Source organism: Streptococcus hongkongensis (assembly GCF_053206145.1).
In genome coordinates, this window is sequence record NZ_JBRUGD010000004.1 from 115343 (window position 1) to 167435 (window position 52093).

The window sequence follows — 52093 nt, forward strand, 5'->3', positions numbered from 1 at the left end:
TAATGTTTTCTTAAGCCACGACCCAATTGTTGGACAAAAATAATACTTGATTGTGTATTTCTTAACATTACAACTTGATTAATACTAGGAATATCAATTCCTTCATTAAAAATATCAACTGTAAAAATGTACTCTAATTGCCCATTTTCAAGCTCTCTTACTGTTTCATTTCTTACTTGAGCAGAATCTTCACCTGTTAAGGCCTTACTTCTAAGTCCATTTATATTAAATTGATTTGATAATTCTGTAGCTTCTTTTTTACTTGAACAAAAAATAAGGCCTTTTACTTTTTCTCCACTGTGACCATAGTAGTCTATTTTTTTAAGAATATGCTTTATTCTTTCAGTTGAGACTAAATTAGAAAATGAAGAATTTTCATTTATCAGCTCTCCATCCACTAGAATATCACTTACACCATGGTATATGAAAGGGCAAAGCAAATCATTATCTAAAGCCTCTTGTAATCGAATTTCATATGCAAGATTGTAATCGAATAATTCAAAAATATTTTGACCATCCGTTCGTTCAGGAGTTGCAGTCATACCAAGTAAGAATCCTGGTTTAAAGTATTCCATCACTTTTTTATATGAAGCCGCACCTGCCTTATGGACTTCATCAATTAAAATATAATCAAATAAAGATGGGTCAAATTTAAACAAATGTTCCGGTCTTGATAAGGTTTGAATCATGGCAAAGATATATTTCTTACCTGAAATATCCATTCCTGGTCTATAGATACAAGCATCACTACTATCAAAGCCTAAAACACGTTGATAACTTTCTAGAGATTTAGAAAGAATTTGTTCTCTATGCACAATAAATAAAACACGTTCAGGATTAACTTGCTCAACATCGAATGCTGAAAGGTATGTCTTCCCCGTTCCAGTTGCACTAATTACTAATGCTTTTTGAGCACCATTATCTCTAACCGAATTTAGACCTTTTAAAGCATTTTTTTGCATGTCATTTGGAAAAATTTTACCTGTAAATTCAACAGGTTGCTCTTCTTCTATTCTAACAAATGGAATTGGAACTTGTCTTCTTAACTTATATAACTTAATCCATTCTTTAGTTAGGTCAGTTGATAAATCCCATACCCTTTTAAACTCATTTCTTGTAGTATGAATAAGTGCACTATTATCAGTTGATGTTAACTTAATATTCCATTCATAATTTTTCTTTAGGGCATTCCCGGTTAAATTAGAACTACCAGAAATAAGGACTTGCTTATAACCATGATCAAATAAATAAAATTTTGAATGTAACTGTATCTGTTCCGGAGAAACTCTAACTTTTACATTTTCTAACTTCAATAATTCTAAAAGCGCTAAGGGATCATTGAAATCTAAATATGGAGAAATTAATATCTCACCACGAATATTTTTATTCGCCAAATCTAGAAGCTGACTCTTAATTAATGCAATCCCTGACTGTGTAACGAATGCAACAGAAAATTGAAAATGAATACAATTTGATAATTCTTCTTGGACATCAGTTAGAACAAATCGACGTTCCTCCTGATTGTTAATCAACACTTTAGGTGCATTTAAACTTTCTTTAAATTTATCTTTGTCAATAAATCCAAATTGCAAAGCTTCATGCAGTTGACTCTTAAAATTTGAATAAGTCATAAGATACCTCATTATTTAATAATATTATTATCCTATGAAAAGCAAAATACATCAAGAGAAATTTGATCTTGACGTATTTTGCTACAATTTGCTAATGAAATAAAGTATAGAAATCAATTTGTCTTTTCTCCAAAAATAATATTATCTTTTCACAAAACGATTTAACAACAATATATTGTGTTTTTATATAAAAAATAACACAATATATTGATTTTTTTTATTTATAATGTATACTATTAGTTGAAAAAAGGTTATAGACGGCAATCTACAACCTTTTGAAAATGAACGAAACAGAATTTTGCATCCTGACACTATTCAAACTATACTTTTAAAACTATATCAATTAAAAAAATGTAAAGCAAAATTTTTCATTTATTATTTCAAATAAAAGAATAATGGAGGATTGATATTGCCAAATAATATAATTAAAAATAAAAAACACAATGAACTAGATTTTGTAAATATCCAAATTGATCAAGATGTTGAACTTTTTCTAGATCCAACCAAATTACATTCGACTTATCTGAGTCCAATATTTAATAATAGCATAACTAAATTGCACTCTTTTTTTCTAGAAGTCTATAGGATATATATAGAATATGGTGAAAGTGAGGTTCGAAAAGTACTAAAGTTTTCCTCAGAGTGTAATCTTATTCATTTAGGCTATTCAAGAAATGGTTCAAGAGGTACTGGGGCTTCTGAAGATATGCTTTTTAATTTTTTTAAAAACTTAACAAAATTCAATGAATCTGAAAGAAAATCTTTATTGCATCCAGCATCAATAGCAATTTTTGTACCAAAATTTGCTGAAGATAGAACCTCCGATTTCCTAGTTAGTATTCTAAAAAAAGAAATAATCGAATATACATTAGAACAAGCAAAAATTCATAATCTAGAAATCTCACCAAAAAAACACAACTTTGGATCTTATTGGGCATACCCTCAGTTAGAATGGTTAGAAATCGAAAATTTTTACGTTACAACAAGCACCGGCAAACCCGTTCTTCTTATTCCAAAATGTCTTGTTTCACAAAAGTATAAGTTTTCAACATCTGATTTTGTAAAAATAATCATTTTCCCTAATAAACGAAATCTAGATAAGTACAAGGGGATAAATGGTTACTACAAAAACAATAGTCCAAAACCTGCTACACAAAAGCAACTTATTGATATGGAAATTAGATCACCTTATCTAAATCGTCCAGATAAATGGAAAACTTACGCAATGGATCAACTGCTAAAGAATCATAATTGGTATAGCGAATATTTCAAAAATATGAATCATTTTTCTGATAATCATATATTACCTGATGAGTTACTAGATAAGTTGACAACTGAATAATTATTTTTTATGAATGAATAGTGTCACTTCTCTCTTATTGAGAGAAGTTTTTTAGTGACTTGAAAAACATTTTCAGCTTCTTTTTTTACTTCCTTGTACTTTATATTTTGTCAAATTATTTTTTTGTAACCGCTTTACATTTTTGCTCAAACATGTTATTCTTCTATTAAACCGGTTTACCGAATATAGGAGAACATTTATGAAAAAATCTTATGTCAAAACGAGTTGTTTTTTATTTTCAAGTCTTTTGTTAGGGGGGCTTGTTTTAGGGGCTAATCATATCGTCTATGCTGACGATATGACTAGTTCATCACCTGATAATTCAATCACTTCTGTGATGTCATCTGCTCCATCTAGAACTGAAGACAAGCTCACTCAGGCACCCACCAATACCCTTTCTGATACTACTAATACTCTCAATACAAGTCATTTAGTAAACAACCAAGTAAACCAATCTACTCAATCAGAAACTTCATCAAATAACTCTACTACTCCTGAAATCACTGATGTCAGTAATTTCCCTAACTCAGAACCCAACCTCATCAAAAATAGTGATTTCTCTCAAGTCATTCCCTCGTCCAAGCCTGATTCCAAGTGGGCAAATCAGCAAGAAGCCAAGGACTGGTCACTCTATATCGACCCTAAACAATCGCAAGCGACTAGTCCGACTATTCAGGTTGATCATGGTAAGTTGGTGATTGATAGTTCTCAAGACTTTCGTGGGGCTGTGACCCAAAACGTTCCGATTGATGCGTCAAAACAGTACCAGATTTCGTTTGACATCGACACTGAAAATAAAGTTGGACAAGCTTTTGTTAGAATTCTTGAGAAGAGTCCCCAAGCTGGATCTGCCGATCGGATTTGGCTGTCTCCGATGACTAGTGGAACAGCCAGCAAAAGACATGTCACCAAGCTCTACAACCCTTTTTATAACATCTCGACTGTCACTGTTGAACTCTATTATGAGAAGGGAACTGGTAAAGTTGCCTTTGCTAACCTTTCCATGTTTGCTGTTGGACCAAAAGATACGGGGGCTCCAAAGCCTCTAACTTATACACTCGAAGACAAGATTCAGCTTCCTCTCACTAAAACCCACGTTCTCAATTTTCCTGACTACCACTACGCCCTTGAGGACAGTTCTGTAGCTGATCTAGTCCATGGCCTGCTAATTCCTAAAGCCGCCGGCCAGACCACCCTAAGCATCGCTGCTCCCGACGGCCAAGTCATCAAAAAGATTCCCTTATCCGTTCTACCATCTGCCCAAGATAAGTATGATCAATTAGTCAAACAATGGAACGACATTACCTTTGGCAACAAGGTCTTTGATGCTTCTGATGCAAATATGCTACGCTTATTTAATGACTTAGAAACGACAGTAGCTTCGCATATCAGCCGTTTTAATAGGCAAGCTGATCGTATAGCCCTTTGGAATGATCTGAGTAACTACGCCAATTCATCACAGATCACTAGCACTTATCGCCGTTTGGAAGAGATCGCTAAGCAAGTGGTGACCCCTACATCACAGTTTTATCAGGATGCTAATGCCATTAGAGTTGTAAAAGAGGGCATGGCTTGGATGGCTCTTAATGTCTACAATTCAAACAAAGACATTGACGGCAAGGCCAATTGGTGGGATTATGAAATTGGTAGCCCACGCGCCATTGTCAATACACTTTGTCTCTTAACTGATTACTTCACAAAAGAAGAAATTAGGAAATACACAGATGCCATTGAACATTTCGTCCCTGATGCCAATTACTTTAGGATGACCCTGACCAATCCATTTGCTGCTTTAGGTGGCAATCTTGTTGATATGGGCCGTGTCAAAATTATTTCTGGCATCCTCAGAAAAGATAATCAATTAATTGCGAATGCAACAAATTCGCTGGCTAATCTCTTTACAACTGTCTCAGAGGGCAACGGTTTTTATCAAGATGGTTCCTATATTGATCATACCAATGTCGCCTATACCGGCGCATACGGTAACGTGCTGATTGACGGGATTTCTCAGTTAATCCCAATTGTTCAACAAACTGACCACAAGATCCCAGAAGATAAATTAAGGTTACTTTATCAGTGGATAGATAAGTCTTTTCTGCCCTTAATAGTGCACGGTGAATTAATGGATATGAGTCGAGGCCGGTCAATTAGTCGAGAAACAGGTCCTTCACATGCAGCAACTATTGAAGTACTTCGTGGCTTCTTAAGACTTGCTAATATGTCAGATTTAAAAGAAAACCTTGAATTGAAAGCAAAAATAAAGAGTATCTTACAATCAGATACTTATTATAATCCTTATGATAATTTAAAATCATATCAAGACATTTCAAGTTTCAAAGCTTTATTAGCTGATTCAACTATTAAACCATATGAAATAAAAACACAACTGACTACCTTTAACAGTATGGATAAGATTGCATATTACAATGCTGAGAAAGACTTCGGCTTCGCTTTATCTCTCTATTCTAACAGAACTCAAAACTTCGAAGCTATGAATGATGAAAACACTAGAGGCTGGTATACCAGTGATGGCATGTTTTATTACTATAATAAGGACCTCGCTCACTATAGCAAGGACTACTGGCCAACTGTTAACCCCTATTACCTACCAGGAACCACAGAAAATACGGCTCCTAGAGAAGATGTGACAGCCAAATTATTGAAACAATATGGGGAGGAAGCTACTAAGAAAACAGGACAAGTAACCAATCCCTCAGCATTTGTTGGCTCATTAGCTTTTAATAATTACTTTGGCAGTGCTACCATGGATTTCACCAATTGGGATAATACCTTAAGAGCAAATAAGAGCTGGGTTATTCTTAATGATAAAATTGTCTTTCTTGGAAATTCAATTACGTCATCCAGTAAAGACTCTGTCTACACAACTATTGACCAGCGAAAAGAAAATCAAGAATCTCCTTATAAAGTTTATATTAATGGCAACCTTGTTGCGCTTGAAGATGGTATAGAACACAGTCATTCGAATGTCAAAACCATCTTACTTGAAAGTTCAAAAACTGAACTTAATATCGGCTATGTCTTCTTAGACCCTACAAGTATCACAATCAGTAAGACTCTTCAAACTGGAACTTGGCATGCTATCAATCTACCAACCAAGAACACTGATTTGAAATCAAATACCTTTATCACCATCAAACAAGCACATACTGCAAGTGATAACTCCTATGCTTATTATATGGTACCAAAGGCAACTAGTGACCTGTTAACTGACTTAAGCCATAACAAACAAATTCAACTGCTTCAAAATGATAAGCAAGTACAGGTCGTTTATGACAAAGCAAGAAAATTATGGACAGTAATCAAACGAGACAAGACACCTTATCTGATTAACAAGCAACTACAATTGACAGATGCTGGACTCTATATGGTGCAAGAACAAGGAAATAAGTATCAGATTGTCACTTATGACCCTGTCAGCATGCGTAAACACGAGACAAGTGTTTTGACGCACCACACCCCCTTAACCTGACTAGCTCATTGCCTGTCCTTTGCAATGTAAGGCTAAAGCATTTTGAACAGTATCAATATATTCCTTGCTACGGTAACTCTCATAACCATGAAGAGATTAATTTTCCGATGCAATCTCTTTCACCTTCTCATCTTTTGAAAGCACAAAGCAATCTGTCTCCACAGATTAACTTAGCTGATCTTCTATTCAACATCAAAGTCCTAACAGCTACCTGGAGAAGCGCTCTTCCTTTTTCTCTAACTCATTTATTAGAAAGCATCTCTTAACCAATAAACCATCTAGTCAAAAAGAAGCTGAGAACATCTTGTAGGTTGTCCCAGCTTCTTTTAGCTTTATTTAGTGCATATAAAAATGATTACAACTAACATAGTTTTATATTTCTTCATATTATCTCCTTTATTAAATACACAAAATCAATCCATTTCTAATTCACTTATAGTATACTACAAATTAAAATTTTATTAGCATTTGAGACTGTTTTATTCTAGTTAATAATGAACACCAAAAACCTCCCTTACAGTTTTTTCCTGTAGGGGAGGTTCTGTTATTTTTTACAAGGTCGACTCTTTCCACTCTATCTTACAATCAAATGTTTTTTGTGCTTCTCCATAAGTTGATCCTTCAATCTCATTTATAAGAATTTTTGCCGCTTCCATTCCTTCATTAAATGCAGGTTGGACAATTGTTGTAACTGTCGGAGATGAAAAGTTGGTCCACTCTAGATTGTCGAAACCAACTAACCCAATATGAGGCATAGAAAATTCTAATTTTTTCATCACTTCAAAGACCATATGGAGTGCCCAACAATTAGGAACAAAAACTAAAGTCTTTTTCTTTCGATCAACAACTTGATTCAAATAATCTTCTAAATATTTAGTATCTGTATCATCCTGTTCAATGATTAATTTTTTAAAGTCTAAGTTTTTTTCTGATAAAGCATCAATAAACCCTGAAGCACGTTCAATCCTTGTACTCAAGAGACTCGGATCTGCTGTAATCATGACAAATTCTTCATAGCCTTTTTCAATTGCAGATTGAATCATGTCATAAACAGCATCATAATTATTTGTTTTTACCCAGTTTGTTTTATGTTCATATAATTGACTATCAAAAAACACCATATGTTTTTCTTTTTCATTAATGATTCTTGAATATTTTCTAAAATTAGATGTTGGTTGAATAATAAAGCCATCAACACCTAAATTCAGCATATTTTCAATGTAATAATCTTCATTTTTAGAATCATAATTACTATTTCCAATTAAAACTTGATAATTATTTTCTTTGGTAACTGTTTCTATTCCCTTTACAATTTGATTTGAAAAAGTATTCGTGATATCTCCTATCAATACCCCAATCAAATTGGTTCTTTTAGAGTTCATACTACGAGCTAGAGCACTTGGTTTATAACCTGTTTCTTTAATAACATCTTCAATTCTTTTCCTTGTCTCTTCTGACATCTTTTCGAACTTTTGATTTAGATAAAAGGATACAGTTGTCTTTGATGTATTAGATAGTTGTGCAATATCCGTTATTGTAATTTTTTTTGACAAACTAAATTTCCCTTCTTGATGATTTTCCTTTTTAATAAGATTAGTATAACATATTAATACTTGACAGGCAGTAAGTTGGTAACTAAATGACTTAACTTTTCAGTCTGTAAATGTTTTTAGACTTTTTATCTATAACGACAATTTTTCCTCTACATTTCACACCATCAACTTTATATAGTTTATCACCACTTAGGATATCCTCCGCTTGGATTCCAATCACATAATGATAATCATCTCCGATTATCTCAAAACCAAAACTATTCTTTAATTCTTTATTGCTACCCGTTTGAAGCAATGGCTGGCGCTTAACCAGACAATTCTTATCTGTTAATAAGGTATAATCATATATGACATCTTTGAACTTAGCCTCTTTGACAATTTTTTTACTCTGCGTAAATTCATTGTATCTTTTAGAAATAGCCAACTGCTCTTCTCTGAAGGGATTATCACTTGTAAGTTGTAAATCATTCACCGTCTGTTCATTAAAAATCACCTGATCATCCAGTATAAACTGCGTTGTTAGACGGTGTTCCCCTGGGCAATTAAGCTTATCAAGAATTAAGGTAATCCCATGTGGCAATGCTAGAACGCTTCGCTTGTGTATTAATTTCACCCCATCTTCTAGCTGAGAAGAAAAGCTAGATTCAATCAATGACAGATCATTCTCTTCTTTTAAGGTCAAGTAGTCAGCATTTGGATAAGTAAAGTAACTCCATGAATCTTTGACGGCTTCCACTGCTTGATCATCAATTAAACAAGTTGAATGCCCCTTAGAACTTCTTAGTTCATGCCGCAAACTATCCTCTTCATAGGTATAACGACCTGGGTCAACAAAAATTGGCCGTCCCTGATCATAGAGACAGATACTATTTTGGTCACTATGACTATGTGCACTTCCTAATGGGCCACATTTGTAAAAAAGGAAACGACGGTGATCATGTAAGCAAACATGGCCACTGGACTCAAATAGTCGCCCTTCTTTACATGTTTCAAGTGGCTTAAGCTCCTTAAAGGTCTCCACACCTTTTTCTCCAAAATAGAGAAGTGATTCAATATCTAAGTGATTAAAAGATTTTGAGGCTAGTCGATTTGACTGTAGAAGGACAGCCGACATGGTTAATATATCTCGGGTATCAGTAACATCACTATCCCCAAAGGCAAATTGATGATGGTCTGGACCTGTCATCATATAGATGTATTCACTCATCTCAACCAATGTCGACTGATAAAGACCTTTATAGGATGGAACCAAGATGGCCAACTCAAGCAGTGATCTATAGACTTCAACATGGTACATGATTGATTGTTCATATTGACTACCATCTTCAAGGACCTGTAATCTAATTTGCTCAAAAAGTTCTTTTTCAGCAAACTCTTTTATCTCTGCTAATTGTATTGCATCCTCATAGTAATAAAACCAAGCTAAGATAGCTGTCGTCTGCAAGATGCCCCAATTACTTAGGGTATATTTTTCAATGTAATTGTCATACAAGAAGACAAATTGTTTTCTTACTGAAGAGATAATTTTATCTTCTTCTGTTTTACTAATGGCATTAAATCGCTTTAAAAACAGAAGTGCTTTTAACCATGCCAAACATCTAATACCAGTATCTAAAGTTCTAGATGTTAAGGAATTTTTATCTAATAGATAGTCTCTACCAATCCAATCAAAAATAAAATATTTGATTTTATCAAGATATTTGTCATCCCCTTCAACGAGATAGACCACAACTAATTTGTATAAATAGGACTGTCGATTTAACATAAAATTCCATTCAGGATCATCAGTCACCTGCTTATCCCAATGGATTACTTCCAAGTGATAGGGAACAGGGCAAGGCTCCATATCCCAATTATCATTAAAAATGAAAGTATTCTCCATCAGCAAATCGACGTTTTCTTTGATGCGTTTGTAATCTGTCTGATTATAAGTTTTAATATAATCTCTACAGAATCCTTCTTCGAAAGATTTAAAAAATTGACTGACTAAAGTCTCTGTTTTACTTTCCATATTTTTCCTAACTTCTTTAAAAAGGCAAAAAGGATGTGGTAAATAGATACCAATCCTTTTGTCATAAATTAAGCAAGAATACCTAACCAGCTACCAATAATACCAATGATTACTGTTAAAATTACAAGTTTATATGTAGACCATTTTTTATTTTTAATTAAATAGAACATTAATAGTGTATATAATACTGGTAACATTGCTGGTGCAATTTTATCTAGCATCCCTTGAACAGTTACAATTTTTTGAGAAGCATTGGTAACTTTATCTGGCGCAAATGTATATGGAATTGACAATTTAACTTGTGTAGCTGCCAAACTTGAAATAACAGTTACCCCAATGATATTTGCAGCTCTTGAAACAACTGCCATTTGTTCACTAAGTTTATCAATAAAACTTGTTCCTAATTTATAACCATATAAACCAGTAGCTAATTTAATACCTGTCAAAATAGCATTCATGGCCACGAAGAATAAGATTGGACCTAAGACTAATCCATCTGTTGCTAGTGATGCTGCAATTGTAGAAAATAGTGGCGCCAAACAGAATTGTGACAGTGAATCACCAATACCTGCAAGTGGACCCATTAAAGCCATCTTGAAGCCACGAATTTCTTCTTCTGGACGTTCATTATCTAACATGGCCAAGTGTAAACTTGTTACAAATGGTAAGAAATGTGGATTTGTATTGTAGAATTCTACGTTTTCTTCTAGTGCTTTTGCAAGGCCTTCTTTATCTTCACCATAGTGTTTCTTTAAAGCAGGATAAATTACGTTAGCATAACCAATCCCTTGATAGTTACTGTAGTTAAAGCCGTTTTGTAAGTAGAAGGCACGTAAGGCCGTTTTTGTATAATCACTTTTTACTAATTTATTAGATCCAGTCATCGTGGTCATCTCCCTCAGATTCATTCTCAACTACTGAAGTGGTTGGTTTTTTATAAATATCAATAAGTGCAAAAATAGTTGCAATTAAAGCGACACCAATTGTAGGGATACCGACAACTGATCCAGTTGAAATACCTGTTAATACACCTGCTTCATTAGCTGTTGGTGTTAAGACTGGTAAACCAAAGTAAACTGCTAAAACATAACCTAAGATAATGTATGGAATAAGTTCTTTCTTAGCCATTACAGATAAAATCATGGCAAAGCCAATAGCTGGTAACATTTTACCTGCTAAAGTTAATCCATTAAGCAATACAGGAGGAATCATTGCAAATAGTTTTGTTAATGTATCCATTGACAAGGCACCTGTAATCCCTAATATGAAACCGACAGCCGCAAATGCCCAAATCGTTCCGTTTGCTGCAATTTTGAATTTTTTAAAGTCTCCATTTTGAAGAGCTTTTTTAGCCGCTCCAGGTGCACCAGCGAAGGCTGTATAGACTGCAGTTTGGATAAATTGGATTCCAACAGCAATCGGTGTAGATAAAGCAAGTGCTGCTTCTGGCGTAATTTTATCTTTGGCTGCAACTGTTGTAATAGCCATTAATGTCCCAAAAATACCAGGTCCGATTGGGTTTGGCGGAACTGTACCACCGGCACCAACACCAAATCCCATATAAGCAAGTTCTGAGATTGCTCCCACAGCCAAAGCTGTTGGAATATCACCTAAAATAATTCCCACACCAAATGATAAAACGATACATCTATTGGTGTATAGTCCAAGTAGCATTCCACTAAAACAGAACGCTGTCCACAAGCCGATTAGAATTGCTTGGAATAAACTGATTGTCATAAAAATCTCCTTATAAGATTAAACTTTTTCTAAAATATTAATTGGGGCAGCCCCATCATTACCAGTTGGTGTTGTTTTAGTATTAAACTTAACATTGTATTTTTCGTTCATAAGTTTAATAGCATCCTTATCTTCTTGCCCTAGGAAAATTGAACGTGTTACTTGTTCTTTACCTTCAGCATTATGAATGTTTCCAATGTTAATTTCATCGATTGGAACGCCGCCTTTGACTAATCTAAGCGCATCTTTCAAATCTTTAACAATTAAAAAGATTGATTGAGCTGGACTTGCTTTATGAATAATATCAATTACTTTGTCGACACTAAAGAATCTTAGAGCAATTGAACTTGGAACGACAGTTTTCATCAAAGTTTGTTGAATTTTATCTGTAGAAACGGCATCATTAACTACAATAACCGTATTACAGCTTAAAAATTTTACCCACATTTGGCCTTGACCATGGATTAATCGTTCATCGACACGTGTCATAACAATATTTGGTGTTGTCATAATTTTTCCTCATCTAGTAACTTATTACCAGTATACTTCCCAATCTTTATAGAATCTTAATAGTGCTTCTAGGTAATAGTAGTCACCCCAAATATTACCTTCGTCAACACCTTTTCCAGAATGCCAAGAATAGACACCATGTAAGAGTAATGGTCTACCTAGGCTAAATTCTTTATTTGCGTAATTATCAATCAGACTTCTTAGCATAGCATGCATAGCATATTTGTAAATTTCTTTATCTGAATCTACTTCAGGTAAATATTTCAACATTTCATGAATGCCACAAACTGCAGTTGCTGTTGCTGAAGAATCTCTTGATTGATCTGAACCATCATTAAAGATCAAATCCCAATAAGATACACAATCTTTTGGTAATCTATTTAAGAAATAATTAGTCATTCCTTTAAATAAATCAATTTGATTCTCATCTTTCATTTTGCGATAAGATAATGGAATACCATAAATACCCCAAGCTTGTCCTCTAGCCCATGAAGACTCATCATTATAACCTTGACGTGTCACACCTTTTAATGGTGCGCCTGTTTCAGGATCAAAATAATAGGTATGGAATGAAGAGGCATCATCACGAATAACAGTATTTGCTGAGGCATAAAAATGCTTTTCTGCAATTTCCTTATAACGGACATCACCTGTTTCTTCATATGCAAAGAATAAGAGTTGAATGTTTAAGAGGCAGTCGATGATTAATCTGTAATCTTCTTTCTTGCCGAGCTCACCCCAGGCTTGAATGAAGCCACCTTTTTCTTGGAAACGTTCAATCAATTTATCAGCAGCTTTAATAGATGCTTCTCTAGCTTCTGGACTCTTATCAATTCTATATTGAGCCATACAAGAAGGCGTATACAAGAAACCTAAATCATGATGATCTAATTCAATTCTCTTTTCAACACGATCTAAGAATGACAGAACGTTTTTATGTCCTAAAGCTTTAAACTTGTCATCTTTTGAATAGTCATATGCTAACCATAAGCAACCTGTCCAAAAGCCATTTGTCCATTCTGTATTGTCCATAATAGGATACACATTATCTTTTGTGGCAGGTGTTGGAAACTCTTCTTTAAAATAATCACTATTAATTGAAAGTTGTGCTAAAGCATCTTGAATAGCCTTTTCAATTTCACTCTTGGTTAAAAGCTTAGTATCTAAAAATTTGTTAGGATTTTCGATTGGTTCTAAGACAATTTTTTTAATTTCATTCACCTTATATCCCTCCTTCAAAGCTTTCTTCATCTTCTAAAAGACATTTAGAAAAGTCACTAATACCATTTTGAGCAGCTTCAATCACTTTATCAGCTAAACTATCTAAATTACTTTCAATAGTTCGTGTAAATGCAGCTTCAAGCAACATTGCTAAATTTAAACCTGATAATACTTTAATATTTTTATCCCCATGTTCAACTGACAAGGTTGATGAAATATTAAATGGTGTGCCACCAAGTAAATCAGTTAAGATTAAAATATCTTGATTTTCAGACAATTCATTCTGAATTTCTTCTTTTAGCTGATCAGCAGATTTACCAGCAGTAAAATTAATAGCTACTACATCTTCTTGTTGACCTGCTATTAATTCTAGTGAAGTTAAAATGCCATTTGGGAATTGACCATGTGCTACAACAATTATTTTTGTCATGCTACCTCCTTTTGAGTTTACCGGTTTACTTAATAAATTGATTATAGCGTTTTCAAAATCATCTGTCAATCACTTTTTTAAAAGAAAATTATTATTTGTTTTCTGTGAAAAACTCATGTTTTTACATTTTTTTGACTTTCTTTCATTAGATAACGGTAATTTCGCAGATCAAAATCACCATTTAAAAAAATCTTTGCCATAATTGTGTAGTTCTTTTCTTGACAAAACCGGTTTACTTTGATAATATTCACGTAAACGGGTTTACTGCCTAAAATTTGGAGGACACATATGGAAAATACATTTTTAGAAAAACATTTTTCTTTACAAGGAAAAGTTGCACTCGTTACAGGAGCTTCATATGGCATTGGATTTTCAATTGCTAGTGCATTAGCTGAGGCTGGCGCTACTATTGTTTTCAACGACATTAAAGAAGAGCTTGTTCAAAAAGGAATTGATGCCTACAAGGAAATCGGAATTACAGCTCACGGTTACGTCTGCGACGTTACTGATGAAGAAGGCATCCAAGCAATGGTCAAACAAATTAAAGAAGATGTTGGTGTCATTGATATCTTAGTTAATAATGCTGGTATTATTAAACGTACACCAATGTTGGAAATGTCATCAGCAGATTTCCGTCAGGTTGTTGATATTGACTTAAACGCACCATTTATTGTCTCAAAAGCTGTTTTACCAGGCATGATTGAAAAAGGCCATGGTAAAATCATTAATATTTGTTCAATGATGAGTGAACTTGGTCGCGAAACAGTTGCTGCTTATGCTGCTGCCAAAGGTGGTTTAAAAATGTTAACAAAGAATATTGCATCTGAATTCGGTTCAGCTAATATTCAATGTAACGGCATTGGCCCTGGCTATATTGCTACACCACAAACTGCTCCACTTAGAGAAAAACAAGCAGATGGAACTCCACATCCTTTTGATCAATTTATTATCTCAAAAACACCTGCAGCAAGATGGGGTACTTCAGAAGATTTAGCTGCTCCTGCTGTATTCTTAGCAAGTGATGCATCTAACTTTGTCAATGGACATATACTTTATGTTGACGGTGGTATCTTAGCTTATATCGGTAAACAACCTGAATAATGGAAAGGAATCAAAATTCAATGAAAATCGCATTAATTAACGAAAATAGTCAAGCTTCAAAAAATAGTATTATCTTCAATGAATTAAAAACAGTTGCAGATAAAAAAGGCTTCCAAGCTTTTAATTATGGTATGACTGGTGAAGAAGGTGAAAACCAATTAACTTATGTACAAAATGGTTTACTTGCTTCTATCCTTTTATCAACAGGTGCGGCTGATTTTGTTATCACTGGTTGTGGTACAGGTGTTGGTGCCTTACTAGCATCTAATAGCTTCCCTGGTGTGACTTGTGGCTTTGCTGCAGATCCTGTAGATGCTTATCTTTTCTCACAAGTTAACGGTGGTAATGCACTTTCACTTCCTTTCGCAAAAGGTTTTGGTTGGGGTGGCGAGCTTAACCTTCGTTACATGTTCGAACGTTTATTCGAAGAAGAAAAAGGTGGTGGCTATCCTAAAGAACGTGCTATTCCAGAACAACGTAATGCTGCCATTTTAGAACAAGTTAAAACAGTTACTTATAAAGACTTGTTAACAATTCTTAAAGAAATTGATCAAGACTTCCTTAAAGAAACAATTGATAGAGCAACATTTAAAGAATATTTCTTTGCTAATTGTCAAGTCGCAGAAATTGCAGATTATTTACAATCAGTTCTGAACGCCTAATCACAGAAAGGATTCCGGTTTCCATGTCAAAAGTACTTTTTTTTGGTGAACCACTCATCCGCATCACACCTTCAGACTATGACCACCTAAGCAATAAAGCAAAAACAGATATATTTTTTGGTGGTTCCGAAGTAAATATTGCAAGAGCTCTACAAGGTTTTGGTCAAGATAGTAAATTGCTGACCGCTTTGCCAGATAATTATATGGGGGATCAATTCACACGCTTTTTAACCGAAAGTCATATTGATTGTTCCCATATTCAGAAGCAAGGTGACCGCATCGGTATTTACTATTTAGAAAATACAGTTGGCTGTCGGCAAGGTGAGGTTATTTATGATAGAAAAAATAGTAGTCTCCATGATTTCCAAGTAAATGACCTAGACTACGACAAATTATTCCAAGATGTCTCTTTATTTCATTTTAGTGGCATCACCTTATCACTATCAGAAAATACGAGCACAATAACCGAAACATTAGTAAATGAAGCGAAAAAACGAGGTATACTAATCTCCTTAGACCTAAATTTTCGCAGTCATTTAATCTCAGTTCTTGAAGCAAAAAAACTTTTCTCTCACTTTGCTGAATCTGTCGACATCTGTTTTGGAATTGAACCATTAATGCTAGACGAAAACGATCTGACTTTGTTTAACCGTGATTCCGCTAGTGAAAGTGATATTAAATCACGTATGGCATCTTTAACTGAAAAATATGGCTTTAAAACTATCTTCCATACGTCTCGCTCTCAAGACGAGTATGGTCGTAATAACTATTCAGCCTATTTATATCAAGACAATTCACAATTTGAATTATCAAAGAAAATTACGACGCAATTAATCGAACGCGTTGGAAGTGGAGATGCATTTGTAGCTGGGGCCCTGTATCAGATAATTCAAGGTAAATCAGCCGCTGAGACAGTTGATTTTGCCGTAGCATCAGCTAGCCTTAAATGCACAATTCCAGGTGATAATATGTTTGAATCTAGCGATGCTGTCAATCGTGTCCTCAATCTCTCCAAGGACATTGTTAGATAAGAAGGTAACTAATGAACAAATCTGAAATATTAATTAAACTTAGCCAACAAAAATGTGTAGTAGTTGTGCGCGGAAATAGCAAATCTGAAGGCTTTAATGCCTCAAAAGCATGTATTGCAGGCGGCATCAAAGCCATTGAAGTTGCCTACACAAACAATAATGCCAGTCAGGTTATTGCTGAGTTAACATCAGAATATCAAAATGATGACTCGGTCATTATTGGAGCAGGAACTGTGCTTGACCCAGAAACAGCTCGTTTTGCGATTCTATCTGGGGCAAAATTCATTGTCTCACCGTCTTTTAATCCTCAAACTGCTACCCTTTGTAACCGCTATGCGATTCCATACATCCCTGGATGTATGACAATCACTGAAGTTCAAAAAGCCTTAGAAGCTGGTTGTGAAATGATAAAAGCCTTCCCTGGTGGCACTTTAGGTATGGCATTTATCAAAGCACTTAAAGCACCATTACCACAAGTACAAGTCATGGTAACTGGAGGTGTGAACTTATCCAATGCTTCTGACTGGCTAGAAGCTGGTGCCACCGCAGTTGGAATCGGCGGAGAATTCAACCAATTAGCAGCTCAAGAAAAATTTGAAGACATCACAATGATTGCTGAAAAATACACAAATCTAGTCTCCTAATAAAGCCAAAAGAACTTTGAACAGCTCCCTGTCAAGTAGACAGTCAAATAATAAAAGATAAGTTAAGCAACCTGATTCCTGAATTCCATGGGAGTCAGGTTGTTTAACTTTGATTGATAAGGTTGAGTGTTGTAGAATTCAATGTAAGGTTCTACATCTGTGACTAACTCATCATAAGTCTTGTATTTCTTAAAATGCCCAAAGAAACTTTCTGAAAAGGCAACAGTTTTCTGTACAAATTTTATAAAGTACTTTTTAGTTGATAATTATCAAAATTTTTATTAACTCCAATATCACAATTTGAATAAGTTATACCAAATTATCCAGAATCATCATCTATTTAGTTAAAATCCTTGTGTTGTAAAAAGTTAATACAAAAAACAATGACACGCCTCCACCAACCAAATGTGGGAAAATTTTACTTAATAAAATTAATTTCCTTCCCTTCATTTTTTTAAACTTTCAAAATACAAATATATAAAACAACTATTGATATAAGACACAATTGATGATAGAATCAGGTAAAGGAAACTCGTAGTTAAATTCCAGTTTCCTACAGGGGGTGGCTTTTGAATAAAAATATTCGTAAATACTATGCTGTTTTAGGGATATCAATGGCGTTAGGAATAAGACAGTTATCTATGACAATCATTATACCTTTCTTAACTACTTACAGTAAAACATTAATTGGTTCTACTCCTATATTAGCGGGATTAACTATAGGAATATTTGGATTAATGCAGGCTATTTTTCAAGTTCCATTCGGAATGTTAAGTGACAAATATGGTAATAAAAAAATAATGATAGTAGGATTATTGCTTGTAATTGGAGGATTATTACTATCAGCATTTGCAAAAAATATTTACACCTTTATATTAGCAAGGGCAATACAAGGAAGTGGCGCAATAATTGGCGTAGGATATTCATGGTCTTCTTCGATTTATAACAAAAATGATCAGGATATTCCTATGAGTATATTAGGATCTTTCATTTCAATGTCGGCAGCAGTGGCTTTTTTACTGGGGCCAATATTAATCCTATTTGTTAACATAAAAGAAATATTTTTAATATGTAGCACGATACTAATTGTAAATTTAATTTTTATTGGTTATTTTATAAATGACAACTATTCTAAAGGTGATAGTGAAATATTTAAAATAATAGAGGTAAAAAAACTAATAAAAAACAAAAAAATTGTCCTATTTAACAGTATCGCATTTATAATGAATTTCATTATGATATCAATTTTTTATTCTATCCCTTTAACAATAGAAACCACAATAGGACAAAATAAAATGTGGGAAATATTATTACCAACTATTATTTTTTCAATTTTTATATTAAAATTTGCAATAAATAAAAAAGAAAAATACCAGGATTTAATTTTTAAGTTTGCATTAGGATTAGTAATGGTAAGTACTATTGTTTTATCGATGAATAATAGTTTTAAATATCTTTTTATTGGAATGGCTCTGTTTTTTAGTGGTTATTTAGTTAGCCTAACATTTATGGCGATTGAAATAAATCAATTTACAGATAACACTATTAAAGGTACAGTGAATGGCATATATAATTCCTTTCAATATATAGGAAATTTTATTGGAGCTATATTTTCAGGATTATTTTTCGTAAAAAATCCTGATTATTTTTGGATAGTATTGATAATTATATCAACTATATCTTTAATGTTATCATTTAAAATATATAAAAAGGGGAAACGTGAAAGATAGAATTTTAGAAGTTATATTTGAGTTAATTCAAGAAAAAGGCATAAAAAAACTTACATTAGATGATATAAGTAGAAAACTCAAAATTAGCAAGAAAACTTTATATAAATATTTCAAAAGCAAGGATGACATGTTAATTGAATACATCGATTCTTATATCCAATTTGAAAAAGAAGGTACACTTAGAATATATGAAAATAAGGATGGTATTATTGAAAAAATTTTTGAAATAATTAATGCAAGGTATAAATTTTTCATTCCAATGAGAATAATAGAGGAATTAAAAGTTTTATATCCAAAAGAGTGGCTAAAAATTGAAGAGCTAAAAGAATTTAAACTTGAGCTAATTACTAATTTGATTAGTAAAGGAATTTCACAAGGTATATTCAAGGAGCAAATTAATTATATAGTTTTAAAAAAATTACTAGTGAATATTAGTAATGAATCAGATGACCCTGATTATTTGATAGAAAACGACTTAACTTTCAAAACTTTTATCAAAGAATCTCTAAACATTATTTTTGAAGGAATTAAAAAATAAGTACGTTCTCAACTTTCCTGACTACCACTACGCCATTGAGGACAGTTCCATAGCTGATCTTGTCCATGGCCTACTAATTCCTAAGACCACGCTAAGTATCACTGCCCTGACGGCCGACTCAACTATCAAACCCTATCAGTTGAAAACACAACTGACTACTTTTAACAGCATGGATAAAGTTGCTTATTACAACGCTGAGAAGGATTTCGGCTTCGCTTTATCTCTCTATTCTGACAGAACTCAAAACTTCGAAGCTATGAATGATGAAAACACTAGGGGCTGGTACACCAGTGATGGCATGTTTTATTACTATAATAAGGATCTCGCTCACTATAGCAAGGACTACTGGCCAACTGTTAACCCCTATTACCTACCAGGAACCACAGAAAATACGGCTCCTAGAGAAGATGTAACAGCCAAATTATTGAAACAATATGGTGAGCAAGCCACTAAGAAAACAGGACAAGTAACCAATCCCTCATCATTTGTTGGCTCACTAGCCTTTAACAATTACTTTGGTAGTGCAACAATGGATTTTACCAATTGGGATCACTGCTTAACAGCCAACAAGAGTTGGGGAATTCTTAATGATAAAATAGTCTTTCTTGGAAACGCCATTACTTCTAGCAGAATCGACTCCGTCTTCACAACCATTGACCAGCGAAAAGAATGCACAGACTCCCCGTATAAGGCTTATATCAATGGTGACCTGCTTCTACTTGACGATGGACTAGAACACCCTCATAGCAATGTCAGAACGATCTTACTTGAAAGTGCAAAGCCTGAACTAATTATCGGCTATGTCTTCTTAGAACCTACAAGTATCACAATCAATAAGACCCTTCAAACCGGAACTTGGCATGCTATGAATCTACCAACCAAGAACACTGATTTAAAATCAAATACCTTTATCACTATCAAACAAGCACATACTGCAAGTGATAACTCCTATGCTTATTATATGGTACCAAAGGCAACTAGTGACCTGTTAACTGACTTAAGCCATAACAAGCAAATTCAACTGCTTCAAAATGATAAGCAAGTACAGGTCGTTTATGACAAAGCAAGAAAATTATGGACAGTAATCAAACGAGACAAGACACCTTATCTGATTAACAAGCAGCTGCAATTGACAGATGCTGAACTCTATATGGTGTAAGAACAAGGAAACAAGTATCAGATTGTCACTTATGACCCTGTCAGCATGCGTAAACATGAGACGAGTGTCACTTTCCAGAATCAAGATAAACAATTGGTTTTTATTAAAACACAACCATATATCAACTATTTAGCTAAAAAGATCTCTGACCCACATCTTTTCAAATAAAAAAACAGTTGATGACTAATAGAAACTCTCATCAATTTATAGCATCAACTCGACCTAAGGCTTACAAAAAAATCACCATCCCAATGGTGACCTATTACTTAGATTGGGCAACAAAACATACCAATCAACTACCTTACTTACTAGAAAATATAGTTAGTCAAACTATCTGATCATCTAACTAATAGAACAAAATGAACCTCCTAGGTCAAAGCAATAGCTTCCCAGGAGGTCCATTTTTAGTCTAATCATCTTGTTACGAAGTCGACTCTTTCCACTCTATCTCACAATCAAATGTTTTTTGTGTTTCTCCATAGGTCGAGCCTTCGATCTCACTGATGAGAATTTTGGCTACTTCTATTCCTTCTTCGAAGGCCGATTGGACAATGGTTGTAACAGTTGGTGATGAGAAGTTGGTCCATTCTAAATTGTCAAAGCCAACAAGGCTAACTTGAGGCATATCAAAGGCTAACTTGTTTCATTACTTCAAGGACCATGTGGAGCGCCCAGCAATTGGGCACAAAAACTAAGGTCTTTTTCATACGATCAATGGTTGTTTCTAGAAATGCTTCAACAGTTTTCTTATCTTTATCAACCTGGTCAATAATTAATTTGTGGTAATCGTAATTCTTTTCGGACAAGGCATCAATGAAGCCTGACGACCGCTCAATCCGTGTACTAAGGAGACTCGGATCTGCTGTAATCATCACAAATTCTTCATAGCCTTTGTCAATAGCCGATTGAATCATGTCCTAAACAGCACCATAGTTATTGGTCTTGACCCAATTTGTCTTATACTCATACAACTGACTATCAAAGAAAACCATATGCTTTTCTTTTTTCTTGATAATTCTCGAATATTTCCTGAAATTAGAGGTTGGTTGAATGATAAAGCCACCACGCCCAAATTCAACATGTTTTCAATGTAATGGTCTTCATTTTTCGAATCATAATTACTATTACCAATGATGACTTGGTAATTTTTTCCTTGGTAACTGTCTCTATACCTTTAACAATTTGATTTGCAAAAGTATGTGTAATATCTCCAATCAAGACACCAATCAAATTAGTCCGTTTTGAATTCATACTACGCGCCAAAGCACTTGGCTTATAGCCTGTTTCTTTTACAACTTCTTCAATACGTTGACCTATCTCCTCAGACATCTTTTCAAATTTTTTGTTGAGATAAAAAGATACAGTTGTCTTTGATGTATTAGATAATTGTGCAATATCTGTTATTGTTATTTTTTTGCCAAATGACATACCTTTCTGGAAGTTTCTTCCTATTTATGATTAGTATAAGTATGACACAATAGTGTACGGCAATTAAAAGTTAAGTGTCACTCAGCTTAACTTTTTAAACAGTAAACTCGTTCCTTCTTTTTGTCACAAACGATAATTTTGCCACGACATTTAACCCCATCAATGTGATACAATTTGTCTCCACTTAGAATGTCTTCTGACTGGATCGCGATAAGATAATGATAGCCATCCCCAAGAATTTCAAAGCCAAAACTATTTTCTAATTCTTTATGACTACTCGCTCGTTTGGCGTAATGGCTGGCGCTTCACTTGACAAGTCATATCTGCCAACAAGGTATAGTCATATAGGTCATCTTTGAAAAAGCCTCTTTGCCAATTTTCTTACTCTGAATTAATTGATTGTATTTGTTAGAAATAACCACCTGCTCTTCTCTGAAGGGATAATCACTTGTCGTTTTTAAATCATTGACAGTCTGATCCTCAAACGACACCTGTCCATCTAAAATAAACTGCGTCGTCAGGTCGTATTCCCCAGGGCAAGTGAGATGATCAAGAATTAGGGTAATCCCTGAAAAGGCAACAGTTTAATAATTGAAGGTTCGGTGCAAATTTTAGTGAAATAGGGAAAGATGACGCTTGCAATCCACTCACCCGTGTAGGGTGAGACAGAGGAATCTGCCAAAGAATTAGCTACAAAAGCTATTTCAATCCACTCACCCGTGTAGGGTGAGACCCAGTCCCACCAACATTAGTTACTGTTACTCCAATTTCAATCCACTCACCCGTGTAGGGTGAGACGAGTATGTCATTCCGTCGTCATAAGGAGCTTCAAGTATTTCAATCCACTCACCCGTGTAGGGTGAGACAAAATCTGATTTTGAAGTGCCAAATTCGACAAAATTTCAATCCACTCACCCGTGTAGGGTGAGACTTTCTCCTTTTAATTAAATAAATGTAAATTTTCAATTTCAATCCACTCACCCGTGTAGGGTGAGACCCTGTGTTCGTTTCAATTGTGTTTTTCAAAGAGATTTCAATCCACTCACCCGTGTAGGGTGAGACTCGCGTTTTCGGTATATGCCAGCTCTTGACACGTATTTCAATCCACTCACCCGTGTAGGGTGAGACTGATAACCGCTTGATAATTCTTTTTAAGTGATCTTCATTTCAATCCACTCACCCGTGTAGGGTGAGACCGGACAATTGCAGTAGCTACCATAAGCTGTTGTATTTCAATCCACTCACCCGTGTAGGGTGAGACGAAACTCTAGACACTTACTTCTTATGTATGTGTCTATTTCAATCCACTCACCCGTGTAGGGTGAGACCTAGCTCAATATACTGAGACAATTTACAACAAAATTTCAATCCACTCACCCGTGTAGGGTGAGACAATGCGTCATGTCTTATCTAAAGATGCTTTAGATATTTCAATCCACTCACCCGTGTAGGGTGAGACTTTCACCAGGAAGTAAAATAGATAGAGGTATAAAATTTCAATCCACTCACCCGTGTAGGGTGAGACTTATCGTTGATGGATTGGTTGATGTGGTTGAAATATTTCAATCCACTCACCCGTGTAGGGTGAGACTTGTCAGCCATTCGCTTGTTCTTTTCAAGTTTCTTGATTTCAATCCACTCACCCGTGTAGGGTGAGACAATTCAGGCAAAGATTTCTTTTCAAATCCTATTGATTTCAATCCACTCACCCGTGTAGGGTGAGACAATGATCATTTTTAGGTGGAGAAAGTCTATGATATTTCAATCCACTCACCCGTGTAGGGTGAGACTCTATAAATTCCGCTTTAAATCTCAATTCAACCGATTTCAATCCACTCACCCGTGTAGGGTGAGACAAAGCACTAATAAGTTTATGCGCTTCATCAAAATTTCAATCCACTCACCCGTGTAGGGTGAGACAGTGTCATGAGGTATATTTTTTGATTTATAAGTAAATCATTTCAATCCACTCACCCGTGTAGGGTGAGACTAAGATGGATGACTTACTTGCACTTACAGCATCAGCATTTCAATCCACTCACCCGTGTAGGGTGAGACGCAAGCCTTACTCTAACCTGACTACTGTTTCCTATTTCAATCCACTCACCCGTGTAGGGTGAGACATAATGCTAGGTTTAACAGTATATTGCCCTGCGTATTTCAATCCACTCACCCGTGTAGGGTGAGACATTGTATGTATGTTTCTAAATAACCACTTCATCAATTTCAATCCACTCACCCGTGTAGGGTGAGACATTTCTTTGGTCTCAATCTATCCGCCCTTTCTATCATTTCAATCCACTCACCCGTGTAGGGTGAGACATCTTTTGCACTGACGTAGCCAATCCCGCCAACAATTTCAATCCACTCACCCGTGTAGGGTGAGACGTTCCATATTGTCAGATTCAACAAGTGCATATCTATTTCAATCCACTCACCCGTGTAGGGTGAGACGTTAGTTTCAATTCAGAAACAGTAGTTCTAAATAATTTCAATCCACTCACCCGTGTAGGGTGAGACAGTTCTTAGCCATCCAGTATCAACTGGGGCAAATTTCAATCCACTCACCCGTGTAGGGTGAGACCATACCGGTAAAATAACCAGCTGACCTAGCACCTATTTCAATCCACTCACCCGTGTAGGGTGAGACAGAAAAATTGATGTACTGCATCAAACTCAACTTATTTCAATCCACTCACCCGTGTAGGGTGAGACTCTAACCTCGTCGCTAAGATTATCCAAAGATGATATTTCAATCCACTCACCCGTGTAGGGTGAGACTTCCATCTCTGTCGTTTCCTCGTTTGCTTCTAAATTTCAATCCACTCACCCGTGTAGGGTGAGACAACAGTTGCTCTCATAATTCAACCTCTCTTTTCCATTTCAATCCACTCACCCGTGTAGGGTGAGACCCAGCTCACGCATCATATTAGCTGCACCTTTGGATATTTCAATCCACTCACCCGTGTAGGGTGAGACCGAACTTGGCACAGGTCGGGTGGATTGACAACGACAAGATTTCAATCCACTCACCCGTGTAGGGTGAGACGCAAGGCCGACGCAGCTAACACTATTCAACAACTATTTCAATCCACTCACCCGTGTAGGGTGAGACCACAATCAAGCGCTTTGTGGTCAACGTCTACCGGATTTCAATCCACTCACCCGTGTAGGGTGAGACCCCGACAGCAGACGAAAAGTGCTTATTCGTCATATTTCAATCCACTCACCCGTGTAGGGTGAGACGATAATGTGTTCGTCCTCCTCTAGTTCCATAAGTGAATTTCAATCCACTCACCCGTGTAGGGTGAGACAGAAACAAGGAGACCAAACATGACTAACGCACTAATTTCAATCCACTCACCCGTGTAGGGTGAGACACCCGCGAGGACTGGGAGCAGGTGGACGTCGGAATTTCAATCCACTCACCCGTGTAGGGTGAGACATTGTCCGCAGGGCCAAGATAGCCCCGCTGAAAGTATTTCAATCCACTCACCCGTGTAGGGTGAGACCAATCGCTGGCTGACAGGTCTAGAGGGTAGCTTATTTCAATCCACTCACCCGTGTAGGGTGAGACACAACTGGATAAGACGAGACATTGACGTAGATACAATTTCAATCCACTCACCCGTGTAGGGTGAGACAATAAAATAAACGCGGTAAACTAATAATGTACCGATTTCAATCCACTCACCCGTGTAGGGTGAGACACAGCAACGCGACAGCCGGAAGTCTGGTGCCTGATTTCAATCCACTCACCCGTGTAGGGTGAGACAACGAGTACATCGCGACAATCAACCAGGGCTTATTTCAATCCACTCACCCGTGTAGGGTGAGACTGCCTTTGCTAGTCAAATACCAAACGCCACCAGCGGATTTCAATCCACTCACCCGTGTAGGGTGAGACCAAGATAGCCCCGCTGAAAGTGAACGAGGTCCAGAAATTTCAATCCACTCACCCGTGTAGGGTGAGACGGACTGGGGCGAGGTTTGGCACCCGGTGGCCAAGCTATTTCAATCCACTCACCCGTGTAGGGTGAGACTACACTGACAAGGCACCCAGTCGGTATCGTGGAATTTCAATCCACTCACCCGTGTAGGGTGAGACTGGTCAGTTGACCGAGGTCATCTATGACGACCTAATTTCAATCCACTCACCCGTGTAGGGTGAGACGACACGAAAGACAAAAAGGAGCGGGAGCGCATGAATTTCAATCCACTCACCCGTGTAGGGTGAGACGGATTCAATCGAAAACCACTGGTGGTTTTACAGAAATTTCAATCCACTCACCCGTGTAGGGTGAGACGCAACTACCAGGCCAAGGTCCGGGCCTTGGTGGAAATTTCAATCCACTCACCCGTGTAGGGTGAGACTTTGGCCGGACCTATAACAGTGCCGCGACAGTAATTTCAATCCACTCACCCGTGTAGGGTGAGACGTCGGCAAGAACGCAAGCACGACGTCCAACAACGATTTCAATCCACTCACCCGTGTAGGGTGAGACAGCGCCAGTAGACACTGTTTTAAGCAAGCTAGAGCTGTTTTACACTTGTTTTTTTGGCTAAAAACAGTTCCATTTTGCCTATTTTTCCTATAGTCACGCGCGAAACTCCCGACTTTTGATGTGTAAGCGAGGTTCGCAAGGAAGTTTTTAAAGAAGGAGAAGCCCCACATCAGGGTCATAAGAATCATCTCGGCCAAGTGTTTCCACCCGATTTTGCCAATGCTTGCCTAAGCGGTAAAAACGAATAGTGTCAGTCTCCATATCGATAATGTTACTTAGTTTAGCTTTTATCTCCACAAAATCTGCGGGCGTTACCGAACATTCAAACACAGAATGTTGCACTCGTTGCCCATAATCAACACATAGCTTGGCAACATGTCTCAGCCTTTTTCGGCCCGCTGCCGTTTCCGTATTAACATCGTACGTAATTAAAACCATCATAAATATCACCTAAATCAAGAATGGTGGATAAGAATCTAGCTCGCCTCGAATGGCTTTCGCCAATAGCTGCGCTTGGACGTATGGAAGCAACATCAGCTTCACCTTTTCCTTAGTAAAAGGATGTTCAACTTCCACATGCTTACGCTTTTGCCAAGCTTCAATGAAAACGGCACGTCCTTTCTCAGTCAATAAGACACTGCCTGTCTCCTTAATCTCAAAATGCCTTCTTGACAGTTGTCCCTTATTAATCAGTGAAAATACAAAGCGATCAACTATAAAGGAACGAAATTCCTCCACTAAATCAAGCGCTAAACTAGCACGTCCAGGTCTATCCGTATGATAAAAGCCAACATAACTATCCAAACCGACAGCTTCAAGTGCCGATTGACATTCATATGTCAATAAACTATAGCCAAATGACAAAAGGGCATTAATGCAATCTTGTGGCGGTCTTCGAGTCCGTCCATTAAATTTAAAGGTATCTTTATCTGATAGAACTAAATCGTTAAAGGATCTAAAATACTGATTAGCTGCTTGCCCTTCAATCCCTAATAAAACAGTTTTATCCGGTGCCACCTGAATACTTTCCAACGCCCAAGTTAATTCAGTATTAATTTCCTCAAAGAGTTGCCCATCAATACGGTCACGGTGATCTCTTCGGAATCTGACCAAATATTTCCTAGAATTAGATAGCTTGGCCAACATAAACCGCTTAGCGTATTCTAACGACAGCTCACTATCAGCAATACGATAGTGCTCCCGCCGTAACAAGACATTCCCATTAGTCGAGCCTACAAACCGTCCACAAAATCGCCCTTGAGGAGTATGAAATGATAAATTGATCTGATTTTCAGAACAAAGTTTAATCAAAGAAGGTGATGCTCCAAGATAAGAAAAGCAAACAATGCCATCAATAATCCGATAAGGAAAACGACTGATAATCTTACTATCTTGCTTGATGACAATATTGTCCCTCTCCCTTGTCAGATAAAAATCTTCTTGTGTTAAATAAAGTGTATTGAGTAGTTTCTTCATAAGACTGCCTCACTGGTAAGAGAATTCTTAATGTAATTAGTCACACTTGGCGTTTTTTTACTAAGCCTTGGCATACAGATATCTACTAAAGAACATAGGGGACAATTTTTGAAATAAGCTGCTTTTTCTACTATTTTTTGATCATAATAAGCATGCATTTGTTCAGCTAATTGATGAACCTCACGTCTCATGTCCTCTGTAATAGCTATTTCAACCTTTTGATTAACACTGTGATAATAGAGATATCCTTTATCGATACGACAAGCAAATGTTTCTTCCAAACAGATAATCTGCGCAACTAACTGAACAATATCTCGCCTGTCTTTTTTGGGCTTTCCACGCTTGTATTCAACAACCAGGGGGAGCCAGCGTCCCTTTCTTCCTTTCAAGGGAACCCCTGAGTCATCTTGATGAAATTCCAAAACGTCCAAAATCCCATAAAGCCCCAAGGTTTTCGATGAAACATGAATAGCCCGTGAGACAAGCTTATCTTTACGTTTTTCCTTAATATAGGGATTATCAGCCTTTTGGTGCAAGAGTTGACCATGAGCTGTTGCTTCATTATCCACCCACTCTTGCTCAATATGAATCAGAGCCCACTGACGCTTGCAGAATTGAAAATGCTGAATCCCTGATAACATAAGATAATCTTCTTCCACATAAGCCATATTATAGCCCTTCTAGGATTTCAACCTTTAACCCTTTAGCCTGATAGTCTGCCAATGTTTTGTCATCCAAATGGATCTGATAATCTTCGTATGAAGTCTTATCTTGCTTAGAGTTGTCCGCAACTAACAAATCGTAAACACGGGCACTTGACACATTGCCAAGCTTACTTGAATGCGTAAACCAGAAGAGCTGACGGACACGCATTGATCCCTCAGGACGAGCTGATGAGGCATCATTTTCAAACAAACTCAGAAAAGCCTGCTTAATCAACTCGGCATCTGCTTCACTAAAGCCTGTTTTCTCAGCAAAGTGAGCATTGATTGAACCTTTAACGACATACACACCATAATCAACAAAGTGCTTGCTTCCCATAGTATCAGAAGAACGGCCACTGTCTCCCTTAGGCTCCATACCATTGGTACTACGGGTGATTTGCAAACTTGAAATGACAATAGGATCCAATGACTTAGCCATACTAATTGACACCGGACCACGCAAACCAATGGATTTCTTCAAATATGTGAAGACCTGTCCAAAACTACGGACATCAATCCAGAGTTCAGTGGCTTTTTTCGCTATATCTTCGTCCTGATCATTTTTTGTAAAGTAATGCGAGAAACGCTTCTCTAGCGAACGAAAATCATCTTCAATACGCTCATTGGCTTGGACAAAGATAGCTTGGCCCATATCTTGAAGACGGTTACGAAGTTTGCGTTTAATAGAAACATCACTCATCATGCCATAGCCTCTAGCATCTGTACGGGGCATGTTACCATTCAAAGGATCACCATTAGCATTAGCTTCTCTAACTTCAACCGTTACCATAAAATCAATTTTGTGTTCTAACATGACTTACTCCTCACCTTCAGTTGTCACAATTTCTTGTTTTGTGTAATAGAATTTTTTCTCAGCATAATAACCAAACATAAAACGGTAATCCAGCGGTTTTTCTATGGATTCTGTTTCTAAAAAAGGCGTTAGAAGTTGCATAATTTCCTCTTTTTCTTTGTTTAGCTTGCTCCAGCTCCCTTTGCTATTTAACTTCAAAGTTTCTTCATAAGGTTTAATCTTATTTTCTAAAAGCATCATCAATTTCGTTGGTTGACTCGTATAGGCTGTCCAATAACGTTCGGCATTGGTAATACGACCACTGTCACCGCCATCTAACTTATAACGTAAGGTTTCAATCAACTCAAATATAGCTAACAATCGTCCAAAAAGATAGGAACGATTTTGATTGGTGTGATCTAGCATTGGTGAAAATTCCTCCTCATTTTGTTTGTGTAAAATACCAAGACTAACTTGTTGTACCTGGTACCAATGTTTGGTATATTTTTGACGTTGTTTAATATTTTCTTCAAGCTTTTTAATAATTGAAAATGGTATGGTTTTTCCGTCAATTAAGTTAGTGACTAATTTTTGAAATTGATCGCTCTTAAAGTTCTCATTGTCCAATTCTAAAAAACGATCACGATCTACACCATAGGCAACTAGAATGATTTGCATTAGACTCGGCGTGTAATCGTCATAGATTCCGTCCTTACGACGTCGCTCCCAGGAATAACGCTCTTGCCACTGCTCTAAATTTTCTAGCAACCTGGAGGCCTTTAATTGCCTAAAATATTTTAATGCAATCCGACCATCGTTGGTTTTATTCAAAATTGCCGCATAATAATTTGAAGCATCACTAAATTTTTTCTTACCTCGAATGAAGGAGGATCCAATATCTTTATTCACTTGGGTAATTGAAAACTCAGTTTTTTCATCTTCATTATCTTCATAGTTAAAGAGACTTGTAATTGGACTGGAAACCGTTAACTGGCTCTCATTAGTTAAATCATCACTAAACCAGTTTATTAAATGCTGGCCACCACCTAACCAAGTATGAGTATTCGCATTTTCCAAAAAATATTTAGCCATCAGATGGATTTTTTCCGAAGTTTGATTTCCTACGGTGAAGACATCATCACGCTCCTTAAAACGTCCCTTATAAGTTTCACTGTTATTACTGACAGAAATCAACTTCGCATTCCCAATCAAACCACGATGTTTAGTTGCCAATACTTCTTTTTGACCACTAATATTACAGAGAACCAAATCCTCTTGATATGATTCTACATAATCAATATAAGCCTGATGTAGATCTGTAAAGCTTGTAACGGAAACAGTTCTATAGCCAATAAAATCAACTATTGAAAATTCCAAAAAGCAGGCTGATAAATCCAATGTTCTAGGCTTTTTAGCCTCTAAGTCATACGTTAATACAAGCCCATCTCGTTGATACGGCTCAGTCATCAAGGCTTTAATAATTTTTTCTGAAAAATCAGCTTGTAAAATAGCATCTTGAATCAGTTTCAAATAGTTCCTAACTTCCCCCAAAGGACAAGCTATTACCCAATTATCTAACTGCTTATGATAGGTATCGTATTGGTCTTGATTAACCTCTGAAACAAAATAGGAAAACTTATCAACAAGTGGATGGGGAGCAGGATTTTTCCCTGATCTTGCTACAGAATCTGAGGTAACAGGAAAAACAATAACTTCCTTATCGCCTAAAAATTCTGCCGAGATAACTTCCCCAGACTTATCAAGCTTTATTGCAATAACATTTTTGCCATTGGATTTTAGACTCGTATGGTAAATCGGTAATAAAACTGGACCACTTTTTGCAGGATTATCGACATATCCTTCTTTTTCTGCACTCTTATAGGCTTTTAATAAAGATGTAAAGAAATCCATTACCTCTCCCCTTTCTCCTCTTTTTCTTCGGCTTGGTAATTAGCAAATTCCTCATCTACTGACTTTACCTGACCAGGTGATTTAAAGGCATAGCTCGATAAGGTATTCATAATTTCACAGTCTTTCTGTTCTTTAAAACGAATACACCCATTTTCCATAACGGTATGCGTAAAGTAAGATTTTAGAGGCTCTGATTTATCTTTGGGATACTTGAAGGAATGAAACATAATGCCGAAATCAATAGTCTGATCAGCGTAAGCAACTTCTGCTGCGTCATAGTCTTCCTGACTAATAGCATCAACTAGGCCTACACATTCACGTGTCCCTAAAAATATATCTCTACGTCCACCTTTACGAATGGAACGGGCCATAATGGCCTCATGCTTATTGGGAAGACGATCATGCATTAAATCTGGCCTATCCTCATTCCAAATAAAATGACATTTGACAAGGTATTCAACATCGCTGAGATAGGAGACATAACTCAAATCTGCTTTACAATTTGCTAGTAAGGCTCTAACACCATGCAATTCTGTCTGAATTTGACGACAAATCTTGACTTCAGTCACCACATTAGTAATTGTTGGTTTAAAATATATGGCATCCACAATGCCTTGTAAGGCTTGGCGAGTTGGGACTGAATAACTAGACCTTTCTCCCCCACCTTTAGTTGCTGGGTTTGTAAAAAGAGCGAGATTTCCTCTTACCCTAAAGTAAAAATTCCGAGATCGAAACACCATTTTGCTCCTTTCTGTTGGTTAAGATACTCATTTCAAACTGTTTTTCCAATTCTAAAAAAATGGGCCCTCTTTTTTAGAATTATTTTTTCTCAGAGATAACTGTTATCAAACTCGCCAAAGCAATTAAAATCGCTGGCAATTGAATAATAATTGTCTCTAGAAAATGGAAAACGTCTTTGTTCAATTACCTTTCTCCTTAATATTTATTTTTGTTAACTTTATTGTAAGCGTTTTTTCACTCTTTGTCAAGGTTTTCTTATTACTATAATAAACTATATAGAAAAAACTATATATACTTGTATTTTAACATTAGTATGTTAAAATACAAGTATTGTCATAGAATATCTATGTGGATTGAAATTATATTGTTTTTTATAGCAAGTAGATTTTGTTTCTCTAAAAAATGAGTAAACTATCTGCTTCTTTTTTTATGCCCATGCTTTCATCATAAAATTCTTGAGGTAATATCCAAATTCGCCCATTCAGATAATATTTCGCCTGTTTTAGAAGTGGGGAATTCTCTCTAGCATTAACAGTGTAAAGTTGCAACTGTTTCATCGTTTCTTTAATGTAGGTGTAGTCTTCAACCTCAGGATACGGATTATTTGCTAGAAACGACTCAAAGTCTTCCAATCTTGTGATGGAATCTCTATATGGAACTAAAATACTAATCGTGTTATCTTCAATTAAATTAATCTTCTGACCAGCTGTTTTAAAAGCTTGTCGAAGACTTCCTTTAAATTGAAGATCTCCAAAACGATTGTGGTGGCTCAAAAAATCATAGGCAGTCTGATTATCTCCAAGGGGATAGTCCATTTCTTTCTCATTGTTTTCATAATAACGCTTGAAGAACTCATCATTTAAAGCTGACACATCAATTGGTGATGAGTAACGGTATAGAATATCCTCTGTCACCGATTTCTTTTGTTTAATTTCTTTGAGTCTAGAAATATTTTCCTCCTCATTGATTAGATTAACCAGAGTGACTTGACCTGAATTCCGTTTACCCTCACGGTTACAACGACCACTTGCTTGAACAATCGAATCTAAGCCAGCATATGACCTTACAACTTGAGCAAAATCGACATCTACGCCTGCTTCAATTAACTGCGTACTGACACAGATTAAGGGGATACCCTTATTCAATTGCTTCTTAATTTCTGCAATGGTGTCTAAGCGATGTTGTGGACACATATTCGTCGATAACTGATAAAGAGGGCGTTCTGTTTGTTCACTTAATAATTGATACAGTTGATAAACAGCGGGTTTAGTATTTAGTATCACCAATACTGATTCTTCTTGCTCTAACAGGTATTCCGCTATCTCTGACAAACTAGCCTTGCTATTATCTTCCTTTAGCTTTTTAAGCTCTGTCCTTTCAAAAACCGCTCTTTCTTCCTTGGTCAGGGAAACAATGTCTGCCTGCTCTGCCATTTCCCCACCATAAACCAATTGATGTTCCAAACTGTCATAATCGTAAGCTGGCTGGGTTGCCGTACATAATATAATCGTGGTATTCATAACACGACTTATAAAATTCATGGTCAAATTAAAGAGACTTGTCACTTCTAAAGGCAGAGACTGGACTTCATCCAGAATTATGACACTGTTAGCAAGGTTGGAAAATCGTCTAATATTAGCTGATTTGGTTTTAAACAAGGTTTGGAAAAATTGAACCATCGTAGTTAAAACAACAGGACTATCCCAGCTCTCTAACAAATGCTCCTGAATGACTTCATCGCGCGTTTCTTCTTCAAACTCTCTAAGCTCTTTCTCTCTAACAACATTTGAATGATGCTCCAAGACACCATCATTACCTATAATAGTCTTGATATCTTTAGCATTCTGTTCCAAAACTGATAAAAAGGCCGTAACATAGTAAAAGCGTTTTTTATGTTGATAAGCTATCTGTTGTGTGGCATATCGAAGACTTGCTTTAGTCTTACCGGCACCTGTTGGCAGATTCAAACGATAAATCCCAGAAGAATCTATCTGTCCTCTTTCTTTGATTCTCTCAGCGATCATCGTCCTAACCCGATTTAAGTCATTACTTGGTTTGCCAAATTTTTGATAAAGTTCCTCCACTGATTGAAGATAATTGTCACGACGCTCTTGATTTTCTTCTTCATCAGAGGGTGTGATGACTTCCTCGTAAGCATTAATAGTATCCAAAATATCAGCATTTTTTAAAAATGACAAATAGAGACGAACAAAAGCTCCAAGATAAAAATCTTTTTCTGTATCATCTTTATAAGGTATTTTATCTAAAGCATTTTTAAAATTAGTATAGGATTTATCAATTAAATCCTCTAAATAATCAAAGCCATAAGTTGGGAGTTGTAATTCTAAATCGGTTACAAATGGTTGAATGGTTTGATCAAATTCAGCCTTCTCCCAAAACTTTGTAATCCTCTCCATTAAACGATTAAACTGCGAGCGACTCGCTTCTTTATCATATAAGTCATACATGCCATGATGAGCTGAAATCACATAGGCAACAACTTCCGAAAAAACTTGGCAATCCCGCTTAGAAACACCTTTGGACAGTAAGCACTGTTGAATTCTCATCAAGAGATAATAGGCACCTGCTGAAGAATGATCAACATGACGATTAGGATTATTCAACAATTTATCTTGAAAGTTCGGGTGAGCCTTCCCCAAGTCATGAAAAAGGCCTATCAAAAAAAGAACATCTCCTTGATTAATAGCAGCTGCATGCTTCCTAGCATCAATAGCTACATTAAATAGATGTTTCTCTAAAGACTGTTGATTTTGAGTGCTTGCATCATAATGTCCAATAATCATAGTGTTACCTTCTTAATCTTAGATATACTTTTATTTTAACATAAAACGCTTACAAATTGTTTGAGAGATACAAAAAATTTAATTTGTCTACTCTTACTATTGGTAATAATTCAACTACAGTTGCAATAGCTACATAGTCATCTTGACAAAGTGCTAAGCATTTATTATACTTCAAGAAAAACAAAGAAAAGGTAGGAACTCCATGTGACTCTTAAGTTTAGTTTAGTCAACTCTGCTATTTTCATCTGTAGCCGATTAATATGGTTTGGATTAACCCGACAGGCACCGTTTTATGATGGTGAAGGCACACTGATACTTGGTGTTTTCGTCTTTTTTATTTCATATCTTTTGCTTAGATTAAAAAATAAACAAAACAAATGAGATAATAACTAAAAAAGACTTGAACTTCATCTCGTTCAAGTTTTTTTACTTATGTCAATTTTTGATTGCTTTTTAGATAGAAATGTCTGTCTAACTTACGAATAACTAACTGTAGGAAAGTCTCGAAGGCGGGACGGAAATCTATTTTAGGAGGTGATGCCTATGCATTTACTGTCCATAGAAAGGTTTCGTCATGTCAGTTTTTCAAGCATTAATGCTTATGATAAAATTTGGCATTCTTTTATTGACCATAGTTTCTATTTCAAAAAGAAAATAAGTCAGTAAAAACCGCCCTCTTCTACTTTGACCGGTGCTGAGTTACGGTTTTTACTGCTACTTTTATCCGTCCCGTCTTTAAAACGGTCCTACGGGGAGCTACCAAAAGTAGCTCCTTTTGTTTTATTTTACAATAAGCCTATAAAATGTCAATAGAATGACCAACAGAAACTAATCACTTTTTATAATGCAAGGTGAAATTTTGAACTACACATAAAAGATACTTATCCTCAGACTAGAATGCTAAAGATAAGAGTCTTTAATTTACTATTATTTTAAATTGAATAGGTTACACTAAACTAGACAGAATTTATAAAGTGTTCTACACTAAAGAAAATAGGAGAATATTATGTCTAGAAAAATACGCCGCCACTTCACCGATGACTTTAAGCGACAAATCGTTGACCTTCATAAGGCAGGGATGAAACGAAGTGAGCTTATCAAAGACTATGAGTTAACCTCATCAACCTTCGATAAGTGGGTACGTCAGGCAAAAACAACTGGTTCTTTTAAAACTATTGATAATCTTACAGATGAGCAGCGTGAGCTGATTAAACTCCGAAAGCGTAATAAAGAACTCGAGATGCAGTTAGATATCCTAAAGCAAGCGGCGGTGATTATGGCACGAAAAGAGAAGTAATCACTGCTAACAAGGATAAATATAGCATTTCAGCCATGTGTCGTTGGCTGAATATACCACGCTCTAGCTATTATTACAAAGCTGTAGTGCCAGTATCTGAAGTAGAGATTGAAGAGATAATTACGTGCATTTTTCTTGAGAGTAAGTCTAGATACGGAGCTAGGAAAATCAAGAAATGTTTAGAGAATGAAGGCATCCAGCTGTCTCGTCGTCGGATTCGTCGCATCATGGAGAGACTCCACTTGGTATCCGTTTATCAGAAAGTAGCCTTTAAACCGCATTCCAAAGGAAAGAATGAAGCACCCATTCCTAACTACTTACACAGACAATTCAATCAAGAAAGACCACTTGAAGCGATTGTGACCGACTTGACCTATGTCCGTGTTGGTAAGTGCTGGGCTTATGTTTGCTTGATTATTGACCTCTTCAATCGTGAAATCATCGGTCTGTCAGTTGGTTGGCACAAGACTGCTGAACTCGTTAAACAAGCTATTCAAAGCATCCCCTACGCTCTGACCAAAGTTAAGGTCTTCCATTCTGATCGTGGGAAGGAGTTTGATAATCAGCTGATTGATGACATCTTGCAGGCCTTTGGAATCACCCGCTCTCTCAGTCAAGCAGGTTGTCCTTATGACAATGCCGTAGCTGAGAGCACCTATCGCGCTTTCAAAATTGAATTTATTCATCAAGAAACCTTTCAGTCACTGGAAGAATTAGTCCTTAAAACGAAAGATTATGTCCACTGGTGGAATTAGCATCGCATTCATGGCAGTCTCAGCTACCAGACACCCATGGCCAAAAGATTAACGGTCTAATAAAAACACTTTATAAATGTTGTACAGAAAACTGTTGCCTTTTCAAATCTTCAAAATTCTATCTGAGACAAGGCAGCCCAACGCAGTTACAGTTAAATCAGTTAAAATCAGTTCGGTACAACAAAGAGCCCTTTGCCTTAGACTGATGGTCTAGGCACAGAGCTCTGCGAAAGTAGTGGATGATTTTAAGATTTAACAAGTTTCTCCATCTCTTCAATACGAGCAAGAGTGGCATCGTACTTAGCCTGATAATCCGCCTGCTTGTCGCGTTCTTTTTGAACGACATCTGGTTTGGCGTTGGCGACGAAGCGTTCGTTGCTTAGTTTTTTACCAACCATGTCTAGTTCTTTTTGCCATTTGGCTAATTCTTTGTCTAGACGAGCTAGTTCTTCTTCGACGTTGAGCAAGTCAGCTAGTGGCAAGTAAATTTCTGCCCCTGTGATGATGCTTGTCATAGCCAATTCAGGTGCTTCGATGTCAGATGAAATGACTAATTTCTCTGGGTTCGTGAAGCGGTTGATGTAATTGGTGTTGTCCGTGAAGAAGTTTTCTAATTCTTTGTCAGACGTTTTAATCATGATGGTGATAGCCTTGCTTGGTGCAACGTTCACTTCAGCACGCGCATTCCGAACCGCACGGATCAAGTCTTTGAGACTTTCCACCCCATTGTGCGCAGCTTCATTCTCAAAAGCAGGGTTAACCACTGGATAAGCAGCTGTTACAATTGATCCTTCTGCAATTTGTCCGAAAATTTCTTCCGTCACAAATGGCATAATTGGGTGAAGAAGACGTAAGATTTTGTCCAAAGTATAGAGTAGGACAGAACGGGTCATCGCTTTCTCGGCTTCATTTTCGGAATAGAGGACTTCCTTAGTCAATTCGACATACCAGTTGGCGAACTCTTCCCAAATGAAATTGTAGAGGATATGACCTGCAACACCGAATTCGAACTTGTCAAAGTTCTCCGTAACTTTGACGATAGTCTCATTGAGGTTGTGAAGAATCCATCTATCCGTCACATTACCCGCTTCAGACTTAGCAATCTTAACCACATTGCTCTCCGCTTCTTCTAAGGTCAATCCTTCGTTGTTCATAAGGATATAACGGGAAATGTTCCAAATCTTGTTAATGAAGTTCCAGCTGGCATCCATTTTTTCATAAGAGAAACGAACGTCCTGGCCTGGAGCAGAGCCGTTTGACAAGAACCAACGAAGAGCGTCGGCACCGTATTTTTCAATAACATCCATTGGGTCAATACCGTTACCCAATGATTTAGACATTTTGCGTCCTTCTTCGTCACGGATAAGTCCATGGATAAGGACGTTTTGGAATGGGCGTTGATTAGTGAATTCCAATGATTGGAAAATCATCCGTGATACCCAGAAGAAGATGATGTCATAACCTGTTACTAATGTTGACGTTGGGAAGTAACGTTTGAAATCTTCAGCATCTGTATCCGGCCAGCCCATGGTTGAAAATGGCCAGAGGGCTGATGAGAACCAGGTATCAAGAACGTCTTCGTCTTGTTTCCAGCCGTCTCCTTCTGGTGCTTCTTCTCCTACATAGATGTCGCCTTCAGTATTGTACCAAGCTGGGATTTGGTGACCCCACCATAGTTGACGTGAGATAACCCAGTCATGGACATTTTCCATCCAGCTCATGAATGTATCATTAAAACGTGGTGGGTAGAACTCAACTTTATCTTCTGTTTCTTGGTTAGCAATGGCATTTTTTGCCAATTGATCCATTTTAACAAACCATTGTGTTGATAAACGTGGCTCAACTACAGCACCTGAACGCTCTGAGTGACCAACTGAGTGGACACGTTCTTCAATTTTAACAAGGGCACCAAGTTCTCTTAATTTTTCAACTGTTGCTTTGCGAGCGTCAAAACGGTCCATGCCAGCAAACTCGCCTGCAAGCTCATTCATTGTGCCGTCATCGTTCATCACGTTAACTTGTGGTAAGTTTTGGCGTTGACCTACTAAGAAGTCGTTCGGATCATGGGCAGGTGTGATTTTAACAACCCCAGTTCCGAATTCAGGGTCGGCATGTTCATCGGCCACGATTGGGATAGGCTTATTCACAATTGGTAAGATAACGTTTTTGCCGATCAACTCCTTGTAACGAGGATCTTCTGGGTTGACAGCTACAGCCACATCACCAAACATGGTTTCTGGGCGGGTAGTTGCCACTTCTAAACCGCGCGAGCCATCTTCCAGCATATAAGTCATGTGGTAAAAGGCACCTTGCACGTCTTTATGGATAACTTCGATGTCGGAAAGAGCTGTGCGGGCAGCTGGATCCCAGTTAATGATGAACTCGCCACGGTAAATCCAGCCTTTTTTGTAGAGGTCAACGAAGACCTTACGAACGGCTTTGGATAAACCATCATCCAGGGTGAAGCGTTCGCGGGAATAATCCACTGAGATCCCCATCTTGCCCCATTGTCCCTTGATCGTTGATGCGTATTCATCCTTCCAATCCCAAACTTTTTCCAGGAATTTTTCTCGGCCAAGATCGTAGCGAGTAATGCCTTGCTCGCGCAGACGTTCTTCTACTTTAGCCTGAGTTGCAATCCCCGCATGGTCCATCCCTGGTAACCAAAGGGTATCAAAACCTTGCATCCTTTTTTGACGGATGATGATATCTTGAAGGGTTGTATCCCAAGCGTGTCCTAGGTGAAGTTTCCCAGTAACATTTGGTGGTGGAATAACGATTGAGTAGGGTTTAGCTGTTTTGTCGCCTGACGGCTTGAAAACATCTTGGGCAAGCCAAGTTTGATAACGCCCAGCTTCAACTTCCGCTGGGTTGTATTTTGGTGATAATTCTTTAGACATATAAGTCCTTTCTTGAGTTATTAATCCGGTTCTTGTCCGTCGTGGGCTGGCCATTGATAGTCTTCTAGTTTGAAGTCTGTAAAAGTTGCTCTAAAGCTTGAGTCTTCTGGGATGCAGGCATAGATGCCAAATTGGACTGGGCCTTTGGCTTTGCTCATATGGCAAATGCGCAATTGTTTGAAGGTCACACTGTCTTGTGAACATTCCAATTTGAAGTCATCTTGGCAACGGCTGAGTCGCTACCATATTTCCTTGATGAAAGCATCAATTTCTGTTTGAACTTCCTCTCACTCACTTTTGAGTAGTCCGAATCTGAGATCATCGGTCCGTTGCCCGCTAGTAGTTGACTTTTACTTATTTTTTATCAACCTTAAAAATAATACCATTATCTTTTAACTTTTCAACGGTAACTTTTCCTATTCCTTTGATTGAAAGAATCTCTTTTTCAGTGTATTTTTTAAAATCTGTTACTGATTCTATACCAAACTCAGCCAAGTATCGTATCATATCAAAGCGAATTCCTTTTAATTTGGGTTGACTCATCAGCTCTAGTATCTTTTGCCACTGTAATACATTTCGACCAATTTGTGTTCTTTCAACTGACCGAGCTGATTTAGACTCAAAATAATGCTCTATATAGGTTTGAAGCGCAATGTTTTCTTCAATATAATCCAATGCTGGGAGAAGATAGGCTCTTAAGGCATCTGCGGAATATGGGAGATAGGCATCTTCATAATCAATTTCAAAAATATCATCAACCCAGTCAGGATTAGCAAGAAACTCAAAAGCTTCATCATTCATTTTGAATAGATATGATAAACGTTTTTCTGCATCTTCATGGTGATGTGAGAGAATGTCAGCCATTACCATGTAAATAAGTGGTCCATCCTTTGAGAGCACACTTGCTGATTCACTCTTCATAAATCGCTGATATAAAAGAGACATCTTTTGAAATTGACCTGTCTCAAGATAAGATGCAAATGCTAGTGATAAAAAGTTTGGCGTAAAACTGTTTAATGGATGCCTTAATATCTCTTCTACTAATTCTACGGCAAGGAAGGTATTCCCAGAATGTAGGTAGAAGTCAATTGCAAAACAAAAACAAACCCAGTATGGTCTAGCTGTTATCAAACGATAGTCAGAATAATCTTCACTTTTCCATAAGAGTAAGGTTTCAGCTACAAATTCATGCAAACGTTCATAGTAGTCAAAATCAGCTGGATCAGTGTCTTCAATTAACAACTGTAACTTAGCGTCATAAGAATGAGGATTCTCTTTTAATATTTCCCTAAAAAGTTTTCGACGTTTAGTACTATTTAGAGAGTCGAGTGCTTCCAATAGCAATTGGTATTCTTTTAGAAATACAAAAGTACCGTTACTCAAAGATTGCGTGAGGTTATCAACGTCTTCTTGAGCTGGATAGTCATTATCAAACTCTGCATAAAATTGACGTAATGCTAAAAATTGACGATCATAAGCATTTAATAGTCTTCTTTCAACAATGCGTGGTTTAGTTATTTGTTTATCTAATTCCTGACCGAACTGGCTCATATCCGTTGTTATTTCTAATTTTTGCTTACGCTTTAATTCTTTTTTGCGATTTTTTTTAGCCATATAACAATCTCCATTTTGATTTGATGATTTATTTTCAAAAAATAACTTCTAATACTTGCCAGCTTTCAATCACGACTCGTCATCAAAGACCTCATAAGATTTTGGTTGGAAGGTCCAGACTAGGTGTGATGTCTTAAAAATTTTCATGTCACATCTCCTCCCATTCACTTTTAAGTAGTCCGTACCTGAGATCGTCGGTACGTCTGCCATCAACTGCTTTGTAGCCTCGTAGTCTTGCTTCCAAGGTAAACCCTAACTTTTCAGCCACACGCTGACTTTTCTGATTGAAGCCAAAACAGCCAATTTCAATTTTATAGAGGTCTAATACAGTGAATCCCAGTTCAATGATTGCTGAAGCCGCCTCCGGCACAATGCCTTGCCCCCAAAAATCAGGATGCAGCAAATAGCCCATTTCATAGACACCTTCCGAGTGGCAACGATTGAAATCAATAGAACCAATAACGCGGTTTTCACCTTTCAAGGTAATTCCATAGCCAATCGGCATGTTGTGCATGGCCTGGTTGTTTGGATAAACCGTCTCCAGATAAGTGATTTCATCCTCTAAAGTTTTGACAGCTGGAAATCCTGCAGGCTCAGAAACCTCAGGCCGTTTTGCATAGTCAAAGATAGCTACCGCATCGTCCAAGGTTCTGGTCCTAAGAATAAGGCGCTCCGTCTCCAAAGTTGGCAGAACATTATTTTCAAAAGATCCTAAAATTTTCATAAACCACCATCTTAATCTTTTAAGGGAACATTATTTTTTTCAAGGACATTTAATGTCGATTTCCCAATACCTTCAAGTGCTAGTAGGTCGTCTTTTGACCACTCTTGAAAATCTTCAAGTGATCTAATCTCATTATCAAATAAAATTTTAAGGCGGTTTTCGCTGATACCTTTTAATTCTTTGAGAGATTGGAACTCATTAAAATGAAAATACGAATCCGGTCTATTCATTTCCTCGGTAGTCGCCATCTGACTAATTTGTTGAATGATATGTTGTCTCTGTAACAGGAAGGGAGCCATATAGAAGATTCCATCAAACATTGTGAAATTCTCTGGAAAATAACTTGAAAATTCAAGTTCATCTAATGGCATGGTCACCCATGCACCAAGTTGAAATAATATGCCTGTTTCAGGATATAAACTATAAATTTCTTCAAATATTTCTTCTGCTAAACTTGTTTCGCCTTTCAACAAAGCAGCAATCAAATAATGAAGCCGCTCAAAATCTGCCATTTGACCTATATGACGTTGGTAACTACATTGCCTTTCAATGAAGTCAAAATCAAAAACCATATTTTTGACAGAATAGAGCAGATAGACAAAATCCTTAGGCATTTCTTGAATACCTTTACTTATCATGAAATCCAAGAGTTCATTTGCTAGCCCTAAATAACCCAATTCAGTCAATTTCATAATTGATTGCAACAGAACTTCCAAAGGAATAGTAGGCACTCCATTAGACCAATCAGGACAATTCTCAATAACCCACTCTTTTTTTGCTTGAGTAACTAATTCAAGTAATGTAGCCAGATAATCTAAATCAGATTCATCTTCTTCTCGCATAAAGAGTTCAAATTTTGCACCTAAATGGTCCTCATCAATAGCTAAAATATTATTTAAATCAAAAGTTGATACCTTTCCTGACATCATAAGTTTCAGGAATTTCTGATCTGCCTTTTGCTTTTTTGCTTCCCCATTTTTACTTCTTACTGGAGATTTTAGACTTCTCAAATGATTTTTCTTATTTTTCATAACTCACCTAACTTTCTGGATCGATTGCTTTGATTACTTTAGCAGGGACACCACCAACAACAGTATAGGCTAGCACGTCCTTGGTGACAACTGCTCTCGCTGCTATGACAGGCCAATCACCGACCGTCACACCAGGCAAAATGGTTACGTTTGAACCTACCCAGACCTTTTGACCAATGTCAATTGGAGCATAGAATTTTTTCTGGTCGCGACTGGGTTCCAAAGCATGATTGACTGTAGCCATAACCACATTATGACCAATCAGCGTACCGCGTCCAATCGTGATACCACCTTGGTCTTGAAAATGACAGCCAGAATTCACGAAGACATCCTCACCAAAGCCAAGATTTTTCCCAAAATCAGTATAAAAGGGTGGGAAGAGTCGCAGACTCTCTGGAACCGTCTCCCCAGTCCATTGCGACAATAAATCACGTAATTCATGTGGCTGATGATAAGAATTGTTAATAGCCATTGTTAAAGCAATCGCTTCTTCAAATAATTTGCTATCCTTAAAACTTGTATATTTCGGCTTTATTCCCATAACATGTTTCTCCAACTATAGAAAAATCCCCGCCTAGCATAGCTAGACAGGGACGAATGTTATAATCCGCGGTACCACCCAATTTCAACTGACAACCAGTTGCAACTTTGTTTTCAATTGTTGACCTCAGCAACATCCTTTTAATCATTGTACGGATTTCTCAACACCACCGCTCTCTGGAACAACTACCTTTAAAAGACCTCTGATTGCTACTATTCTAACAGATTTAAAAAGGATAAGCAATTACTATTGGTTTATTTTTTTAATTTTACACCATTTTCAAGGAGTTTCTCAACAGTTGCTGGACCGATACCTTTTAAAGCCAATAGTTCTTTTTCAGTCCATTGACTAAAAGTATCAACTGAGTGAATACCTTGCGTATATAAGGTTTCAACAAGATCTGAGCGAATACCAGCTAACTGCTCTTGTGCTGCAAACTGTTCAAGTGAATCCTTAGCGTCCTGTGTTTTTAAGTCATCGAATTTCTGAGTCCCTTTTGCCACTAAGTCTTTACCTGTTGTGATAGTCTCGTCCACAAATGATTCAACTTTTTCCACAGTGTAATCAATGACCTGACTGGCTTTAGACAGAAGTCCTTTACGTTTCATTGATAATTTTAATAATTTTTTACGTTTATGTTGCTTTGCCATATGTTTTTCCTCTTAACCCTTAATAATGTCTTACACCAAATAAATCATCTGGTATATCGTGGAAATTCTTACCTTGTTTGTAATTGTCGAATTTTCCTTGTAAAAATAGATAAGCATCCAACTTACTTTCGTAGCGAATGAAGGCATCCTTGGCGCGCTCATCTCCATCTTCTTGAGCAATTTGTCGACTAGTTGTCATTGCCAGTTGATTCATTTGAATTTGCGTCGCAACCCATTCTTCAAAATCTCTTAGAAATTCTTTTTCGTAAGCCATACCTACTGCCTCTTTCTCATATTATCCCAATCATTATATCATAGCCTTCACTATTATGCTATCTTATCTCAATTTTTACCTAGAAAAAGATAGGATGCTATGTTATAATAGGTAAGTTACATAGGATGCTATGAAAAAGGATGGAAACAAATGAAAGATGAACATATCGGAGTTTTAATAAAAATGGCTAGTTTAGAGTTTGATCGTCAGGCAAACCATTTACTCCTTAAAGAAAATATTACACCTAGTCAATTTAAAATTCTAAAATACCTCACATTACGCCCTCAGGCCACAGTTAGACAAATTGATTTAGAATCATTCTTTGGTATGACAAATCCAACAGTCACTGGCATCATTCAAAATCTTGAGAAAAAGGGCCTCATCACTAGACAAGACCATCCTTTGGATAAACGATCAAAAGTTCTTCTCCTAACGGAGTCTGCCTTAGCCATGCATGACAAGATTATTGGCATCAGTAATAGAATTGAAGCAAATTTTACAAAAAATCTCCAAGAAGAAGACACTAAACTTCTCAAACCACTCCTCATTAAATTATTAAATACAGCAAACAACAAATCAAACAAAGGAGGACTTAATGCAAGCCAACAAATTTCAGACTGAATCTATCTCAAAATTGTTATTTGCCATGGCCATGCCAGCTATCACTGCAAACTTGGTCAGTTCACTTTATAATATTGTCGATCAAATTTACATCGGCCACGGTATTGGTTATTTAGGAAATGCAGCGACCAGTGTTGCCTTTCCATTAACCATTCTTTGTTTAGCTTTTGGTTTAACATTTGGTTTAGGTGGCGCCGCAAACTTCAATTTATCCTTAGGACGAGGCCATATTGATCAAGCAAGTAAGTTTGTCGGCAATGCTATTACCCTATCATTAACAGTAGGGACTATTGCCGGAGTTTTGGTTATCCTCTTTATTAAACCGCTTCTTCTATTATTTGGAGCTACTGATACCATTATGACTTTGGCCCAAGATTTTACTGCCATGTCAGCCTTTGGTATTCCATTTTTATTATTCACGCTCAGTGTAAATCCACTGGTACGCGCTGACGGGAGTTCAACCTACTCTATGATGGCAATCATTTTGGGGGCCATTTTAAATGCCATCTTAGTTCCTATTTTTCTTTTCCATTTTCATTGGGGAATTAAAGGTGCTGGATTGGCCACATTAATTAGTCAAATGGCGTCCGCCATCTACATGGGGCTATATTTTAGAAACTTTAAATCTATTCCACTCAAAGCCAATGACTTCAAGTTGCATAAAGACAGCGTAAATCAAATTTTAAAAGTTGGTTCCTCTTCATTTATTTTCCAATCCTCAATGCTTGTTGTTCAGGTTGTTACTAATAATATGCTGCGCAAATTCGGCGCCGAATCGATTTATGGTGCAGATATATCAATTGCCGTTGCAGGAATTGTCATGAAAATCAATGCCCTGTTTGTATCCATTATTATTGGACTTGTACAAGGTGCCCAACCCATTATTGGTTATAACTATGGCGCTAAAGATTTCAAACGTGTCACTGAGACGACATCATTATTATTAAAAACAGCAAGCATCATCTCAATCGTCGCCTTTCTTTGCTTTGAACTATTCACAAGACAATTTCTTCAGCTTTTTGGAACAGGGTCTGAGCGTTATTATGAATTTGGAATGATGTACTTACGTATCTTCTTATTTTTTGTATTTGTAAATGGGGTACAAATTGCTTCAACAACCTTCTTCCAAGCCATTGGAAAATCTGGCATCGGTGCCTTTTTATCATTAACAAAACAGGTTATCTTCCTCCTACCATTACTCTTCATTCTTCCTCATTTTATGGGCGTTGACGGGGTTATGTACGCAGGTCCAATATCCGATTTGATTGCCTTTATTTCTGCTCTATATTTCTTGAAACGTGAATTCAAACGAATGCCTCACGACCTCAGAGCTGATGGTATGTAAAAAGCTAAAGAAACAGTCTTTAGCTTTTTTTAGTTACTGCTAGTTTACCACCGACTGGTAAATCATATACACGGTCCGGATTGACAATGTCTTTTCGCAATTGATCAGGATTGCCATTAAAAACTGCCCAATCAAAGGCATCAACAGATCCCCAATAGATACAAACTAGATCAGCATTGGGATAGGTCCTAGCTTCCAAAAGCGCATTGTCATAACCAATATGCCATTCATTATCAGAGAAATCAAAGAAAATAACATCAGGATTATCCATCTCCAAATGTTCAGGTAAGAGACGTGAATCGCTAGGCAACCAAAGTTTCCCATCAAGGGTCTCAATCCAGTAACCCACGTATTCTTCCTCCCTCCACTCACGGAAATTGTACTTTTCTTTCTCACTTTGCCAATTATGTTTGGTCGGGGTAGGCGTTATCTTAATTCCATTAACCTCAAAAACCTCCCCAACGGCGTGTTCTTGTGTCTCAAACCCTTTTTCTTTCATGACGTCTGCGACATAAGCTGGCGCGTGAAAGCTCTTCGTTTGTCCTTTGATAGCTTCCAAAGTATCAAAAGACAAATGGTCATTATCGATATGCGAAATGAGCAGAGCATCGACCCGAGGAATATCCCAAGAAGCAATCGGCATATCTATTAGAAGAGGCATATCAAAGCTATCTAAAATTGGGTCAATCAAAATAATGGTACCACGACTATTAATCAATAGTGATGCATTACCTAACCAATAGACATCCGTCCCTGAAATGGCATCAAAGGCAGATGCATCAAGTGTTATGGTTTTTTCTGGCATGGCTTGACCAGTTTGACTAAATTGAATTGACATAAGATTCCTCCAATAAATCACCTTTTTTTACTCAGACTAATGATCTCATAAGGCGTGTCACCACGACCCCGATTAACTTTAGACACACTGAAAAACATGACAAAAAGGTAGACAAAATAAAAGCAATTGATGTTAGTAAATAAAATTAAAATCGCACGATGAACATCTTGATTGGTTTATGGATTACCACCAAAACTGGTAAGTTCATTACTCTAACCCTACTTTACCATAGGAAAGGTTAAAATAGCGACATAAAACCTTGAAATAGTATTCTCATTTCATAAAGAGACCATTTCCCATCGTTTTGTGAAATAGGATTGCAAAAGTATACAAAAAGAACTTGCGTCCAAGGACAAGATATAGTATCATAAATAGGTAGCCGCTATAGTTAAATGGTATAATAAAGCAATGGTAATGCTTCGTTCCGAGTTCGATTCTCGGTGGTGGCATCAATAATATTAATGAAACCTTATTGTTATAGGGTTTCTTTTGTTTTTGTTCTTAAATTGTTCTTGATGACTATTTTAAAAACCTTCTTTATTATTAAGAATTTTTAAAAGCTGATTATTTTCCTTTTCTTCCACTTCCAGAAGCAAATGACCATATGTTTCTATTAATTATTTGATATCTTTTTCATCATCAAGAAAAGCTTTCACACTATAAAGATCATTTGTCCTAACACAAATACCTTTTAATTTTGATTCTACTAAATGTTAAAATTCTTCATCAGAAATAGATGATTTATTTTTTTATTTCAAAAGGAATACTCTAAGTTTTAACAGATTGAATCAAAAACATTTTTACTGCTGTACTCATATCTAAGTATCCTAAAGATTGAAATAGTTCTGTGGCATCATCTTTTAACTGATCATCAACTCTTACTGCTACTGTTGACATAATATCACCCTAATCTATTTTTGTATAGCTATTGTATAACCAATAACTCTACTACGCAAATAAAAACAGTCAATTTTATATCAATTACTCTATAAAATATGCTATATCATATTATGCAACAGTAAAAAGTAAAATTATACCTAAATTTATCTATTTAGCCTATACTATTTTTACCACAAAAAGGGAATGTAAAATATTTGGTAAATTCTACTTGATTACTGCTACTTTCAAAACTAAAACATAATCTACTGGCTTTAGAGTTCTATAGTGGGTAGTTAAGTAAAAAAACTAAAAAGATTGGATAATTTCCAATCTTTTTTAAAGTATAAACTTGATTTTTCCACTTAGGTATTCAATTTTTTGAAGAGAGAGAAAACAAATATCTAGAGAAAAAACAGGAAAAATTTTATGACATTTTTGGTCAAAAGATTAATCCTCCTTTTTCTTAGGAATAGCTATTAAGCCAACAGATGCAATAATTGATAAAGTCGCAATATTGAAGAATGGATTTACATTCTCACCAGTTGTTGGTAAACTATTTTCTTTATCACTATCTTTAACAATATTTGATAAAGGTTTTATTGTCTGATTTTTGCCTACTTGATTATTTTTGTTCGTACCCGCTTGTGTTGGATTTTCAACAACCGCGATAGATACTGGCAATTTGTCCACTGAACCATCTGGATAGGTGACAACGACTACAGCATCTTTGGTACCTGCTGTACTTGTATCCACTGGTGTTTCATAACTTACTGTTGTACCTGTTGGTAATTCTGGTAGGTTGGCAATCGAATCTTCTACCTTAGGTGTTTCTCCTACTTTTACAGTTTGATCCTGTGCAACTGGTGTGTTCGTATCTGCTTGTGTTGATGTTACTGTAATTTTTGCTTCAACTACATCTGTTGTTCCATCTAGATATGTTACAGTTACTGGAATTGTGTTTGTTCCTGCTAATACATCTGTTCCAGGTTTAGCCGTAATTGTTCCTGTAGTAAGATCAATTGTTGCCCATATTGGTAAACTTGGTGACGTAAACTGTATTCCAACTGGTGGTGTTACTACCGCCCCCGTCGAATCTGTTAACGTTGGGGTTATTGTAGCTGTATCCCCTGATTTAACAGTTGTATCTGTATAGGTTGGTTGATATAAATTAGCTTCTGAAGTTGAAGTCGACATTGATGTTGATACGGATGTTGAGTCACTTATCGATGTTGAAGTCGATACGGATGTTGAATCACTTATCGATGTTGAAGCTGATACTGACGTTGAGGCACTTATCGACGTTGAGCCTGATACTGACATCGAAGCACTTATCGATGTTGAGCCTGACACTGACATCGAAGCACTTAATGACGCTGAGACTGATACTGACATCGAAGCACTTAATGACGCTGAGACTGATACTGACATCGAAGCACTTAATGACGCTGAGACTGATACTGACATCGAAGCACTTAATGACGCTGAGCCTGATACTGATGTCGAAGCACTTAATGACGCTGAGCCTGATACTGACGTTGACTCACTTATCGATGTTGATGTCGATACGGATGTTGAGTCGCTTTGCGACGTTGATGTCGATACGGACGTTGAGGCACTTATCGACGTTGAGCCTGATACTGATGTCGAAGCACTTTGTGACATTGATGTCGATACAGATGTTGAAGCGCTTTGCGACGTTGATGTCGATACGGACGTTGAGGCACTTATCGACGTTGAGCCTGATACTGATGTTGAAGCGCTTTGTGACGTTGAGCCTGATACTGATGTCGAAGCACTTTGTGACATTGATGTCGATACAGATATCGAATCGCTTTGCGACGTTGATGTCGATACTGATGTCGAAGCGCTTTGCGACGTTGATGTCGATACGGACGTTGAGGCACTTATCGACGTTGAGCCTGACACTGACATCGAAGCACTTATCGACGTTGAGCCTGATACTGACATCGAAGCACTTAATGACGCTGAGCCTGATACTGACATCGAAGCGTTTTGCGACGTTGATGTCGATACGGATGTTGAGTCACTTATTGATGTTGAGCCTGACTCTGATGTCGAATCACTTTGTGACATTGATGTCGATACGGATGTAGAATCACTTATCGATGTTGAGCCTGATACTGACGTCGAAGCACTTTGTGACGTTGATGTCGATACGGACGTTGAGTCACTTATTGATGTTGAAGCTGATACGGACTTTGAGTCACTTATTGATGTTGAGCCTGATACTGATGTCGAAGCGCTTTGTGACATTGATGTCGAATCGCTTTGCGACGTTGAAGCCGATATGGACGTTGAGTCACTTATCGATGTTGAAGCTGATACGGATGTTGAGTCACTTATCGACGTTGAGACTGACTCTGACATCGAAGCACTTAATGACGTTGAGCCTAATACTGACGCCGAATCACTTATCGATGTTGAAGCTGATACGGACGTTGAGTCACTTATCGATGTTGAGCCTGACTCTGACGCCGAAGCTCTTTGCGACATTGATGTCGATACAGACGTTGAGTCACTTATCGATGTTGAAGCTGATACGGACATTGAGTCGCTTTGCGACGTTGAGCCTAATACTGACATCGAAGCACTTAATGACGCTGAGCCTGATACTGACATCGAAGCACTTATCGATGTTGAGCCTGATACTGACGCCGAATCACTTATCGATGTTGAGCCTGACACTGACATCGAAGCACTTAATGACGCTGAGCCTGATACTGACATCGAAGCACTTATCGATGTTGAGCCTGATACTGACGTTGAGGCACTTATCGATGTTGAAGTCGATACGGATGTTGAGTCGCTTTGCGACGTTGATGTCGATACGGACGTTGAGGCACTTATCGACGTTGAGCCTGATACTGATGTCGAAGCACTTTGCGACGTTGAGCTTGATACAGATGTCGAATCGCTTTGCGACGTTGATGTCGATACGGATGTTGAGTCGCTTTGCGACGTTGATGTCGATACGGATGTCGAAGCGCTTTGCGACATTGATGTTGATACGGACGTTGAATCACTTATCGACGTTGAGCCTGATACTGACGTTGAGGCACTTATCGACGTTGAGCCTGATACTGATGTCGATGCGCTTTGTGACGTTGAGCCTGATACTGATGTCGAAGCACTTTGTGACATTGATGTCGATACGGATGTCGATGCGCTTTGCGACATTGATGTTGATACGGACGTTGAAGCACTTTGTGACGCTGAGCCTGATACTGACGTTGAGGCACTTATCGACGTTGAGCCTGATACTGATGTCGATACACTTTGTGACATTGATGTCGATACAGATGTCGAAGCACTTTGTGACATTGATGTCGATACAGATGTCGAAGCGCTTTGCGACGTTGATGCCGATACGGACGTTGAGTCACTTATCGACGTTGATGCCGATACGGACGTTGAGTCACTTATCGACGTTGAGCCTGATACTGACGTTGAG

Annotated in this window: 37 protein-coding genes, 1 tRNA gene, 5 pseudogenes and 1 CRISPR repeat array (1 of these 44 only partly in view); of the genes and pseudogenes, 15 read left to right on the plus strand and 28 right to left on the minus strand. The window is 37.1% G+C overall.

What is annotated here, in order from left to right; translation table 11 throughout:
- Positions 1-1631 carry the 5' portion of a DUF3427 domain-containing protein gene (locus tag ACVRZD_RS03650; RefSeq protein ID WP_037626895.1) on the minus strand. It extends 1240 nt beyond the left edge of the window, so only the first 1631 of its 2871 coding nucleotides appear in the window; the start codon lies at positions 1629-1631; its stop codon lies beyond the left edge, outside the window.
- 409 nt (positions 1632-2040) lie between these two features.
- Between ACVRZD_RS03650 and ACVRZD_RS03655 the strand changes: the two genes are divergently transcribed.
- Both ACVRZD_RS03655 and ACVRZD_RS03660 read left to right on the plus strand, forming a co-directional pair.
- Positions 2041-2973 (plus strand): DUF8370 family protein, encoded by a 933-nt coding sequence (locus ACVRZD_RS03655; RefSeq protein ID WP_037626892.1) that lies wholly within the window; start codon positions 2041-2043, stop codon positions 2971-2973.
- A gap of 199 nt (positions 2974-3172) precedes the next feature.
- On the plus strand, positions 3173-6463 hold the full coding sequence (locus ACVRZD_RS03660; RefSeq protein WP_037626889.1) for a polysaccharide lyase 8 family protein: 3291 nt from the start codon (positions 3173-3175) through the stop codon (positions 6461-6463).
- Between the two features lie 551 nt (positions 6464-7014).
- Here the strand turns inward: ACVRZD_RS03660 and ACVRZD_RS03665 are convergent.
- From ACVRZD_RS03665 to ACVRZD_RS03695, 7 genes are all read right to left on the minus strand, one after another.
- Positions 7015-8016 (minus strand): LacI family DNA-binding transcriptional regulator, encoded by a 1002-nt coding sequence (locus tag ACVRZD_RS03665; protein ID WP_447450276.1) that lies wholly within the window; start codon positions 8014-8016, stop codon positions 7015-7017.
- Positions 8017-8107: 91 nt separating this feature from the next.
- Complete coding sequence (locus ACVRZD_RS03670; RefSeq protein WP_037626885.1) at positions 8108-10027, minus strand: alginate lyase family protein; 1920 nt, start codon at positions 10025-10027, stop codon at positions 8108-8110.
- A 68-nt stretch (positions 10028-10095) separates the two neighbouring features.
- Positions 10096-10911 carry a PTS system mannose/fructose/sorbose family transporter subunit IID gene (locus tag ACVRZD_RS03675; RefSeq protein WP_447450277.1) on the minus strand — a complete coding sequence of 272 codons (816 nt, stop codon included), beginning with the start codon at positions 10909-10911 and terminating at the stop codon, positions 10096-10098.
- Complete coding sequence (locus ACVRZD_RS03680; RefSeq protein ID WP_447450278.1) at positions 10898-11764, minus strand: PTS mannose/fructose/sorbose/N-acetylgalactosamine transporter subunit IIC; 867 nt, start codon at positions 11762-11764, stop codon at positions 10898-10900. The genes ACVRZD_RS03675 and ACVRZD_RS03680 overlap by 14 nt, the downstream gene beginning before the upstream one ends.
- A gap of 18 nt (positions 11765-11782) precedes the next feature.
- The gene (locus ACVRZD_RS03685) at positions 11783-12274 is read right to left on the minus strand and encodes a PTS sugar transporter subunit IIB (protein WP_447450279.1); all 492 of its coding nucleotides are present in this window, start codon (positions 12272-12274) and stop codon (positions 11783-11785) included.
- A gap of 24 nt (positions 12275-12298) precedes the next feature.
- A complete protein-coding gene (locus tag ACVRZD_RS03690) occupies positions 12299-13525 on the minus strand; it encodes a glycoside hydrolase family 88 protein (protein ID WP_052128157.1) in 1227 nt (408 codons plus the stop codon).
- Positions 13497-13925 (minus strand): PTS sugar transporter subunit IIA, encoded by a 429-nt coding sequence (locus ACVRZD_RS03695; RefSeq protein WP_037626877.1) that lies wholly within the window; start codon positions 13923-13925, stop codon positions 13497-13499. The genes ACVRZD_RS03690 and ACVRZD_RS03695 overlap by 29 nt, the downstream gene beginning before the upstream one ends.
- Before the next feature lie 288 nt (positions 13926-14213).
- Between ACVRZD_RS03695 and ACVRZD_RS03700 the strand changes: the two genes are divergently transcribed.
- From ACVRZD_RS03700 to ACVRZD_RS03715, 4 genes are read left to right on the plus strand one after another with little or no spacing between them, the layout of a single operon-like run.
- The gene (locus tag ACVRZD_RS03700) at positions 14214-15026 is read left to right on the plus strand and encodes a gluconate 5-dehydrogenase (RefSeq protein ID WP_037626875.1); all 813 of its coding nucleotides are present in this window, start codon (positions 14214-14216) and stop codon (positions 15024-15026) included.
- Between the two features lie 20 nt (positions 15027-15046).
- Positions 15047-15688 (plus strand): RpiB/LacA/LacB family sugar-phosphate isomerase, encoded by a 642-nt coding sequence (locus ACVRZD_RS03705; RefSeq protein WP_037626872.1) that lies wholly within the window; start codon positions 15047-15049, stop codon positions 15686-15688.
- Positions 15689-15711: 23 nt separating this feature from the next.
- Positions 15712-16719 (plus strand): sugar kinase, encoded by a 1008-nt coding sequence (locus ACVRZD_RS03710; RefSeq protein ID WP_037626869.1) that lies wholly within the window; start codon positions 15712-15714, stop codon positions 16717-16719.
- Between the two features lie 11 nt (positions 16720-16730).
- Positions 16731-17363, plus strand: a complete 633-nt coding sequence (locus ACVRZD_RS03715) for a bifunctional 4-hydroxy-2-oxoglutarate aldolase/2-dehydro-3-deoxy-phosphogluconate aldolase (RefSeq protein WP_037626866.1) — start codon at positions 16731-16733, stop codon at positions 17361-17363.
- A 62-nt stretch (positions 17364-17425) separates the two neighbouring features.
- Here ACVRZD_RS03715 and ACVRZD_RS03720 read toward each other — a convergent pair.
- A pseudogene (locus ACVRZD_RS03720) lies at positions 17426-17575 on the minus strand (IS3 family transposase); the annotation flags it as partial.
- Positions 17576-17932: 357 nt separating this feature from the next.
- Here ACVRZD_RS03720 and ACVRZD_RS03725 point away from each other — a divergent pair.
- From ACVRZD_RS03725 to ACVRZD_RS03735, 3 genes are read left to right on the plus strand one after another with little or no spacing between them, the layout of a single operon-like run.
- Entirely contained in the window at positions 17933-19093 is a 1161-nt protein-coding gene (locus tag ACVRZD_RS03725) for an MFS transporter (RefSeq protein ID WP_052128156.1), read from the plus strand.
- Positions 19083-19631, plus strand: coding sequence for a TetR/AcrR family transcriptional regulator (locus ACVRZD_RS03730; protein ID WP_037626863.1), 549 nt, complete (start codon positions 19083-19085; stop codon positions 19629-19631). Before ACVRZD_RS03725 ends, ACVRZD_RS03730 begins: the two co-directional genes overlap by 11 nt.
- Entirely contained in the window at positions 19612-20790 is a 1179-nt protein-coding gene (locus ACVRZD_RS03735) for a polysaccharide lyase family 8 super-sandwich domain-containing protein (RefSeq protein ID WP_052128155.1), read from the plus strand. The genes ACVRZD_RS03730 and ACVRZD_RS03735 overlap by 20 nt, the downstream gene beginning before the upstream one ends.
- A 421-nt stretch (positions 20791-21211) precedes the next feature.
- Here the strand turns inward: ACVRZD_RS03735 and ACVRZD_RS03740 are convergent.
- The 8 genes and pseudogenes from ACVRZD_RS03740 to ACVRZD_RS03775 all read right to left on the minus strand — a co-directional run bounded on the left by ACVRZD_RS03740 (position 21212) and on the right by ACVRZD_RS03775 (position 35152).
- Positions 21212-22218 (minus strand): annotated as a pseudogene (locus tag ACVRZD_RS03740) (LacI family DNA-binding transcriptional regulator).
- A gap of 635 nt (positions 22219-22853) precedes the next feature.
- A CRISPR array of direct repeats spans positions 22854-26723; the repeat unit is 32 nt; unit sequence ATTTCAATCCACTCACCCGTGTAGGGTGAGAC.
- 147 nt (positions 26724-26870) lie between these two features.
- Positions 26871-27164 (minus strand): CRISPR-associated endonuclease Cas2, encoded by a 294-nt coding sequence (cas2, locus tag ACVRZD_RS03745; protein ID WP_037625314.1) that lies wholly within the window; start codon positions 27162-27164, stop codon positions 26871-26873.
- A 9-nt stretch (positions 27165-27173) separates the two neighbouring features.
- A complete protein-coding gene (gene cas1c, locus ACVRZD_RS03750; protein WP_037625312.1) occupies positions 27174-28199 on the minus strand; it encodes a type I-C CRISPR-associated endonuclease Cas1c in 1026 nt (341 codons plus the stop codon).
- Complete coding sequence (gene cas4 / locus ACVRZD_RS03755; RefSeq protein ID WP_037625309.1) at positions 28196-28867, minus strand: CRISPR-associated protein Cas4; 672 nt, start codon at positions 28865-28867, stop codon at positions 28196-28198. The genes cas1c and cas4 overlap by 4 nt, the downstream gene beginning before the upstream one ends.
- A 1-nt stretch (position 28868) precedes the next feature.
- Positions 28869-29717, minus strand: coding sequence for a type I-C CRISPR-associated protein Cas7/Csd2 (gene cas7c / locus ACVRZD_RS03760; protein ID WP_037625307.1), 849 nt, complete (start codon positions 29715-29717; stop codon positions 28869-28871).
- Positions 29718-29720: 3 nt separating this feature from the next.
- Positions 29721-31607, minus strand: coding sequence for a type I-C CRISPR-associated protein Cas8c/Csd1 (gene cas8c / locus ACVRZD_RS03765; protein ID WP_447450280.1), 1887 nt, complete (start codon positions 31605-31607; stop codon positions 29721-29723).
- Entirely contained in the window at positions 31607-32344 is a 738-nt protein-coding gene (gene cas5c / locus ACVRZD_RS03770) for a type I-C CRISPR-associated protein Cas5c (RefSeq protein ID WP_037625336.1), read from the minus strand. Before cas5c ends, cas8c begins: the two co-directional genes overlap by 1 nt.
- Positions 32345-32743: 399 nt before the next feature.
- Positions 32744-35152: a CRISPR-associated helicase/endonuclease Cas3 gene (locus tag ACVRZD_RS03775; protein ID WP_037625305.1), complete on the minus strand. Its 2409-nt coding sequence runs from the start codon at positions 35150-35152 to the stop codon at positions 32744-32746.
- 574 nt (positions 35153-35726) lie between these two features.
- Here ACVRZD_RS03775 and ACVRZD_RS03780 point away from each other — a divergent pair.
- Both ACVRZD_RS03780 and ACVRZD_RS03785 read left to right on the plus strand, forming a co-directional pair.
- Entirely contained in the window at positions 35727-35810 is an 84-nt protein-coding gene (locus ACVRZD_RS03780; RefSeq protein ID WP_447450284.1) for a putative holin-like toxin, read from the plus strand.
- 348 nt (positions 35811-36158) lie between these two features.
- Positions 36159-37204 (plus strand): IS3 family transposase gene (locus tag ACVRZD_RS03785; protein ID WP_155274938.1). Its coding sequence is split into 2 segments (ribosomal slippage): positions 36159-36435 and positions 36435-37204, totalling 1047 coding nucleotides; the frame shifts between segments, so codons are not numbered across the junction.
- Positions 37205-37449: 245 nt separating this feature from the next.
- On the opposite strand, the gene ACVRZD_RS03790 is transcribed toward ACVRZD_RS03785, so the two are convergent.
- The 8 genes and pseudogenes from ACVRZD_RS03790 to ACVRZD_RS03825 all read right to left on the minus strand — a co-directional run bounded on the left by ACVRZD_RS03790 (position 37450) and on the right by ACVRZD_RS03825 (position 44938).
- Positions 37450-40104, minus strand: a complete 2655-nt coding sequence (locus ACVRZD_RS03790; RefSeq protein WP_037625301.1) for a valine--tRNA ligase — start codon at positions 40102-40104, stop codon at positions 37450-37452.
- Positions 40105-40124: 20 nt separating this feature from the next.
- A pseudogene (locus ACVRZD_RS03795) lies at positions 40125-40379 on the minus strand (DUF1349 domain-containing protein); the annotation flags it as partial.
- Between the two features lie 79 nt (positions 40380-40458).
- Positions 40459-41718, minus strand: a complete 1260-nt coding sequence (locus ACVRZD_RS03800) for a helix-hairpin-helix domain-containing protein (protein WP_037625299.1) — start codon at positions 41716-41718, stop codon at positions 40459-40461.
- A 148-nt stretch (positions 41719-41866) separates the two neighbouring features.
- Positions 41867-42442: a GNAT family N-acetyltransferase gene (locus ACVRZD_RS03805; RefSeq protein ID WP_037625297.1), complete on the minus strand. Its 576-nt coding sequence runs from the start codon at positions 42440-42442 to the stop codon at positions 41867-41869.
- A gap of 11 nt (positions 42443-42453) precedes the next feature.
- A complete protein-coding gene (locus tag ACVRZD_RS03810; protein ID WP_052128120.1) occupies positions 42454-43473 on the minus strand; it encodes a helix-hairpin-helix domain-containing protein in 1020 nt (339 codons plus the stop codon).
- 7 nt (positions 43474-43480) lie between these two features.
- Positions 43481-44014, minus strand: coding sequence for a DapH/DapD/GlmU-related protein (locus tag ACVRZD_RS03815; protein WP_037625294.1), 534 nt, complete (start codon positions 44012-44014; stop codon positions 43481-43483).
- Between the two features lie 254 nt (positions 44015-44268).
- On the minus strand, positions 44269-44664 hold the full coding sequence (locus ACVRZD_RS03820) for a helix-hairpin-helix domain-containing protein (protein WP_037625291.1): 396 nt from the start codon (positions 44662-44664) through the stop codon (positions 44269-44271).
- 19 nt (positions 44665-44683) lie between these two features.
- Positions 44684-44938, minus strand: coding sequence for a DUF1912 family protein (locus ACVRZD_RS03825; RefSeq protein ID WP_037625289.1), 255 nt, complete (start codon positions 44936-44938; stop codon positions 44684-44686).
- A 150-nt stretch (positions 44939-45088) separates the two neighbouring features.
- On the opposite strand from ACVRZD_RS03825, the gene ACVRZD_RS03830 reads away from it, so the two are divergent.
- Entirely contained in the window at positions 45089-45559 is a 471-nt protein-coding gene (locus ACVRZD_RS03830; RefSeq protein ID WP_037625287.1) for a MarR family winged helix-turn-helix transcriptional regulator, read from the plus strand.
- Complete coding sequence (locus ACVRZD_RS03835) at positions 45534-46904, plus strand: MATE family efflux transporter (RefSeq protein ID WP_447450281.1); 1371 nt, start codon at positions 45534-45536, stop codon at positions 46902-46904. The genes ACVRZD_RS03830 and ACVRZD_RS03835 overlap by 26 nt, the downstream gene beginning before the upstream one ends.
- A 19-nt stretch (positions 46905-46923) precedes the next feature.
- Here ACVRZD_RS03835 and ACVRZD_RS03840 read toward each other — a convergent pair whose 3' ends face one another.
- Positions 46924-47742, minus strand: a complete 819-nt coding sequence (locus ACVRZD_RS03840; protein WP_447450282.1) for an MBL fold metallo-hydrolase — start codon at positions 47740-47742, stop codon at positions 46924-46926.
- A gap of 378 nt (positions 47743-48120) precedes the next feature.
- Here ACVRZD_RS03840 and ACVRZD_RS03845 point away from each other — a divergent pair.
- A tRNA-Thr gene (locus tag ACVRZD_RS03845) sits at positions 48121-48191 on the plus strand.
- Between the two features lie 322 nt (positions 48192-48513).
- Here the strand turns inward: ACVRZD_RS03845 and ACVRZD_RS03850 are convergent.
- A pseudogene (locus ACVRZD_RS03850) lies at positions 48514-48639 on the minus strand (type II toxin-antitoxin system RelB/DinJ family antitoxin); the annotation flags it as partial.
- Positions 48640-49068: 429 nt separating this feature from the next.
- Complete coding sequence (locus ACVRZD_RS03855) at positions 49069-51009, minus strand: Rib/alpha-like domain-containing protein (protein ID WP_447450283.1); 1941 nt, start codon at positions 51007-51009, stop codon at positions 49069-49071.
- On the opposite strand from ACVRZD_RS03855, the pseudogene ACVRZD_RS03860 reads away from it, so the two are divergent.
- Positions 50930-52093, plus strand: a pseudogene (locus ACVRZD_RS03860) (hypothetical protein); the annotation flags it as partial. The gene ACVRZD_RS03855 and the pseudogene ACVRZD_RS03860 overlap by 80 nt on opposite strands.

Excerpts from the sequence above, each read along its gene's own strand:
- ACVRZD_RS03690 (WP_052128157.1), bottom strand. The coding sequence starts at position 13,525 with ATGAAGAAAGCTTTGAAGGAGGGATATAAGGTGAATGAAATTAAAAAA.
- ACVRZD_RS03815 (WP_037625294.1), bottom strand. The coding sequence starts at position 44,014 with ATGGGAATAAAGCCGAAATATACAAGTTTTAAGGATAGCAAATTATTT.
- cas7c (WP_037625307.1), bottom strand. The coding sequence starts at position 29,717 with ATGTTAGAACACAAAATTGATTTTATGGTAACGGTTGAAGTTAGAGAA.
- ACVRZD_RS03685 (WP_447450279.1), bottom strand. The coding sequence starts at position 12,274 with ATGACAACACCAAATATTGTTATGACACGTGTCGATGAACGATTAATC.
- ACVRZD_RS03805 (WP_037625297.1), bottom strand. The coding sequence starts at position 42,442 with ATGAAAATTTTAGGATCTTTTGAAAATAATGTTCTGCCAACTTTGGAG.
- ACVRZD_RS03830 (WP_037625287.1), top strand. The coding sequence starts at position 45,089 with ATGAAAGATGAACATATCGGAGTTTTAATAAAAATGGCTAGTTTAGAG.
- ACVRZD_RS03810 (WP_052128120.1), bottom strand. The coding sequence starts at position 43,473 with ATGAAAAATAAGAAAAATCATTTGAGAAGTCTAAAATCTCCAGTAAGA.
- ACVRZD_RS03775 (WP_037625305.1), bottom strand. The coding sequence starts at position 35,152 with ATGATTATTGGACATTATGATGCAAGCACTCAAAATCAACAGTCTTTA.
- ACVRZD_RS03800 (WP_037625299.1), bottom strand. The coding sequence starts at position 41,718 with ATGGCTAAAAAAAATCGCAAAAAAGAATTAAAGCGTAAGCAAAAATTA.
- cas1c (WP_037625312.1), bottom strand. The coding sequence starts at position 28,199 with ATGAAGAAACTACTCAATACACTTTATTTAACACAAGAAGATTTTTAT.
- cas8c (WP_447450280.1), bottom strand. The coding sequence starts at position 31,607 with ATGGATTTCTTTACATCTTTATTAAAAGCCTATAAGAGTGCAGAAAAA.
- ACVRZD_RS03695 (WP_037626877.1), bottom strand. The coding sequence starts at position 13,925 with ATGACAAAAATAATTGTTGTAGCACATGGTCAATTCCCAAATGGCATT.
- ACVRZD_RS03840 (WP_447450282.1), bottom strand. The coding sequence starts at position 47,742 with ATGTCAATTCAATTTAGTCAAACTGGTCAAGCCATGCCAGAAAAAACC.
- ACVRZD_RS03675 (WP_447450277.1), bottom strand. The coding sequence starts at position 10,911 with ATGACTGGATCTAATAAATTAGTAAAAAGTGATTATACAAAAACGGCC.
- ACVRZD_RS03855 (WP_447450283.1), bottom strand. The coding sequence starts at position 51,009 with ATGTCAGAGTCAGTCTCAACGTCGATAAGTGACTCAACATCCGTATCA.
- ACVRZD_RS03700 (WP_037626875.1), top strand. The coding sequence starts at position 14,214 with ATGGAAAATACATTTTTAGAAAAACATTTTTCTTTACAAGGAAAAGTT.
- ACVRZD_RS03715 (WP_037626866.1), top strand. The coding sequence starts at position 16,731 with ATGAACAAATCTGAAATATTAATTAAACTTAGCCAACAAAAATGTGTA.
- cas4 (WP_037625309.1), bottom strand. The coding sequence starts at position 28,867 with ATGGCTTATGTGGAAGAAGATTATCTTATGTTATCAGGGATTCAGCAT.
- cas2 (WP_037625314.1), bottom strand. The coding sequence starts at position 27,164 with ATGATGGTTTTAATTACGTACGATGTTAATACGGAAACGGCAGCGGGC.
- ACVRZD_RS03835 (WP_447450281.1), top strand. The coding sequence starts at position 45,534 with ATGCAAGCCAACAAATTTCAGACTGAATCTATCTCAAAATTGTTATTT.
- ACVRZD_RS03660 (WP_037626889.1), top strand. The coding sequence starts at position 3,173 with ATGAAAAAATCTTATGTCAAAACGAGTTGTTTTTTATTTTCAAGTCTT.
- ACVRZD_RS03705 (WP_037626872.1), top strand. The coding sequence starts at position 15,047 with ATGAAAATCGCATTAATTAACGAAAATAGTCAAGCTTCAAAAAATAGT.
- ACVRZD_RS03680 (WP_447450278.1), bottom strand. The coding sequence starts at position 11,764 with ATGACAATCAGTTTATTCCAAGCAATTCTAATCGGCTTGTGGACAGCG.
- ACVRZD_RS03780 (WP_447450284.1), top strand. The coding sequence starts at position 35,727 with ATGTCAGTTTTTCAAGCATTAATGCTTATGATAAAATTTGGCATTCTT.
- ACVRZD_RS03825 (WP_037625289.1), bottom strand. The coding sequence starts at position 44,938 with ATGGCTTACGAAAAAGAATTTCTAAGAGATTTTGAAGAATGGGTTGCG.
- ACVRZD_RS03790 (WP_037625301.1), bottom strand. The coding sequence starts at position 40,104 with ATGTCTAAAGAATTATCACCAAAATACAACCCAGCGGAAGTTGAAGCT.
- ACVRZD_RS03670 (WP_037626885.1), bottom strand. The coding sequence starts at position 10,027 with ATGGAAAGTAAAACAGAGACTTTAGTCAGTCAATTTTTTAAATCTTTC.
- ACVRZD_RS03710 (WP_037626869.1), top strand. The coding sequence starts at position 15,712 with ATGTCAAAAGTACTTTTTTTTGGTGAACCACTCATCCGCATCACACCT.
- ACVRZD_RS03820 (WP_037625291.1), bottom strand. The coding sequence starts at position 44,664 with ATGGCAAAGCAACATAAACGTAAAAAATTATTAAAATTATCAATGAAA.